54 protein-coding genes, 1 tRNA gene and 1 pseudogene are annotated in these 55,476 nt (G+C 61.4%); 27 read left to right on the plus strand and 29 right to left on the minus strand.

Annotated elements, in window-relative coordinates:
• Positions 1-152 precede the first annotated feature (152 nt).
• The 10 genes and pseudogenes from fapF to AC3WQN_RS20005 form a co-directional block, all read right to left on the minus strand.
• The gene (fapF, locus tag AC3WQN_RS19960; protein WP_103399666.1) at positions 153-1,433 is read right to left on the minus strand and encodes a fibril amyloid transporter FapF; all 1,281 of its coding nucleotides are present in this window, start codon (positions 1,431-1,433) and stop codon (positions 153-155) included.
• Between the two features lie 46 nt (positions 1,434-1,479).
• Positions 1,480-2,226: a fibril amyloid subunit FapE gene (gene fapE, locus AC3WQN_RS19965; RefSeq protein WP_103399665.1), complete on the minus strand. Its 747-nt coding sequence runs from the start codon at positions 2,224-2,226 to the stop codon at positions 1,480-1,482.
• A gap of 32 nt (positions 2,227-2,258) precedes the next feature.
• Positions 2,259-2,939: a fibril amyloid maturation endopeptidase FapD gene (gene fapD / locus AC3WQN_RS19970; RefSeq protein ID WP_103399664.1), complete on the minus strand. Its 681-nt coding sequence runs from the start codon at positions 2,937-2,939 to the stop codon at positions 2,259-2,261.
• 62 nt (positions 2,940-3,001) lie between these two features.
• Positions 3,002-4,411, minus strand: coding sequence for an amyloid-like fimbrin subunit FapC (fapC, locus tag AC3WQN_RS19975; protein ID WP_103399663.1), 1,410 nt, complete (start codon positions 4,409-4,411; stop codon positions 3,002-3,004).
• Between the two features lie 52 nt (positions 4,412-4,463).
• Positions 4,464-5,036, minus strand: a complete 573-nt coding sequence (gene fapB / locus AC3WQN_RS19980) for a fibril amyloid subunit FapB (protein ID WP_103399662.1) — start codon at positions 5,034-5,036, stop codon at positions 4,464-4,466.
• A 1-nt stretch (position 5,037) separates the two neighbouring features.
• The gene (fapA, locus tag AC3WQN_RS19985) at positions 5,038-5,475 is read right to left on the minus strand and encodes a functional amyloid chaperone FapA (protein WP_103399661.1); all 438 of its coding nucleotides are present in this window, start codon (positions 5,473-5,475) and stop codon (positions 5,038-5,040) included.
• A 332-nt stretch (positions 5,476-5,807) separates the two neighbouring features.
• Positions 5,808-6,332: an AAA family ATPase gene (locus AC3WQN_RS19990; RefSeq protein ID WP_103399660.1), complete on the minus strand. Its 525-nt coding sequence runs from the start codon at positions 6,330-6,332 to the stop codon at positions 5,808-5,810.
• Positions 6,329-6,892: a nicotinamide riboside transporter PnuC gene (pnuC, locus tag AC3WQN_RS19995; RefSeq protein ID WP_103399659.1), complete on the minus strand. Its 564-nt coding sequence runs from the start codon at positions 6,890-6,892 to the stop codon at positions 6,329-6,331. The genes AC3WQN_RS19990 and pnuC overlap by 4 nt, the downstream gene beginning before the upstream one ends.
• A gap of 117 nt (positions 6,893-7,009) precedes the next feature.
• Positions 7,010-7,744 (minus strand): methyl-accepting chemotaxis protein, encoded by a 735-nt coding sequence (locus AC3WQN_RS20000; RefSeq protein ID WP_371918492.1) that lies wholly within the window; start codon positions 7,742-7,744, stop codon positions 7,010-7,012.
• Positions 7,745-7,864: 120 nt separating this feature from the next.
• Positions 7,865-8,644, minus strand: a pseudogene (locus AC3WQN_RS20005) (cache domain-containing protein); the annotation flags it as partial.
• Positions 8,645-8,941: 297 nt separating this feature from the next.
• Between AC3WQN_RS20005 and AC3WQN_RS20010 the strand changes: the two are divergent.
• Both AC3WQN_RS20010 and AC3WQN_RS20015 read left to right on the plus strand, forming a co-directional pair.
• A complete protein-coding gene (locus tag AC3WQN_RS20010) occupies positions 8,942-9,772 on the plus strand; it encodes an undecaprenyl-diphosphate phosphatase (protein WP_103399657.1) in 831 nt (276 codons plus the stop codon).
• Positions 9,769-10,173, plus strand: coding sequence for a DUF1294 domain-containing protein (locus AC3WQN_RS20015; RefSeq protein ID WP_256587247.1), 405 nt, complete (start codon positions 9,769-9,771; stop codon positions 10,171-10,173). The genes AC3WQN_RS20010 and AC3WQN_RS20015 overlap by 4 nt, the downstream gene beginning before the upstream one ends.
• Here the strand turns inward: AC3WQN_RS20015 and AC3WQN_RS20020 are convergent.
• Positions 10,170-10,529: an MmcQ/YjbR family DNA-binding protein gene (locus AC3WQN_RS20020; RefSeq protein ID WP_103399655.1), complete on the minus strand. Its 360-nt coding sequence runs from the start codon at positions 10,527-10,529 to the stop codon at positions 10,170-10,172. The genes AC3WQN_RS20015 and AC3WQN_RS20020 overlap by 4 nt on opposite strands.
• Complete coding sequence (locus AC3WQN_RS20025; RefSeq protein WP_103399654.1) at positions 10,526-11,434, minus strand: LysR substrate-binding domain-containing protein; 909 nt, start codon at positions 11,432-11,434, stop codon at positions 10,526-10,528. The genes AC3WQN_RS20020 and AC3WQN_RS20025 overlap by 4 nt, the downstream gene beginning before the upstream one ends.
• Before the next feature lie 128 nt (positions 11,435-11,562).
• Here AC3WQN_RS20025 and AC3WQN_RS20030 point away from each other — a divergent pair, with 128 nt between their 5' ends.
• The 8 genes from AC3WQN_RS20030 (at position 11,563) to AC3WQN_RS20065 (ending at position 20,438) form a co-directional block, all read left to right on the plus strand.
• Positions 11,563-12,174, plus strand: a complete 612-nt coding sequence (locus tag AC3WQN_RS20030) for an FMN-dependent NADH-azoreductase (protein ID WP_103399653.1) — start codon at positions 11,563-11,565, stop codon at positions 12,172-12,174.
• A gap of 252 nt (positions 12,175-12,426) precedes the next feature.
• Entirely contained in the window at positions 12,427-13,464 is a 1,038-nt protein-coding gene (locus tag AC3WQN_RS20035; protein WP_103399652.1) for an alpha/beta hydrolase family protein, read from the plus strand.
• A gap of 211 nt (positions 13,465-13,675) precedes the next feature.
• The gene (locus AC3WQN_RS20040; RefSeq protein WP_103399651.1) at positions 13,676-14,692 is read left to right on the plus strand and encodes an AraC family transcriptional regulator; all 1,017 of its coding nucleotides are present in this window, start codon (positions 13,676-13,678) and stop codon (positions 14,690-14,692) included.
• A 172-nt stretch (positions 14,693-14,864) separates the two neighbouring features.
• A complete protein-coding gene (locus tag AC3WQN_RS20045; protein WP_103399650.1) occupies positions 14,865-16,529 on the plus strand; it encodes an AMP-binding protein in 1,665 nt (554 codons plus the stop codon).
• 16 nt (positions 16,530-16,545) lie between these two features.
• A complete protein-coding gene (locus tag AC3WQN_RS20050; RefSeq protein WP_103399649.1) occupies positions 16,546-17,307 on the plus strand; it encodes an SDR family NAD(P)-dependent oxidoreductase in 762 nt (253 codons plus the stop codon).
• Between the two features lie 12 nt (positions 17,308-17,319).
• Positions 17,320-18,513 carry an acetyl-CoA C-acyltransferase gene (locus AC3WQN_RS20055; RefSeq protein ID WP_103399648.1) on the plus strand — a complete coding sequence of 398 codons (1,194 nt, stop codon included), beginning with the start codon at positions 17,320-17,322 and terminating at the stop codon, positions 18,511-18,513.
• A 9-nt stretch (positions 18,514-18,522) separates the two neighbouring features.
• A complete protein-coding gene (locus AC3WQN_RS20060; RefSeq protein WP_103399647.1) occupies positions 18,523-19,650 on the plus strand; it encodes an acyl-CoA dehydrogenase in 1,128 nt (375 codons plus the stop codon).
• A 14-nt stretch (positions 19,651-19,664) separates the two neighbouring features.
• Positions 19,665-20,438, plus strand: coding sequence for an enoyl-CoA hydratase (locus AC3WQN_RS20065; protein WP_103399646.1), 774 nt, complete (start codon positions 19,665-19,667; stop codon positions 20,436-20,438).
• A gap of 233 nt (positions 20,439-20,671) precedes the next feature.
• On the opposite strand, the gene AC3WQN_RS20070 is transcribed toward AC3WQN_RS20065, so the two are convergent.
• Positions 20,672-21,823, minus strand: coding sequence for an acyl-CoA dehydrogenase family protein (locus AC3WQN_RS20070; protein WP_095144310.1), 1,152 nt, complete (start codon positions 21,821-21,823; stop codon positions 20,672-20,674).
• A 3-nt stretch (positions 21,824-21,826) separates the two neighbouring features.
• Complete coding sequence (locus tag AC3WQN_RS20075) at positions 21,827-22,933, minus strand: enoyl-CoA hydratase/isomerase family protein (RefSeq protein ID WP_103399645.1); 1,107 nt, start codon at positions 22,931-22,933, stop codon at positions 21,827-21,829.
• 549 nt (positions 22,934-23,482) lie between these two features.
• On the opposite strand from AC3WQN_RS20075, the gene AC3WQN_RS20080 reads away from it, so the two are divergent.
• From AC3WQN_RS20080 to astA, 7 genes are all read left to right on the plus strand, one after another.
• Positions 23,483-24,262: a transporter substrate-binding domain-containing protein gene (locus AC3WQN_RS20080; RefSeq protein ID WP_103399644.1), complete on the plus strand. Its 780-nt coding sequence runs from the start codon at positions 23,483-23,485 to the stop codon at positions 24,260-24,262.
• Between the two features lie 74 nt (positions 24,263-24,336).
• On the plus strand, positions 24,337-25,062 hold the full coding sequence (locus tag AC3WQN_RS20085; RefSeq protein WP_103399643.1) for an ABC transporter permease: 726 nt from the start codon (positions 24,337-24,339) through the stop codon (positions 25,060-25,062).
• Positions 25,059-25,769, plus strand: coding sequence for an ABC transporter permease (locus tag AC3WQN_RS20090; protein ID WP_103399642.1), 711 nt, complete (start codon positions 25,059-25,061; stop codon positions 25,767-25,769). The genes AC3WQN_RS20085 and AC3WQN_RS20090 overlap by 4 nt, the downstream gene beginning before the upstream one ends.
• A 62-nt stretch (positions 25,770-25,831) precedes the next feature.
• Positions 25,832-26,593, plus strand: coding sequence for an ABC transporter ATP-binding protein (locus AC3WQN_RS20095; RefSeq protein ID WP_103399641.1), 762 nt, complete (start codon positions 25,832-25,834; stop codon positions 26,591-26,593).
• 12 nt (positions 26,594-26,605) lie between these two features.
• Positions 26,606-27,082, plus strand: a complete 477-nt coding sequence (locus AC3WQN_RS20100; protein ID WP_095078984.1) for an Lrp/AsnC family transcriptional regulator — start codon at positions 26,606-26,608, stop codon at positions 27,080-27,082.
• Positions 27,083-27,338: 256 nt separating this feature from the next.
• A complete protein-coding gene (ctlX, locus tag AC3WQN_RS20105; RefSeq protein WP_103399640.1) occupies positions 27,339-28,286 on the plus strand; it encodes a citrulline utilization hydrolase CtlX in 948 nt (315 codons plus the stop codon).
• Positions 28,286-29,320, plus strand: coding sequence for an arginine N-succinyltransferase (gene astA, locus AC3WQN_RS20110; RefSeq protein ID WP_103399639.1), 1,035 nt, complete (start codon positions 28,286-28,288; stop codon positions 29,318-29,320). The genes ctlX and astA overlap by 1 nt, the downstream gene beginning before the upstream one ends.
• Before the next feature lie 31 nt (positions 29,321-29,351).
• On the opposite strand, the gene AC3WQN_RS20115 is transcribed toward astA, so the two are convergent.
• The 9 genes from AC3WQN_RS20115 to arnB all read right to left on the minus strand — a co-directional run bounded on the left by AC3WQN_RS20115 (position 29,352) and on the right by arnB (position 39,091).
• Complete coding sequence (locus AC3WQN_RS20115; protein WP_103399638.1) at positions 29,352-30,059, minus strand: HPP family protein; 708 nt, start codon at positions 30,057-30,059, stop codon at positions 29,352-29,354.
• Between the two features lie 213 nt (positions 30,060-30,272).
• Complete coding sequence (locus tag AC3WQN_RS20120; protein ID WP_103399637.1) at positions 30,273-31,664, minus strand: UDP-glucose dehydrogenase family protein; 1,392 nt, start codon at positions 31,662-31,664, stop codon at positions 30,273-30,275.
• Positions 31,661-32,074 carry a 4-amino-4-deoxy-L-arabinose-phosphoundecaprenol flippase subunit ArnF gene (gene arnF / locus AC3WQN_RS20125; protein WP_103399636.1) on the minus strand — a complete coding sequence of 138 codons (414 nt, stop codon included), beginning with the start codon at positions 32,072-32,074 and terminating at the stop codon, positions 31,661-31,663. The genes AC3WQN_RS20120 and arnF overlap by 4 nt, the downstream gene beginning before the upstream one ends.
• Positions 32,071-32,415 carry a 4-amino-4-deoxy-L-arabinose-phosphoundecaprenol flippase subunit ArnE gene (gene arnE / locus AC3WQN_RS20130; RefSeq protein WP_103399635.1) on the minus strand — a complete coding sequence of 115 codons (345 nt, stop codon included), beginning with the start codon at positions 32,413-32,415 and terminating at the stop codon, positions 32,071-32,073. The genes arnF and arnE overlap by 4 nt, the downstream gene beginning before the upstream one ends.
• On the minus strand, positions 32,412-34,058 hold the full coding sequence (gene arnT, locus AC3WQN_RS20135) for a lipid IV(A) 4-amino-4-deoxy-L-arabinosyltransferase (RefSeq protein WP_103399634.1): 1,647 nt from the start codon (positions 34,056-34,058) through the stop codon (positions 32,412-32,414). Before arnT ends, arnE begins: the two co-directional genes overlap by 4 nt.
• Positions 34,055-34,939, minus strand: coding sequence for a 4-deoxy-4-formamido-L-arabinose-phosphoundecaprenol deformylase (gene arnD / locus AC3WQN_RS20140; RefSeq protein WP_103399633.1), 885 nt, complete (start codon positions 34,937-34,939; stop codon positions 34,055-34,057). The genes arnT and arnD overlap by 4 nt, the downstream gene beginning before the upstream one ends.
• A complete protein-coding gene (gene arnA / locus AC3WQN_RS20145) occupies positions 34,939-36,930 on the minus strand; it encodes a bifunctional UDP-4-amino-4-deoxy-L-arabinose formyltransferase/UDP-glucuronic acid oxidase ArnA (RefSeq protein ID WP_103399632.1) in 1,992 nt (663 codons plus the stop codon). The genes arnD and arnA overlap by 1 nt, the downstream gene beginning before the upstream one ends.
• Positions 36,931-36,932: 2 nt before the next feature.
• On the minus strand, positions 36,933-37,946 hold the full coding sequence (gene arnC / locus AC3WQN_RS20150) for an undecaprenyl-phosphate 4-deoxy-4-formamido-L-arabinose transferase (protein ID WP_103399631.1): 1,014 nt from the start codon (positions 37,944-37,946) through the stop codon (positions 36,933-36,935).
• A complete protein-coding gene (gene arnB, locus AC3WQN_RS20155; RefSeq protein WP_103399630.1) occupies positions 37,943-39,091 on the minus strand; it encodes a UDP-4-amino-4-deoxy-L-arabinose aminotransferase in 1,149 nt (382 codons plus the stop codon). The genes arnC and arnB overlap by 4 nt, the downstream gene beginning before the upstream one ends.
• 447 nt (positions 39,092-39,538) lie before the next feature.
• Here arnB and AC3WQN_RS20160 point away from each other — a divergent pair, with 447 nt between their 5' ends.
• Complete coding sequence (locus AC3WQN_RS20160) at positions 39,539-40,471, plus strand: site-specific integrase (RefSeq protein WP_371918487.1); 933 nt, start codon at positions 39,539-39,541, stop codon at positions 40,469-40,471.
• Between the two features lie 57 nt (positions 40,472-40,528).
• On the opposite strand, the gene AC3WQN_RS20165 is transcribed toward AC3WQN_RS20160, so the two are convergent.
• On the minus strand, positions 40,529-41,512 hold the full coding sequence (locus tag AC3WQN_RS20165) for a zinc-dependent alcohol dehydrogenase family protein (RefSeq protein WP_103399628.1): 984 nt from the start codon (positions 41,510-41,512) through the stop codon (positions 40,529-40,531).
• A gap of 330 nt (positions 41,513-41,842) precedes the next feature.
• Here AC3WQN_RS20165 and AC3WQN_RS20170 point away from each other — a divergent pair, with 330 nt between their 5' ends.
• Positions 41,843-42,196: a DUF1428 domain-containing protein gene (locus AC3WQN_RS20170; protein WP_095144292.1), complete on the plus strand. Its 354-nt coding sequence runs from the start codon at positions 41,843-41,845 to the stop codon at positions 42,194-42,196.
• 60 nt (positions 42,197-42,256) lie between these two features.
• Here AC3WQN_RS20170 and AC3WQN_RS20175 read toward each other — a convergent pair whose 3' ends face one another.
• Positions 42,257-42,448: a hypothetical protein gene (locus tag AC3WQN_RS20175; protein WP_103399627.1), complete on the minus strand. Its 192-nt coding sequence runs from the start codon at positions 42,446-42,448 to the stop codon at positions 42,257-42,259.
• A 131-nt stretch (positions 42,449-42,579) separates the two neighbouring features.
• Between AC3WQN_RS20175 and AC3WQN_RS20180 the strand changes: the two genes are divergently transcribed.
• Together AC3WQN_RS20180 and AC3WQN_RS20185 are read left to right on the plus strand one after the other, a co-directional pair.
• Positions 42,580-43,800, plus strand: a complete 1,221-nt coding sequence (locus tag AC3WQN_RS20180) for an HTH domain-containing protein (protein ID WP_103399626.1) — start codon at positions 42,580-42,582, stop codon at positions 43,798-43,800.
• A gap of 33 nt (positions 43,801-43,833) precedes the next feature.
• Entirely contained in the window at positions 43,834-44,463 is a 630-nt protein-coding gene (locus tag AC3WQN_RS20185; protein ID WP_103399625.1) for a Vgb family protein, read from the plus strand.
• Between the two features lie 34 nt (positions 44,464-44,497).
• On the opposite strand, the gene AC3WQN_RS20190 is transcribed toward AC3WQN_RS20185, so the two are convergent.
• On the minus strand, positions 44,498-45,457 hold the full coding sequence (locus AC3WQN_RS20190) for an AraC family transcriptional regulator (protein WP_103399624.1): 960 nt from the start codon (positions 45,455-45,457) through the stop codon (positions 44,498-44,500).
• Positions 45,458-45,639: 182 nt separating this feature from the next.
• On the opposite strand from AC3WQN_RS20190, the gene AC3WQN_RS20195 reads away from it, so the two are divergent.
• Positions 45,640-46,341 (plus strand): alpha/beta hydrolase, encoded by a 702-nt coding sequence (locus tag AC3WQN_RS20195; protein WP_103399623.1) that lies wholly within the window; start codon positions 45,640-45,642, stop codon positions 46,339-46,341.
• A 22-nt stretch (positions 46,342-46,363) separates the two neighbouring features.
• On the opposite strand, the gene AC3WQN_RS20200 is transcribed toward AC3WQN_RS20195, so the two are convergent.
• Entirely contained in the window at positions 46,364-47,023 is a 660-nt protein-coding gene (locus AC3WQN_RS20200) for an MliC family protein (protein ID WP_103399622.1), read from the minus strand.
• Positions 47,024-47,389: 366 nt separating this feature from the next.
• Here AC3WQN_RS20200 and AC3WQN_RS20205 point away from each other — a divergent pair.
• Positions 47,390-47,464: transfer RNA gene (locus tag AC3WQN_RS20205), tRNA-Gln, on the plus strand.
• 307 nt (positions 47,465-47,771) lie between these two features.
• Here AC3WQN_RS20205 and AC3WQN_RS20210 read toward each other — a convergent pair.
• The gene (locus AC3WQN_RS20210; RefSeq protein WP_103399621.1) at positions 47,772-49,772 is read right to left on the minus strand and encodes a peptidase U32 family protein; all 2,001 of its coding nucleotides are present in this window, start codon (positions 49,770-49,772) and stop codon (positions 47,772-47,774) included.
• A gap of 124 nt (positions 49,773-49,896) precedes the next feature.
• Positions 49,897-50,277: a RidA family protein gene (locus tag AC3WQN_RS20215; RefSeq protein WP_095078963.1), complete on the minus strand. Its 381-nt coding sequence runs from the start codon at positions 50,275-50,277 to the stop codon at positions 49,897-49,899.
• Between the two features lie 393 nt (positions 50,278-50,670).
• On the opposite strand from AC3WQN_RS20215, the gene AC3WQN_RS20220 reads away from it, so the two are divergent.
• From AC3WQN_RS20220 to AC3WQN_RS20235, 4 genes are all read left to right on the plus strand, one after another.
• A complete protein-coding gene (locus AC3WQN_RS20220; protein WP_103399620.1) occupies positions 50,671-51,237 on the plus strand; it encodes a hypothetical protein in 567 nt (188 codons plus the stop codon).
• Positions 51,238-51,656: 419 nt separating this feature from the next.
• Positions 51,657-52,838, plus strand: a complete 1,182-nt coding sequence (locus tag AC3WQN_RS20225) for an LssY C-terminal domain-containing protein (RefSeq protein WP_218277351.1) — start codon at positions 51,657-51,659, stop codon at positions 52,836-52,838.
• On the plus strand, positions 52,835-54,109 hold the full coding sequence (locus AC3WQN_RS20230; RefSeq protein WP_218277350.1) for an LssY C-terminal domain-containing protein: 1,275 nt from the start codon (positions 52,835-52,837) through the stop codon (positions 54,107-54,109). The genes AC3WQN_RS20225 and AC3WQN_RS20230 overlap by 4 nt, the downstream gene beginning before the upstream one ends.
• A complete protein-coding gene (locus AC3WQN_RS20235; protein WP_103399618.1) occupies positions 54,096-55,247 on the plus strand; it encodes a lipase family protein in 1,152 nt (383 codons plus the stop codon). Before AC3WQN_RS20230 ends, AC3WQN_RS20235 begins: the two co-directional genes overlap by 14 nt.
• The last annotated feature ends 229 nt before the right edge of the window (positions 55,248-55,476 follow it).

Consider the following 55,476-nt stretch of genomic DNA (forward strand, 5'->3'; position numbering starts at 1 on the left):
AGTTCGTTCTGAAAGGCCGCAGTCGCTTTGTTGGGGGCGCTTCACGCCCCAGCGCGAGCAAGCTCGCTCGCCACGGGGGCTGTTACTCGCTTTAAGCGCTTCCTAACTGAACGGCATTGCGCTGAAAAAGCGGGCTTCTTGTGGGTGCCGGATTAGAAGTAGTACGGGAATTTCAGGCTGAAGGAAAAGTCTGGCGAGTCCTCGGTCAGGCCGATGGCCAGGTTGGGCACGATCGTCAGGTTATCGGTTGCTGCCAGGGTCATGCCGATGTTGAAGTTGGCCGAGTTGTAATCACTGTTGGAAATCGATTGCCAATCACCACCGTCCGGCTTGATCTTGCTCTTGCTGGCGAACTGATCGGTGAACGAGAACGACATACTCATCTTCTCGTTCAAGGCAAATGCAATGCCGGCGCCGACCTGCCAGGAATCGCCCAGCTTCACGTCCCCGGGCACCTTGGAGTTGACCTGAGGGCTGATGTCGCTGAAAGACTCTTCCATGTTGTAGGTGTAGGCCAGGCTGCCGAACAGCACGGCCGGGTCGAAGGTCTTGACCAGCGAGATGCCCGGGGTGATCGACCAGACACCATTGCCGGTCGGCAAGTCCTCGGGGACCGAGAGGTTATCGTTGTTCGGGTCATTGACCAGCTTGATGCCGTAAGGGTCATCACCGGTCGGTGCCTTGACGCGCAGGGTAAGGACCGCGTCGGGCAGACTGGCCGACTCATCCAGAAACTTGTAGGCAACGCCAACGTTCACATCGCCGATGGTCGGGTCGCGGGTAACGGTTGCGTCCGACGTCACCGGGCCGGCGCCACCGGCGCCACCGGAGGAATACGTTGATTCGCGATAAACCACGGGGACGTTAATGTCGAACTGCCAGCGTTGTGCCAGGTTGTAGCGGGCGGTCAGGTCCAGTGTCCAGTTGTCGGCCTTGATGCGGTCGAGGTTGATGTTGCCGAGAAAAATCGAGTCCAGTGCCAGGAAGCCGTTGAGCACCAGTGCACGGGTATCGTAGTGCGTGTAAGTCAGGCCGGTTTCGACACTGAACTTGCCGCCGCCGAAAAAGCCGCTGGCTTCGTCATACAGGTTGGAAACGCTTTGCGCTGGCTCCGAATCATCCTTGAGCGATTGGCCGTATGAACTGCCTGTGGTTCCCGGCGCGCCAGCGGCCACCGTCTGGCCACCCTGGGTCGTTTCGGCGGGGGATTTGGTCAGGCGTTTGGGAGCCGGTGTCGCAGGGGCTTCTTCGACTTGCCGAACGCGTTGCTCGAGTACCATCAGCGCGTTCTGCTGTGCTTCGTAACGCTGTTTCAACTCCATGAGTTCTTGTTTTAGTGCTTCGACCTGGGGGTCCGGTGCTGCGTATAGCAGTGGGGCCGGGGCCAGGCTACTCAAACAAACGATAGCTCTGAACATCAACGATCGGTGCATGGGTTAGCCGTCCCTTTTGACTCCATCGGGTGAGACTTAGCGTAGATCAGAATCCGAGAGTGCGAAGACCTTTGAGCTGGTCGAGGTTGCCGTTCAGCGACCCGTCTGTCGTCACGTTGTCACGCAGCACGACATTGAGGGATGTGAGGTTGCGGACCTGGTTGCCACCGCCGAGCAACGTCGTGTTCTGCATCAGCCCACCCTGGGCCAGGCGTTGTACGGTACTGCCCTGGTTGTTGTTGGCCACGATGTTGAGTTGCACACCCGTACCGGTCGAGGAAACGCTCAGCGAGCCCGCGCCATTGGCGCTGGCCAACGTCGAGCCTGCGGCCAATGCCTGGCCCTGTTGTTGCGTTGCTGGCGCTTGGCTAGCCCTTGTGACGTTGATGTCAACGTTGTTGTAGGCAGTGTTATTGTCGCCGGCAGCACGCACGACTTGCGTGACGCCTTCGGTGCTGTTGAGGCCGCTGCCGCCAATGACGGTACCGGTGCCGGTGCCTTGTAAACGCGATGAGCCATTACCTTTTTCGTCGATCATCGACACATAGAACTGTGGCGTGATGGTCGACTGTTGAATTTGCATCGAGGAAGTTGCCCCGATCACCTCACCGCTGGCATTTTGCCAAGCGCTGGTCATGACAATGCCGAAGCTGATGATTCGTCCCGGCATGACATAACGGCCTCGCAGGGTCGCCAATTCCTGATCGTTCAGTTCAATGGGTTTGAACGTCTGTGCCTGGGTCGGCAGGCTGGCGGCCAGGCAAACCACGGCTAGCCAGATTGGAGTCTTCATTGGATGCTCCCGGAGCGTCGTGCTCCTTGTCATTAGAAGAAATCGCTTTGAATGAATCCGAAATCCATCAACTCTGCCTCTTGCACCGGGGTGAAGGTGTTGATGCGGTTCCTGGCGGTCAGTGGCATGGGTGGGTCGAGCAACGCATTGGTCTTGTCGTAGCCCTGGCCGATGACGGCAAAGATGATGCCGTTCCAGCCTTTGACAAAGTCGTCGACTTTGTAACGTTTATGACCGAGTACCGGATCTCCGATATATACCCAGCCCTTATGGACCCTTTGCATGACCACAAAATGTTTGTAGCCACGGATATCCAGGAGTACTACCACCGGAATTCTGATTTCGTTCAACGTTTGCGGCGCTACCCGGTAGCCACGGGCCCGCATGCCGATACTTTCCACGTAGCGTTTCATGTCGAGCATGGAGAAGCCCTGGACGCGGACGAGATCTTGATCGGAGTGTGCCAGCATGCCTTCGATGATCTGTTCTTCATTCACGTCCAGCCAATAGGCCTGGCGCAATATGGTCGCCAGCGCAGCCGCGCCGCAACTGAAGTCGGTTTTCTGTTGCACCAGGTCGGAAAATTTACGCTCACGTATGCTCTGGATCGGCTTATACACCACCGCGCCGCCCGGCAAGACGGAAAGCGGCATTTGTGCAGCCTCGATCACACTGGCCACGCAAAGCAAAAATACCAAGGCGATAATGCGCATGGTGGGACGCCTTCTGGTTGTGTTGAAGAAGGCCCCCAAAAGGGGGCCTCCAGGGACAGCCATTAGAACGAGTTGTTGGAAATGGCCAGCGAGTTGCTTTGTTGGTTACCCACACCAGCAGCCACGTTGACGCCCAGGTTGCCACTGCCACCATTCACCGAACCGCTCAGGGTTGCAGTGTTGGTCACAGGGTTTGCCCAGCCAGTTGGAGTCAGCACTTGGAAGGAATAAGTGTTGCTCAAATCGTAAGCGCTGCTCTCACTGTAACTTTTCGATTTATCGTATGAAGAATCGGACGATTTACTGCCTGATTTTTCGAACGAGGAGTCAAACGATTTTTCGAACGAGGAGGCAGACGATTTATCGTACGAGGAGTCAAGCGATTTTTCGAACGAGGAGGCAGACGATTTATCGTACGAGGAGTCAAACGACTTATCGAACGACTTATCGACCGATACATCGAGCGATGCACTCAGCGAGGCCTCGACAGAATTACTGCGGCTGCCCTCGTGACGGCCATGATCCCAAGAAACGGTCTTGGAAGCATCCAGAGCCGCTTCCAGAGAAGCGCTCAAAGAAGCACTCTTGGAACCGCTGGCATCAAAGCTCTTGGACCCGCTGGCCTCAGAGCTCTTGGAACCGCTGGCATCAAAGCTCTTGGACCAGCTGGCCTCAGAGCTCTTGGAACCGCTCACATCAAAGCTCTTGGCGCCGCTCGCAGCCCAGTTCGAAGAGGCGCTCTTATCAACGCTCAAATCGGACTCCTTACTGTAAGAGGAACTACCGCTGGCCGTTTTGGTAACCGTCAGCGTATCTACGCGGTAGGTCCGGTCGGCATTGTTATTCACGGTCAGGCCAGGGCCGTTTTGATCGGCGGAGGCGGTGGCTGTTGCGTTACCGAGTGGGGCATTGGTATTGGCAATTGCCATGGTGTTTTTCTGTTGGTTAAGGTCGCCGCCAGCAATGTTGATACCCATATTGCCGCTGCCGCTATTGCCCGATCCGCCCATCACGGCAGAGTTTGTGCTGCCGTAGTTGTCGACCCTGTTATTGTTGCTGTACTGCCTGACATCAGCGGTGGCAGTGGCAGTGCCGAACACGAAGCTGTTATCGAGACTGGAGTCGGAGGCAGCGTTTGCGATGGCGGCCGCGTTGTCTTGTTGGTTGCCGGCGCCTGCCGCCACGTTGACGCCGACGTTGCCGCTGGTGCCTGTGGCAGAGCTGCTCATTTCGGCTTCGTTTTCAGTCCCTTCGTTGAGGATGCGGTTGCCGCTACTGCGTTGCCGATCGTTTGCATCTGCAGTCGCGTAGACAGGGATCTTGGTTGGAGGAGGAGTGGTGTGGTGGCCGCCGTTATGATGGCCATTATGGTGACCATTGCCACGCGGTTCGTTTTGCCCAGCTTGTACAGCAACAGCCATGACCGCAGCAATTGCGAAAACCAGAGGCTTTAGTGCCATCGAGGGTTTCATGGTGATTCTCCGTACTTTATTTTAGGTTAAGTGTTGTTCCTACCTGTTTGGGTCAATCCCTGACCCGTACGCTCAGAGTGTTGGCCGTTCGGTTTCCCACCCCGGCGCTCTGATTCAACTGGATCACCCCACGGCTACCGGTGAAGGCCTGATCGCTGGTAGCGACCTGGCGATAGCCTGGTGCAGAGTCAGTTGGATCGGAGTTGGTGATCAGCGCCACGTTCTGTTGCATGAGGACGCTGTCGTCGATACTTTGCGGCTGTGTACTGATGCTTATCCGCAGGGCATTGGCTTGCTGGTTGCTGGCGCCCGTGCTCTGGTTGACGCCCAGTACGCCGTTGCCGTGGCTGAAGGAGTCGCCTTGAATGCTGGATCGAGCATCGATCCTGGGATCGACCTGCGTACGCAGCCGTTGGCGAATCTGTGTGGTAGCACTGGCGTTGTTGCCAATGGCGATGGCCCGGGCGTTGGCCTGTTGCTGTTGATCGCCCGCAGCCTGGTTGACCGAGAGATTGCCCTGGTACTGCATGCCCGAACCGTCGATGTCGGCGTTATTGATGACGGGAGGTTGGGCAAAGGTCGATGCACTGCAAAACATGGCGATAATCAGCAGCATACGATTCATCTCAACGGTCTCCCGTTAAGACTTTCAGAGCGCCCAGGCCTTGCTGGACGTTTGAATTGACCATGTTGGCAATACCGTTGCCCGAGTTTCCCGAACGTCCAGCGGGGAGGTTGGAAAGCTGGGGCTGGTTGCTGATATTGCCGCCCAGGTTGTTGGTGCCTTGATGGACCAGGCGGGAGATGCCTGCACCACTGGCGACGCTGGCAAAGTCGCCGTCGCTCAACTCGTTCGTTTGCCTGAGGATCTGTTTGGACGGGTTGGCATTGGCGGTCGTGGGGTCAGGGTCGGGAATCATCGGCGGACGCGTTGCGTTGCGCGGTTGGACATCACGGGTGATAACAATGATGCCGTTGTCGGCCTGTACAGGCAGGCTGACACTTGAGCCTAGTGCGCATCCGATCAGCAGGAGGCTGTAGATGCTTTTACCAAATATCCCCACGGCGGCAATTCCTTCTGTAAGTGGAACGCTGGCCCTTATCAGCGTTGCGGGGAAGAGAGCAGAAGGTGTGCCGGTTTTTGTTTTTCTTTTAAAAACAGTTGGTTGGCTGTAGTTGTCGAGGGGGTCAAAAAAATCTGTAACGCCACTGAGACAGGGCCACGCAAAAAAAGCGCTGTCCATACTGGCGGCATTGCTCGTCAAGGGCGCTGAAGGCAGGTTGTATCAGTGGCGTGACATGTTCTTGCTGGCGTGTTTTGGCCGCTTTAGCTCGCGGGTTTGCGCAAGGGTGGGTGTTTCAGGAATGGACATGTGCGGCAGGGCGGGGAACCCTGTCAGGCCTTGAGCAAACGCGTCACGGCCTCGAATGCCGCGTCCTTGCGCTGCTTCCAATCACCTTGCAGTACTTGGCAAGGCTGGCAGTGCAGGTCAAGCCATTGGCGGCTGGCCTGGAAAAACGCCTGGCGCTCTGCCAGTTGCGGTTGGCAACGCTGCCCGTCGTCATGCCAGGCCACCGTTTCAGGGCTCAGCAGTAAATGCAGGTCGTAGTGCCGTGCCAGCAAGGCTTGCTCGATCCACGTCGGGCACGCACCAAACAACGTGCGACTCCAAAGGATATTGCTCAACAGGTGCGTGTCGAGAATCAACAGTGACGGTTGTTTGGCGCGAGCTTCATCCTCCCAAGTCAGCTGGCCATGTGCTATGGATGTAATATCATCGTAGCAGGTTTCGCGGGCTTCACATTCGATGAAATGCCGAACGTACTCACCGACCAGGATGCCGCCAAAATGGGCGTGAATTTCGCCCGAAAGCCAGCTTTTGCCGCTGGATTCCGGCCCTGCCAGCACCAACACCTTCATGGGCACAGCAGCGGATCGCTGCGCCATGTGCGCCAACCTTGAATGGCCAGCAGGGTGAACAGGGCGTAGAGGGCGGCAGTCAGGTACAGCCCCTTGTACAGGAACAGCCCGACAAAGATCACATCCACGGCAATCCACAGCGGCCAGCATTGCAGGCGTTTTTGCGCCATCCACAACTGGGCCACCAGGCTGAAGCCGGTCAAGGCGGCATCCAGCCAGGGCTGGGCGGCGTCGGTCCAATGGGCCATCGCGGCACCCAGCAGCAAACTACCGGCCGCGCCTATGGCCAGGTCGCGTGCCAGGGTGGCGTTGCCCAGCCGGGTGACCTGCCGACCATGGTGCGTGTCGCCACCCCGGGTCCACTGCCACCAGCCATACAGCTGCAAGCCGGCATAGATCACCTGCAGCAGCATGTCCGAGTAGAGTTTGACTTCGAAAAAGATCCAGCTGTAGAGCAGCACCATAACCAGGCCGATCGGCCAGCACCAGGGGTTCTGTTTGACCGTCAGCCAGACGGCAATCACGCCGAGCGCGGCGGCAAACAGTTCAAGCCCGGACATGGCGGTTCCTTGGGGGAAGTCGTAAAGGGCGCTGATTGTACAGCAGCAGGGAAATGTGGCGAGGGGGGGCTTGCCCCCGCTGGACTGCAAAGCAGTCCCCCTCGCCACAAAGGTTGCTTACACCCGGAACTGCCTGAGCAGGCCGTTCAACTGTTCGCTGAGCGCTTTCAAGTGCACGCTCGCGACACTCGACTGCTCAGCGGCCAACGCGGTGCCGTGGGACAATCCGGCGGCCTGGGTGACGTTCTGGTTGATGTCCTCGACCACATGGGCCTGTTGCAGGGTCGCACTGGCGATAGAGGCGTTCAGGCCGTTGAGGTTGCGCAGCGCCTGGCCAATGGCGTTCAGGCTTTGCCCGGCCAGGCCCGCCTGTTCGATGGTTAGCTGGGAGGCTCGGCTGCTGTCACCGATCACCTTGACCGCAGCGTCCGAGTGATTCTGCAAGCGCTCGATCATCGTTTGAATTTCTGCCGTGGATTTTTGCGTGCGTTGCGCCAGCAAGCGCACTTCATCCGCGACCACGGCAAACCCTCGACCTTGCTCTCCGGCGCGGGCGGCTTCAATGGCGGCATTGAGTGCCAGCAGGTTGGTCTGTTCGGCAATCGAGCGGATCACTTCCAGCACGCTGCCGATCTGCGTGCTCTCTGTGGCCAGGGTGCGAATCACGTCGACCGCTTGATCGATGGTCCCCGACAACTGATCGATCTGCTGCAGGCTGCCATCGATGTTGATCTGGCCCTGTTGGGCCTGGGCTTGGGCGTCACGCATTTCGCTGGCCGCGTGTTCGGCATTCCTGGCCACGTCTTGCACGCCGTAGGTCACTTCATTGACCGCCGTCGCCACCAGCTCCATTTGCTGTGACTGTTGCTGACTGCGGGCCTGGGCTTGCGCGGCATTGTCGCCCAGGTCGCTGGAAGCCTGGCCCAGGGCGCTGGCAGAGGTTTGCAACTGGCTGATCACCTGGCGCAACTTGGCGGTGAAGGCGTTGAAGTGCCGTGCCAGCTCCGTGACTTCATCCCGGCCGTGGGTATCGAGGCTGCGGGTCAGGTCGCTTTCGCCGCTGGCAATGTTGGCCATGGCATCCACTGTTTCGCGCAGTGGGCGAACGATGCTGCGGGAAATCAGCATGACCAGCAGGGCCATCAACACCGCGATGCTCAGGCCCACCAGCGATGCTTCCCAGACCTGGCTACGGAACTCGACCTGCATGTCGTCGATGTAGACGCCGGAGCCAATCACCCAGCCCCAGGGTTCGAACAGTTTGACGTAGGAAGTTTTTTGCACCGGGGTGCTGGCGCCGGGCTTGGGCCAGCGGTAGTCGACCATGCCGGCGCCCTTGGCCCTGGCGATGGCCACCATCTCGTTGAACAGCGCGAAACCGTCCGGGTCCTTGACCGCGGAGAGGTTCTGGCCGTCAAGCTTCGGGTTGGTCGGGTGCATGACCATGACCGGGGTCAGGTCATTGATCCAGAAGTAGTCGCTCTGGTCGTAGCGCAAGCCGCGTACCACGCTCAGTGCCTGCTTCTGTGCGGCGTCGCGGGTGAGGGTGCCGGCTTTCTCCAGTTCATGGTAGTAGCCGAGGATTCCGCTGGCAGCCTGGACCACATGCTGGGTCTTCTGGGCCTTGGCTTGATAAAGGTCATCGTGAATCTGCTTGAGCATCAGCACCCCCAGGGTCAGCAGCATCAGTACCGCCACCACCAGGATGAGCCATAAACGCCGGCTGATCGACATACCGCGCAAGCTATTCATACCGTGTCACTCCAGGTTCTTGTTGTTGTTCTTGTCATCACTCACCGAACGCATTCAGGCATGCATTGGCACGGGCGCCAATGCGACTGAAGTCCAATAACGGCGCAGCGCTAATCGGGCATGTCTGATAGGATTTCGGCCTCGCGCGGGGAAACCTGAATCCAGGTTGATTTTTCACCGGATTTCTACGGGGCGGGCTCTATCCCGTGGGCCTCGCGCTTGCGCAATGCTGAGCACAGCGAATACCTGAAAACTATTGACGGGGCATGCCTTGAGGCATCGCTTCATGGGGGATTGATGGATCTTTGGACCGCCGCACAGGCCTTGATTCTTGGGGTTATCGAAGGACTGACCGAGTTTTTGCCCATTTCCAGTACCGGGCACCAGATCATTGTCGCGGATGTGCTCAACTTCGGTGGTGAACGTGCCAAGGCGTTCAATATCATTATCCAGCTCGGTGCGATCCTCGCGGTGGTCTGGGAGTTTCGCGGCAAGATCCTCGAAGTAGTGACAGGCTTGCCCACCCAGCGCACGGCGCAGCGGTTTACCGTCAACCTGCTGATCGCCTTCCTGCCCGCCGTGGTGCTGGGCGTGATCTTCGCGGACCTGATCCACCACTACCTGTTCAACCCGATCACGGTCGCGACCGCACTGGTGGTGGGCGGGATCGTCATGTTGTGGGCCGAGCGCCGTGAACATACCGTGCATGCAGAGTCCGTCGATGACATGACCTGGAAGGACGCACTGAAGGTTGGCTGTGCCCAGTGCCTGGCGATGATTCCGGGGACTTCGCGCTCTGGCTCGACCATCATCGGCGGCCTGCTGTTCGGCCTGTCGCGCAAGACCGCCACCGAGTTTTCGTTTTTCCTCGCCATGCCGACCATGGTCGGTGCCGCGGTGTACTCCGGCTACAAGTACCGTGATCTGTTCCAGGCCGCCGACCTGCCGGTGTTTGCAATCGGCTTTGTCACCGCGTTTATCTTCGCCATGATTGCGGTCAAGGGCTTGCTCAAGTTCATTGCCAGCCACAGCTACGCCGCCTTTGCCTGGTACCGGATCGCGTTCGGCCTGGTGATCCTGGCCACCTGGCAGTTCGGCGTGGTCGACTGGGCAGCGGTCAAGCCGTGATCGAGACACGCAATGGGCGCGCGATCCAGTACCCGCGTCTCAAGGCGCTGGTCTTCCTCGCGCTGTGCGCACTGCCGGTCGTGGGGTCGAGCTTGCTCTGGCTGCGCGGGGTCTCGCTGATACCGCTGGCGGCCTACGGTATCGTCAGCCTGTTGGCGTTCTTCCTGTACTGGAGCGACAAGCGCAAGGCGCGAGCCGATAGCTGGCGCACCCCGGAGAATGTCCTGCACGCCGTCGAACTGGCTGGCGGCTGGCCAGGTGCGTTGCTTGCCCAGCAAGTGTTTCGGCACAAGACGCGCAAAGTGTCGTTCCAGGTGCTGTTCTGGATCATCGTGTTGTTGCACCAGGTGTTCTGGATCGACCAGATGTTTCTCGGCGCCGGGCTGTTCAGGTTGCTCTAGAGCAAGAGTCCGACCTGGACGCGCTTGGGCAACTTGCTCACCACCAGTTGGTGGGACCTGCGCAGCAACGCTTGCAGTTCAAGGGCACCCAGCGGGTAGGGCGTGTGCATGATGATCCATTGGGCTCGCGCCAGATACGGCGCCGGCCCGATCCCCGGGCGGTCGACGTGGCCCAGGAACAGGTCCTTGTCGACCTTGAACGCCAGGGACTCGCCGCGCAGGTTCTGCAGCGCGAACATCTTGTTGCCGGCCACCGAAAACACCCGCACACCGCCCCATTTGTAATCTTCCCGTGCCCCGGGCAGGGCCAGGCAGAAACCCGCGACTTCGTCTTCCGTCATGGTCTTGGCCGTCATAACAAGCGGTCCCCGCAGCGGTTGAAAGATTCGCTCAAATGGTCGATCCAGGCGCGCACCGCCGGTAGCACGCCGCGCCGATGAGGGTAGACCGCCTGCAGCCAGCCGCCAGGCAATGACCACTGGGGCAGCAGTTGCACCAGCGAGCCGCTTGCCAGTTCCTGCTCGCAGAACAGCATCGGCAGTATGGTGAAGCCAAGGCCGGAGAGCGTGCAGGCCTTGCGCACGACAAAATCATCGATGCCCAGGCGCGCCTCCAGGCTCAAGTCGCAGCTTTGTCCCTGCTCATCGAGCATGCGCAAATGCACCAGGCGATCGGCTTCCAGCGCCCCCAGCACCGGGACGTTTTTCAGGTCGTCCGGGGTGGTGATCTGGCGCTCGCGCAGGAACTGTGGACTGGCGACCATGACGGTTTGTGCCTGGCGCAGGCGTCGGGTGACCAGAAACGGGTCTTCATCCCCCTGTTCGCGGACGCGCAAGGCCACGTCGATGCCTTCGGTCACCAGGTCCACGCGCCGGTTGAGCAGTTGCATGTCCAGTTGCACCTGAGGGAAGCGCTCCAGGAACGAGCTGATGACCGACGGCAGAAACTCATGGGCCAGTCCCACCGGGCAGGACACGCGCAACCGTCCCCGTGGTTCGCTGGACATGCTGGCCACGGCTTCATCGGCCATCTCGGCTTCCAGCAGCATTGCCTGGCAATGGCGCAAGTAACGCTCGCCCACCGAGGTCAGCTTGAGCTGGCGGGTGGTGCGCTGCAGCAGGCGGGCTCCCAGGCGCTCTTCCAGTTCAGCGATGCGTCGTGACAAGCGCGACTTGGGAATGCCCAGCAAGCGACCGGCGGCAGCGAAACCGCCGGCTTCAACCACTTTGGCGAAATAGTAGAGGTCATTGAGGTCTTGCATGGCGAGGCTCGATTGTCCTATGGGTGGGACGAACTATCGCATTATTACCGACTAATCAGCTATTGGTTTCACCTGTAGGATTGTCCTCAATTGATCGCCCGGTGGCGATCCTCACTTGGAGATCCCACATGAAACTTCTGCATATCGATTCGAGCATCCTGGGTGACAACTCGGCTTCCCGTCAGCTGAGCAAGGGCGTTATCCAGGCCTGGACCGCTGCCGAGCCTGACGCCGTGGTCACTTACCGCGACTTGGCCGGCGATGCCATCAGCCACTTTTCCGCCGCGACCCTGGTTGCCGCCGGCACCACGGCCGAACTGCGTGACGCCGCGCAACAGCATGAAGCCGACCTGAGCGCTTCGACCCTGGCCGAGTTCCTGGCGGCAGATGCCGTGGTCATCGCCGCGCCGATGTACAACTTCACCATCCCAACCCAGCTCAAGGCCTGGTTCGACCGTATCGCCGTGGCCGGCCAGACCTTCCGCTACACCGAAGCCGGTCCTGAAGGCCTGTGCGGCAACAAGAAAGTCGTGGTGGTGTCCACCTCTGGCGGCCTGCATGCCGGCCAGGCGACGGGCGTAGGTCATGAAGACTACCTGAAAGTGATGCTGGGCTTCATGGGCATCACCGACGTCGAATTCGTCCGCGCCCACGGCCTGTCCTATGGTGAGGAGGTTCGTGCCAAAGCCATGAACGACGCCCAGGCCCACATCAGCGATCAATTGTTCGTCGCTGCATAAGGCAGGTTCAACGGCTCGCCCAGCCTTGGGCAAATGCCACTGGACCCCGGGCCTTGATCGTCGTAAAACGATCAAGGCCCGGGGTCTTTTTGCTTCTCTCATTTGCATCTGACAACCGAGGTGTTGGCCCGAGTTATGCTGGTCCGCAGTAGCAGCTCGGTTGCACGATGGTCTCAATACCGGCCAGGGCCCTGAATCCAGGCAAGTGGCGCCAATCGGCTCATCCAGTCAGGTCAAACGGTGGGGCATCCCATGTCGCGTCTTTGTGCAGTGTTACTGTTGTGCCTGCTCGGCAGCCTGAATCCGGTGCAGGCGGTGCCTGCGCCGCACCCGCACTGGAGTGTCGGCTATCACCGCCTGACTTTTCCCGACCCCCTGGATCTACAGCCTATGGACGCCATTGCGTTCTATCCATCGACCGGTATCGAGCATTCCAGTCGGGTCGAGGGCTATCGCATCGACGCCAGCGAAGATGCCAGGGTTGCCATCGGCCGTTTCCCGATGCTGATGCTGTCCCCGGGCAACACCGGGACACCGCTGGCCTTGCATGACCTCGCCACCTCGTTGGCGCGCAAAGGGTTCGTAGTGGTGGCCGTGACTCATCCCGGTGACAATTCCAGGGATCACAGCCGGCTCGGGACCTTGAGCAATCTGTACGGCCGTCCGATCCAGATTTCCGCAGCCATCACCGCCACCCTGGGCGACCCCCTGTTGGCGCCGTTCGTCCATGCCGATCAGGTCGGGGTGATCGGTTACTCCGCCGGTGGCGAGACCGCGTTGATTCTTTCGGGAGCCACCCCGGACCTGGAGCGGCTGCGTCGCTACTGCCGGGAGCGCCCGGATGACCGGGACGCCTGCAACACCCGGGGCGAACTGATCGCCGACCGAGACGACCTGCAACCGGAGGCCGATCCACGGGTTCACGCCTTGATGCTGATGGCGCCCCTGAGCTTGAAGTTCAGTCGCCAGACCCTGGCGGGTGTGCACATCCCGGTGCTGCTCTACAGCGGTGATGGGGACACCCTGGTGGCGCTGGACAAGAACGCTGCCGCACTAGCACGCAAGCTGCCCGTCGCTCCGGATTTCAGGTTACTGACGGGGGCCGGGCACTTCGTGTTCATGGCGCCCTGCAGCGAGGAGCAGGTTGCGGCGATGCCGGCGTTGTGTACCGACGCCGATGGCGTGGACCGCGAGGACATTCACCGCAACCTGATCGCTGAAGCCGGACGTTTTTTTACCCAGGCGCTGGGTAAGCCAGACAGGGCAGGGCTGCAGACGGCGGATCAGTAAGCCAAACCTGAACCGAGCAACGTGACTGTCGTAGATGGCGCCGGCCACAGAGTTTCGATGCTTATGCCGAGCGGCCTCAGGCGGGCGTAGAAAAAAGCAGGCTAATGGTCAATCTCGCACTGCCAAGGCGTTACTGCTGATCTTTTGGTCTAAGGTGCGCCGTGCCTGCGCTAAGATGGCGACCAAACAAAAACAGGGTTCACCACGTTCAATGTCGGAAAAAGACACCATCTCCATTCATCTGGTGCGCGAGGCACTGCTGCAAAGTTGCGCACCGGGTGCCGCCAGCCTTGAGGTGCTGCTCAAGGTCGGAATAGAGCCACGGTTACTGGAGGTGGCCAATGCGCGGGTACCGGCCACGGCCTATGCACGGCTGTGGCGTCTGCTGGCGCGGCGCAGGGACGACGAGTTCTTTGGTATGGACCCGCGGCAGCTGAAGTCCGGCAGCCTGGCGTTCCTGTGTCGATGCGCGATGGCCCAGCCAACCCTGGCCACCGGCCTGGAGTCCGGGCTGGGCTTTCTGTCGTTGATGCTCGAACACCTGCCGGCCCAACTGGTCCACCAGCAGAGCCTGGCGGAGATCGTCCTGCTCGAGGATGACCTGCCACCGCGCCGCGCCTTCACCTATTTCACCTACTGGATGATTGTTCACGGCGTGGCCTGCTGGTTGGCCGGACGACGGATTCCGATTCTGGCGATCGAACTGCGTTGCGCCGAGCCGGACTTCTGCGATGACTACAAGGTGATGTTTTCCGAAAACCTGCGCTTTGATCGGCCACGGACCCGGATGATCTTTTCCGCCGACTGCCTCGAGTTACCGATCAAGCGCAGCGCGGACGAGCTCAAGCGTTTTCTGGCCCAGGCGCCAGCCAACATCCTGGTCAAGTACCGCGACCCGCAGAGCCTGGCCAGCCGTATCAAGCACGACCTGCGGCAGTTGCCGGCCCAGCACTGGCCGGAAACCGACAGCCTGGCGCAACGGCTGTGCATGTCGGCCTCGACCTTGCGCCGCCGCCTGGCCGAAGAAGGGCAGACCTACCAGGGCCTGAAGGACAGCGTGCGCAAGGAGCTGGCGATCGTCTGGCTGGCGGAGCCCAGCATCAGCTTCGCCGAAATCGCCACGCGCCTGGGGTTTGCCGATACCAGTTCGTTCTACAAGGCGTTCCGCAAATGGTCGGGGTCAAACCCTGGGCATTACCGCAGCCTGATTCTCAACGAAGCTGACTGAGCCGGGCCTTTCGCCGGCACGCGCTTGCACCCCTCGCACCGCGTTAGGCTTGGCCAAACCAGTCAAGCAACTTGAAAGCTTTGACCATTGTTCCCCATCGTCCGCAGAGCGAGTATTTCCTGGATTTAAACGGTTCCCCCCAACCTAATAAAAATACAGAGGGATTCTGGCAATGCGCGATTACCTGTCTGCAACCACACAGTTCAATTATCAGCACACCGTCGATGCGGCGCTCCATGGCTCACTGACGGCGCTCAACGCCTGCGTTGAATGCTGCGACCGGCATGCGTTGCCCGGGCGCATTGCCTTGTTCTGGGAAGGCCGTGACGCCAGTTCCGCGACCTATACCTTCAGCGATCTGCAGGACAAGGCCGCGCGCTTTGCCAATTTCCTGCAGGCACAGGGCGTGAAAAAGGGTGACAAGGTCGCCGGCCTGCTGCCGCGCAACGTCGAGTTGCTGATTGCGGTGCTCGCCACCTGGCGTATCGGTGCGGTCTATCAGCCGCTGTTCACCGCCTTCGGCCCCAAGGCCATCGAACACCGGCTCGGCAGCTCCGGCGCCAGGATCGTGGTGACCGACGCGGTCAATCGTCCGAAGCTCGATGAAGTCCCGGGCTGTCCGACCATCGTCACCATCGGTGGCCCGAAAGGCCAGGGCATCGTCCGTGGCGATTTCAGTTTCTGGGCCGAGCTGGCCAATTACTCCAATCAGTGCGAACCGGTGATGCTGACCGGCGAAGACCCGTTCCTGCTGATGTTTACCTCGGGCACCACTGGCCCGTCCAAAGCCCTGTACGTGCCCCTCAAGGCCATGGTCGCGTTCCAGAGCTACACCCGTGACGCGGTCGACCTGCGCCCCGAGGATGCGTTCTGGAACGTTGCCGACCCGGGCTGGGCTTATGGCATCTACTTTGGTGTGACCGGGCCGTTGTCCATGGGGCATCCGATTACCTTCTACGATGGTCCGTTCACCCTCGAAAGCACCTGCCGGGTGATCAACAAGTACGGCATCACCAACCTCACCGGATCGCCGACCGCTTACCGCTTGCTGATTGCCGGCGGCGATGAGTTCGCCCGTTCGATCAAGGGCCAGCTGCGTATCGTCAGCAGCGCCGGCGAGCCGTTGAACCCGGAAGTGATCCGCTGGTTCGCCGACAACCTCGACGTGGTGATCCATGACCACTATGGCCAGACCGAACTGGGCATGGTGCTGTGCAACCACCATGGCCTCGAGCACCCGGTACACGTTGGCGCCGCCGGTTTTGCCTCGCCGGGTCACCGGATCGTGGTGCTGGACGACGCTTACAGCGAATTGTCGGTCGGCCAACCGGGGATTCTGGCCATCGACCGCAGCCAGTCACCGATGTGCTGGTTCGCCGGTTACGAAGGGGCGCCCACCAAAGCCTTCGTTGGCAACTATTATCTGAGTGGCGATACCGTCGAACTCAACCCGGACGGCAGCATCAGCTTTGTCGGCCGTAGCGATGACGTGATCACCACGTCGGGTTATCGGGTAGGCCCGTTCGATGTGGAAAGCGCGTTGATCGAACACCCGGCGGTGATCGAGGCGGCCGTGGTCGGCAAACCCGATCCGGAGCGCACTGAGCTGGTGAAGGCGTTCGTGGTACTGAGCACGCAATACCGCGCCTCTCCCGAGCTTGCCGAGGAGCTGCGCCAGCATGTGCGCAAGCGCCTGGCCGCGCACTCGTACCCGCGTGAAGTGGAATTTGTCAGTGAGTTGCCGAAAACCCCAAGCGGCAAGTTACAGCGCTTTATCTTGCGCAACCAGGAAATCGCCAAGGCTCAAGAGGCTGCGGCTCACAAGGCTTCGGCTTGAATTCAAGGAAACAACGATGCAAATCGCAAACAAGGTTTTTCTCGTCAGTGGCGGCGCTTCCGGACTGGGGGCGGCCACCGCTGAAATGCTGGTCGGTGCCGGCGCCAAAGTGATGCTGGTGGACATGAACGCAGAAGCGCTCGCCGCCCAGGCCAAACGCCTGGGCGCCGAGAGCGTGGTGGCTGATATCACTCAGGAAGCGGCGGCGGAAGCGGCGGTCAAGGCCACTGTCGCGACCTTTGGCGGCTTGCACGGGCTGGTCAACTGCGCCGGCGTGGTCCGTGGCGAGAAAATCCTCGGCAAAAACGGCCCCCACGCACTGGCCAGTTTCAGCCAGGTGATCAACGTCAACCTGATTGGCAGTTTCAACCTGTTGCGCCTGGCAGCCGCAGCCATTGCCGAGACCGAGGCCAATGCCGACGGCGAGCGCGGCGTGATCATCAACACCGCTTCGGCCGCCGCCTACGATGGCCAGATCGGCCAGGCGGCGTACGCGGCCTCCAAAGGTGCGATTGTCAGCCTGACCTTGCCCGCTGCCCGTGAACTGGCGCGCTTTGGTATCCGCGTGATGACCATCGCCCCGGGCATCTTCGAAACCCCGATGATGGCCGGCATGACCCAGGAAGTGCGCGATTCGCTGGCCGCCGGCGTGCCATTCCCGCCACGCCTGGGCAAACCGGACGAGTACGCCGCGCTGGTCAGGCATATCATAGAGAACAGCATGCTCAACGGTGAGGTGATCCGTCTCGACGGCGCCTTGCGCATGGCGGCCAAATAAGGAGTCATGATCATGACCACGAACAACGATCCGATTGTCATTGTCAGCGCCGTCCGCACCCCCATGGGCGGTTTTCAAGGTGAACTCAAAAGCCTGAGCGCACCGCAACTGGGCGCCGCTGCCATTCGCGCCGCGGTCGAGCGCGCGGGCGTGGCCAGCGACGCGGTGGAAGAAGTGCTGTTCGGCTGCGTATTGTCCGCAGGCTTAGGCCAGGCCCCGGCGCGACAAGCCGCCCTGGGTGCGGGCCTGAACAAGGCGACCCGCTGCACCACCCTGAACAAGATGTGCGGTTCGGGCATGGAAGCCACGATGCTGGCCCACGACATGCTGCTGGCCGGCAGTGCCGAGGTGGTGGTCGCCGGCGGCATGGAAAGCATGTCCAACGCACCGTACCTGCTGGACCGGGCCCGGGCCGGCCTGCGCATGGGCCACGGCAAGGTCCTGGACCACATGTTCCTCGACGGCCTGGAAGATGCCTACGACAAGGGGCGCCTGATGGGCACCTTCGCCGAGGACTGTGCCGAGACCAACGGCTTTACCCGTGAGGCACAGGACGCCTTTGCCATTGCCTCGACCACCCGCGCCCAGCAGGCGATCAAGGACGGCAGCTTCAACGCCGAGATCGTGCCCCTGCAGGTCATGGTCGGCAAAGAGCCGAAAACCATCAGCGATGACGAGCAGCCGCCCAAAGCCAGGCTGGACAAGATCGCCAGCCTGAAACCGGCGTTCCGCGAAGGCGGTACGGTCACGGCAGCCAACTCCAGTTCGATTTCCGATGGCGCGGCGGCCTTGCTGTTGATGCGTCGCAGCGAAGCCGAGAAACGTGGCTTGAAGCCACTGGCGGTGATTCATGGTCACGCCGCGTTTGCCGACACCCCGGGCTTGTTCCCGGTCGCTCCAGTGGGCGCGATCAAGAAGCTGATGAAAAAGACCGGCTGGTCGCTGGATGAGGTCGACCTGTTCGAAGTCAACGAAGCCTTCGCCGTGGTCAGCCTGGTCACCATGACCATGCTGGAGATCCCCCACGACAAGGTCAACATTCACGGCGGCGCCTGCGCCCTGGGCCACCCGATTGGCGCCTCGGGTGCGCGCATCCTGGTGACCTTGCTCTCGGCCCTGCGCCAGAAAGGCCTGAAACGCGGCGTTGCAGCCATCTGCATCGGCGGCGGTGAAGCCACGGCCATGGCCGTTGAATGCCTGTACTAAGGAATCCCCATGCTCCCGAATGACGAACAACTACAGATCAGCGAAGCGGCACGGCAGTTTGCCCAGGAGCGGCTCAAGCCGTTTGCCGCCGAGTGGGATCGCGAGCATCGCTTCCCTAAAGAAGCCATCGGCGAGATGGCACAACTGGGCTTCTTCGGCATGCTGGTGCCGGAGCAATGGGGCGGCTGCGACACCGGGTACCTGGCCTATGCCATGGCCCTGGAAGAAATCGCCGCCGGCGATGGCGCCTGCTCGACCATCATGAGCGTGCACAACTCGGTCGGCTGTGTGCCGATCCTCAAGTTCGGCAACGATCAACAGAAAGAGCAATTCCTCAAGCCGCTGGCCAGTGGGGCCATGCTCGGCGCGTTCGCCTTGACCGAGCCCCAGGCCGGTTCCGACGCCAGCAGCCTGAAAACCCGTGCGCGCCTGGACGGCGATCACTACGTGCTCACCGGCTGCAAACAGTTCATCACGTCGGGGCAGAACGCCGGGGTGGTGATTGTGTTTGCCGTGACCGACCCGGCTGCTGGCAAGCGCGGGATCAGTGCCTTTATCGTGCCCACCGACTCACCGGGCTACAAGGTCGCGCGGATCGAGGACAAACTCGGCCAGCATGCCTCCGACACCTGCCAGATCCTGTTCGAGGACGTGAAGGTGCCGGTAGCCAACCGTCTGGGCGAGGAGGGCGAAGGCTACAGGATTGCCCTGGCCAACCTGGAAGGCGGGCGTGTCGGCATTGCCTCGCAGTCCGTAGGCATGGCCCGCGCTGCCTTCGAAGCGGCCCGCGACTATGCCCGCGAGCGAGAAAGTTTCGGCAAGGCCCTCATCGAGCATCAGGCCGTGGCCTTTCGCCTGGCCGACATGGCCACGCAAATCGCCGTCGCCCGGCAAATGGTGCATTACGCCGCCGCCCTGCGTGACAGTGGCAAGCCGGCCCTGGTGGAAGCTTCGATGGCCAAGCTGTTTGCTTCGGAAATGGCCGAGAAGGTCTGCTCGATGGCATTGCAAACCCTGGGTGGCTACGGTTATCTGAACGACTTCCCGCTGGAGCGAATCTACCGAGACGTGCGGGTCTGCCAGATTTATGAAGGCACCAGTGATATTCAGCGCATGGTCATTTCGCGCAATCTTTGAAAAGGAATGTTGGCATGAGTTACGAAACGATTTTGTTGGACGTCCAGGGCCGGGTCGGCCTGATCACGCTCAATCGTCCCCAGGCACTGAACGCACTGAATGCGCAGATTGTCAGCGAAGTGAACCACGCGCTGGACGGTCTGGAAGCCAATCCGGACATCGGCTGTATCGTACTGACCGGCTCGAAAAAAGCCTTTGCCGCCGGTGCTGACATCAAGGAAATGGCGGAGCTGACCTACCCGCAGATCTACCTCGATGACCTGTTCAGCGACAGTGATCGGGTGGCTAACCGCCGCAAGCCGATCATTGCCGCGGTCAACGGTTTTGCATTGGGGGGCGGCTGTGAACTGGCGCTGATGTGCGACTTCATCCTGGCCGGTGACAACGCCAGGTTCGGTCAGCCGGAAATCAACCTGGGCGTGTTGCCAGGCATGGGCGGCACCCAGCGCCTGACCCGCGCGGTGGGCAAGGCCAAGGCCATGGAAATGTGCCTGAGCGGCCGCTTGATCGATGCGGTGGAGGCCGAGCGTTGCGGCATCGTGGCGCGCATCGTGCCGGCCGATGAGCTGTTGGACGAGGCGATGAAGGTAGCCGCGGTGATTGCCAGCAAGTCGCTGCCGATTGCGATGATGACCAAGGAATGCGTCAACCGCGCCTTTGAAGTCAACCTGTCCGAAGGTGTTCGCTTCGAACGCCGGGTGTTCCATGCAGCGTTCGCCACCCAGGATCAGAAGGAAGGGATGGCCGCGTTCATTGCCAAGCGCGCGCCTGAGTTCGTCGGCAAGTAATTGTGTGGCGAGGGGGCTTGCCCTAATGCCGATCAGTTAAGCCAAAGACCAGCCGAACATAGAACCTGTGGCGAGGGAGCTTGCTCCCGCGCCACAGGTTTCGTGTTCGGCTTTATTTCTCTTGACTGACCGGCATTAGGGCTTGCCCCCGATGGGCCGCATAGCGGCCCTGAACCTGTATTTGCATGCTGTCAGGCAGACCAAATTTCATCCTCGCCACAGGTGCCTATGCTTCAGATCTGATAATTCTTCAATTCCCGCGCAATCACCATCCGCTGTATCTCGCTCGACCCCTCGTAAATCTGCGTGATCCGCGCATCGCGGTAGTAACGCTCCACCGGATAATCTTCCAGGTAGCCGTAGCCGCCGTGAATCTGAATGGCAGACGAGCAGACCTTCTCGGCCATCTCGGACGCGAACAGCTTGGCCTGGGAGGCTTCGGACAGGCACGGCTTACCGGCGCTGCGCAGGCGCGCGGCGTGCAGGATCAGCAAGCGGGCGGCGTTCAGGCGGGTGTGCATGTCGGCCAGCAGGTTGGCGATGCTCTGGTGCTCGATGATCGGCTTGTCGAACTGCACCCGGTCACGGGAATAGGCCAGTGCTGCTTCGAAGGCTGCACGGGCAATGCCCAGCGCTTGCGCGGCGATCCCGATGCGACCACCTTCGAGGTTGGACAGGGCAATCGCCAGGCCCTTGCCGCGTTCGCCCAGCAGGTTCGCTTCGGGAATCACGCAGTTATTGAGGGTAACGGCACAGGTATCGGAGGCGCGAATGCCCATCTTGTGTTCGCTACGGTCGACAATGAACCCTGGGTTGTCGGTGGGCACCAGGAAGGCTGACAGACCTTTCTTGCCCAGGTCCGGGTCGGTGACGGCGAAGACGATGGCCAGTTTCGCGCGCTTGCCGTTGCTGACGAACTGTTTGGCGCCATTGATCACCCATTGACCGTCACGCAGTTCGGCACGGGTGCGCAGGTTATGCGCCTCGGAGCCGGCCTGGGGCTCGGTCAGGCAGAAGCAACCAATGGCCTGGCCGCTGGCCAGGTCTGCCAGCCAAGTCTGTTTCTGTTCCTCGGTACCGTAATTGAGTACCGGCCCGCAGCCCACCGAGTTATGGATGCTCATCAAGGCGCCGGTGGCGCCGTCACCGGCGGAAATTTCTTCCACCGCCAGGGCGTAGGCCACGTAGTCGACGTAGGTGCCACCCCATTCTTCGGGCACCACCATGCCGAGCAACCCCAGCTCGCCCATTTTCGCCACCAGCGCATCGTCGATCCAGCCGGCCTTTTCCCAAGCCTGGGCATGGGGGGCGATTTCGCCACGGGCAAAGTCCCGGGCCATGTCGCGGATCATCACTTGTTCTTCGGTCAATTCGATATCGTGCATGACTCAGCTCCCGCTCTGATCAAATCCGCTGAAGAAGCTCGCCACCCGCTCGGCGTCCAGCGCCTGTACGGTCGGAGGGTTCCAGCGTGGGTTCTTGTCTTTGTCGATCAGCAGGGCGCGCACACCTTCGATCAGGTCGCCACGCTCGAACCACTGACGATCCAGGTGCAGCTCCAGGGCAAAGCACTGTTCCAGGCTCAGCTGTCGGCCGCGGCGCAGCATTTCCAGGGTCACGCCCATGGCCAGCGGTGAGCGGGTTTCCAGCAAGTCGGCGGTGGTCAACGCCCAGGCGTGGCTGTCGGCAACCGTGACGGTACGCAGTTGCTCGACGATGCCCGGCACGTCCGCCAGGGCGAAGAAGTGATCGATGGCCGGGCGCAGGGTTTGCAGCGGCGCGTCGGGCAGGTGCTGCACGCCGAGCCTGGCCAGCAGGCCTTGCAGGTCCTTGAGCGGGGTGTCGTGCCATACCAGGCTGTCCAGGCGCTGGTCCAGCTCGGCCAGACGCGCACTTTCCAGGTACCAGTCGGCCAACCCGCAGTACAACGCATCGGCGGCGCGAATCTGCACGCCGCTGACACCCAGATAGATCCCCAGTTCGCCTGGGATGCGGGGCAGGAAGTAGCTGCCACCCACGTCCGGGAAATAGCCGATGGCCACTTCCGGCATCGCCAGGCGGCTACGTTCGGTGACCACCCGCAAGTCGGCGCCCTGCACCAGTCCCATGCCGCCGCCGAGGACGAAACCGTCCATCAGCGCGAGCACGGGTTTACGGTAATGGTGGATCGCCAGGTCCAGGGCATATTCTTCGACGAAGAACGTTTCATGCAGGGTGTCGCCGCTGGTGTAGCTGTCGTACAGCGAGCGGATATCGCCACCGGCACAGAAGGCTTTCTCGCCAGCCCCGCGCAGTACCACGGCATGCACTTGCGGATCCCGGGCCCAGGCGTCCAGCTGGCGATGCAGGCTGCGCACCATGTCCAGGGTAATGGCATTGAGGCCGGCGGGGCGATTGAGGGTCAGGTGGCCAATGTGGTTGCGCACCTGGGCCAGCACGTCGTTCTGTGTGGCATCCATGGGCTGGCCGGTCGGGGATGAAACCTGAGCAGTCATCACTAACTCCCTGCTTTTATTGTTCTTTATAGAGGTGCTCGCGCGCGAGCGATGGCGGATCGTAACAGTGCAAATTTGCCAAGTACAACCCGGATAACTGCAGGTCGCCTGTGCATTTTTGCATGTCAGGATCCGCCCCTGGTGCAGTGGGTCATTGAGCGACCACCTCCGTGCTGCCCGACACGGAACAGTGCGCGACAAGGCACCGTCGATGCGCCTTTCGCCCGTGTCGAAAAGGCTTGCCGTCGCGCCTGGCCGCTGACGACAGAATCGGCTGTCGAATGCGCTCGTTCAGCGCAGTTGCGCTGTCTGGAGCGCGCCTTACGACACCTGCCCCGTCCCGGCTATTGGCATTCTGGCGTTCCGTTTCAGGTGCTTTTGACAATGCGCCAGAAAAGGATTGCACCCCGACGACTGGCTCCTTCCAGTCGATAACAACAATAAATACGGCTGCGGTGAAGACCGCATCGATTTTCTGCCCCTGTAAAAAGTGTGGTTCGGCGCGGGCGCCTGACCGCTATAAATCCAAATAATCCGGGACTCAAGAAGATGAATATCAAGTGGCTGACCTTGCCGGCACTCGCTTTGCTGTGCTGCTCCACCGGCGCCAGTGCCAAAGAATGGAAAGAGTTGCGCTTCGGCGTCAATCCCAGCTATCCACCCTTTGAGTCCACGACCGCCGACGGCGGTGTGCAAGGCTTCGGCGTCGACCTGGGCAACGCCATCTGCGCCGAGTTGAAACTGACCTGTGTCTGGGTCAGCAACGACTTCGACGGGCTGATCCCGGGTCTCAAAGCCGGCAAGTTCGATGCGATCGAATCCTCGATGACGGTGACGGATGCCCGTAAAAAACAGATCGATTTCAGTGATCGCCTCTATGCCGGACCGACCGCCATCGTCACCCGCAAGGATTCCGGCCTGGAGCCCACCGCCGAATCCCTCAAGGGCAAGACTCTGGGGTTCATGCAAGGCACGATTCAGGAGACCTACGCCAGGGCCAAACTGGCGCCAGGCGGCGTGAAACTGCGGGCCTATCAGAATCAGGATCAGGTGTATGCGGACCTGGTGTTCGGCCGCCTCGATGCATCCATCCAGGATAAGTTACAGGCGCAGATGAGTTTTCTGACGTCCCCACAGGGCGCTGACTTCCAGAACAGCGAAGGCATCAGTGACCCGCTGGTTCCCTCGGAGATTGCCATTGGTATCCGCAAGGGCAACGACGAGCTCAAAGGCATGATCAACGCCGCCATCAAGTCCCTGCACGACAAGGGCATCTACGCACAGATCCAGCAAAAGCACTTCGGCGCTCTGGACCTCTATAACAACTGATCCTCGCGCCCCGAGCACTGTGCCGCGCTCATCGGTACAGCGCACATGCGGGCGCCACAAGACAGGTAACTGGCGTGAATTCCCTCCTGAATCTACTGGGGGTCGATCTCTCGACCCTGCAAGGTTACGGCCCGTTGTTGCTGCATGGCACGTGGGTCACCCTCAAACTCTCTGCGTTTTCGCTGCTGGTCAGCATAGTGTTGGGGTTGCTGGGCGCCGCGGCCAAGTTATCGCCGCAGAAGTGGCTGAACCTGCCGGCGACGCTCTATACCACACTGATTCGCGGTGTGCCGGACCTGGTGCTGATGCTGTTGATCTTCTACAGCCTGCAAGGCTGGTTGAGCAGCCTTACCGAGGCGATGGGCTGGCCCTACATGGAGATCGACCCGTTTCTGGCCGGGATCGTCACGCTCGGGTTTATCTACGGCGCGTACTTCACCGAGACCTTTCGTGGCGCCATTGTGAGCGTGCCACGCGGCCAACAAGAGGCCGCCGCCTGTTTCGGTCTCAATCGCTGGCAACGGTTTCGTTTCGTGGTGTTCCCGCAAATGATGCGTTTTGCCTTGCCGAGCCTGGGCAACAACTGGCTGGTGTTGCTCAAGGCCACGGCGCTGGTGTCGATCATTGGCTTGTCGGACCTGGTCAAAGTGGCGCAGGAGGCGGGTAAAAGTACCTTCAACATGCTCGACTTCCTGCTGATGGCGGCGGCGTTGTACCTGCTGATCACCAGCGCCTCCAACTATGGCTTGCGCGTGCTTGAGCGCCGCTACAACCAAGGGGTACGGGGGATGGCGCGATGATTGAATTGATTGCCGAGTACTGGAGGCCCTTCCTGTTCAGCGACGGTGAGACGTTCACCGGCCTGGCCATGACCCTGTGGTTGCTGGTGGCGAGTATCGTCCTTGGCTTTTGCCTGTCGTTGCCACTGGCGATCATGCGTACCTCGCGCTGGGCGTTGTTGCGCTGGCCGGTCCAGTTGTTCACGTATGTATTTCGCGGTACGCCGCTGTATATCCAACTGCTGATTTGCTACAGCGGGATCTACGGCATTGCGGCGGTGCGCGATCAGCCGCTGCTGGAAGCCTTCTTCCGCGATGCCATGAACTGCACCTTGCTGGCGTTCACCCTCAACACCTGTGCCTACACCGTGGAGATATTCGCCGGGGCGATTCGCAGCATTCCCTACGGCGAAATCGAAGCGGCGCACGCCTATGGCTTGAGCGGCTGGCGGCTGCACCTGCAGCTGATCCTGCCATCGGCCCTGCGCCGCGCACTGCCGTACTACAGCAACGAAGTGATTCTGATGCTGCACGCCACGTCCGTGGCCTTCACCGCGACCATCCCGGACATTCTGAAAGTTGCCCGGGATGCCAACGCCGCCACCTTCATGACGTTTCAGGCGTTTGGCATCGCCGGTTTGCTGTACCTGGGGTTGTCATTCGCCCTGGTCGGCGGATTCCGCCTGGCGGAGAAACGCTGGCTGGGCTTCCTCGGGCCGGCGCACTGAATCACTCACCTCATTTTTGTCCAGAGCGGCGTCGACGCAGACGCCGCTTCAGGAGTGCAAGCATGTACAAACTCACGGTTGAAAATCTGTATAAACGTTTTGGTGACAACGAAGTGCTCAAGGGCGTCTCTTTGAACGCGCGGGCCGGGGATGTGGTGAGCATGATCGGCGCCAGCGGCTCGGGCAAAAGCACCATGCTGCGATGCATCAATTTTCTGGAACGCGCGGACGAGGGGGCCATTGAGCTGGATGGCGAGCGCATTGTCACCCGCCAGGCGGCAGGTGGCATGCGGGTCGCCAATCCGGCACAGTTGCAGCGCTTGCGCACACGACTGGCCATGGTGTTTCAGCACTTCAACCTGTGGAGTCATTTGACCGTGCTGGAGAACATCATGCTGGCGCCCTGCAAAGTGCTGGGTGTCGCCCGCAAGGACGCCGAAACCAGCGCCCGGGCGTATCTGGACAAGGTCGGCCTGCCCCAGCGGGTGGCCGAGCAATACCCGGCGTTTCTGTCGGGTGGCCAGCAGCAACGGGTGGCGATTGCGCGAGCATTGGCGGTGGAGCCACAGATCCTGTTGTTCGATGAGCCGACATCAGCCCTGGACCCGGAGTTGGTGGGTGAAGTGTTGAAGGTGATTCAGGCACTGGCCGAGGAGGGGCGGACCATGTTGATGGTGACTCACGAAATGGGTTTTGCCCGGCAGGTTTCCAGTCAAGTGCTGTTCCTGCATCAAGGCAAGGTCGAGGAGCAGGGCGATGCGACGATTCTCGACCAGCCGAAGAGTGAACGTTTACAGCAATTTCTATCGGGCCGTTTGAAGTGAGGCAAGACGTACATGGCGGATATCCGTGATCTGACGATCGTGCTTGATCGTATCGATCAGGCCATCATCGAGGTGCTGCGTCACGACGGGCGCATCACGTATCAAAAGCTTTCCGAGCGCGTGCACCTGACGCCCAGGCCTTGCCTGGAGCGGGTGCGAAAGCTCGAACAGCTCGGGGTGATTCGGGGTTATGGGGCTATCCTCGACGAAAAGAAACTGACACCGGGCTTGTCGTTGCTGGTGCTGGTGGCGCTGTCGAACCAGAGTGGGCGTGCTGCACAAAAGGCGTTCGAGGCCAAGGTGCGTGCTTGCCCGCAGGTACTGGAATGCCAATTGATCAGCGGAGCCTTCGATTACAGTCTGCGGATGCGCTGCCGTGACATGGAGCACTACCGGGTGCTGACCGAAGTCTGGTTCGATGATCCGGACCTGCATATCGACAAACTGGTCAGTCACCCAGAGCTGGCGATGGTCAAAACCTCGTCGTAGAGACCTGGGCGCTCCCACGCACACGAGGGAACGCAGGCATTGTCCCTCAGCCTGAAGCGCCCATCGGGGGCGCTGCCAGGCTGAGTGTGGTGACGGTCTGCAACGCCCAATCCCTTCCTGTTTTCATCCCGCCAAATCGGCTGAAAGCCCCTGGGTTTTCAGCCATTTTCAACACTGTCGTGCTGCTTATCAGCCGGGTTTTCTGCGCAGTGAAACAGACAATGAGCACCTCTCAACCCTCATTGAACCTGTGCCCATGCAAACCACCAATACCGTTTTGATGATTCGCCCGACACGTTTCTCCTTCAATCAGGATACGGCGGCGAACAACCGTTTCCAGCGCCCGGCGGCCGCGTCGGAGGACGTCCAGCGCCAAGCCTTGCAGGAGTTCGACGGTTACGTCGCTGCGCTACGCGATCACGCTGTGGAGGTGATCGTCCACGATGACCGCGATGCCCCCCATACCCCGGACTCGATTTTCCCCAACAACTGGTGGAGCAGTCACCCCGACGGCACACTGGTGTTGTATCCGATGCAAGGCCATAACCGTCGGCTGGAACGGGACAAGGGGGTGCTGGATCTGTTGCACAACGAATACCGGGTCGAGCACCTGCTGGACCTCACGGCCCTTGAACTGCAGGACGTGTTCCTCGAGGGCACGGGCAGTATGGTGCTGGACCGTCAGGCGCGGATTTGCTACGCCGGCTACTCCACGCGCACCCACGCCCATGCACTGGATCAAGTGGTCAGCCATCTGGGTTATGAGTTGTGTGCATTCAACGCGGTCGATCGCCAGGGTGTCGCGATCTATCACACCAACGTCATGATGAGCGTCGGTACGGAACTGGCCGTGGCCTGCCTGGCTTGCGTGACTGAGCCAGCGCAAGCCCGAGCACTGCGTTCACGCCTGGAAGACAGCGGCAAGCAGGTTATCGCGCTGGGTTGGGAGCAGCTGGAGTCTTACGCTGGCAACATGCTGCAAGTCCACACGGCGGCAGGTGAGCCGCTGTTGGTGATGTCGCGCACTGCCTGGCGTTCCCTCAATGCGGCTCAGCGTCGGCTCATCGAGGCTTACACCACACCGTTGCCCGTGAACATCGACACCATCGAACGGGTGGGCGGAGGGAGTGCCCGCTGCATGTTGGCGGAGGTTTTTCTGCCCAAGGCCCAGCAGGCGTATCCGGCTGCCAAGGAGTGCATGTGATGATCGTTCGTCCTGCGAGACCCAATGATCTGCCGGCATTGCTGGCCCTGGCTCATAGTGCAGGCACCGGTTTGACCACCTTGCCCGCTGATGCGGGACGTTTGCGCCAGCGTCTGGAGTGGGCGGCGAGAACCTTTGCCGGCGTGGCTGAACGCGCTGATGCCGATTATCTGTTTGTACTGGAGAGCGATCAGGGAGAGGTGATTGGAATCTGCGCGCTGGCTGGCGCTGTCGGCCTGCGGGAGCCCTGGTACAACTATCGCCTGGGCCTGTTTGTCGCCGCGTCCAGGAACCTGGGGATCAATCAGCAATTACCGACGCTGTTCCTGGGGAACGACATGACCGGGCATTCGGAGCTGTGTTCGTTGTTCTTGCATGCCGAGCACCGCGCCGGCCTCAACGGTCGCCTGTTGTCCAAGGCACGGTTTCTGTTTCTCGCCGAGTTTCGTCAGCACTTTGGCGAAAAGGTTATCGCGGAAATGCGCGGCTACTCCGACGAAGAGGGCGTATCACCCTTCTGGGAAGGTCTGGGACGGCATTTTTTCAAGATGGATTTTGCCGACGCCGACTACCTCACTGGCCTTGGTAACAAAACCTTCATTGCCGAACTGATGCCCAAGTTCCCGTTACCCACGTGCCTGCTGCCCGAGAGCGCGCGATCAGTGATCGGTCGGGTTCATCCCAACACCGAACCGGCGTTGGGCATGCTCAAGGCGGAGGGTTTTGAACACCGGGATTTCATCGATATCTTCGACGGCGGTCCGCTGATCGAATGCGCGACAGGACAGATCCGAGCGGTACGCGATAGTCAGGTATTGCAACTGAGCATTGGCACGCCAGGGGAGGGGGCCGAAGTCTACCTGATCCACAATCGGCAATTGGCCGAGTGCCGGATTACCGCGGCACCTGCGCGAATCGCCGCCGGGACATTGATTGTCGATGCGCAAACCGCCCAGGCGCTAGGCTTGTGTACCGGTGCCTCGGTGCGAGCGGTGAGCCTGGCGGTACCGGCTCGGCAGCAGACGGCGGCCTGAGGAATAGCGCCTGGCCGTGCCGTTGGCGGTGTCAGGCCTTATTGCCGAACACTTCACCGATACTGCGGCGCTTGGCGTGCCGTTCGCTGGCATGGATCAGTTGTTCAAGGTCCTCGGGGGTCACATCGAAGAAGGCCTCCAGGTCCGCCAGCGCCGCTTTCAGGTCTTGTGCGGTGATTGCCTGGCTGTCGACGGGCGGGTGATCCGCCGGCACCCGGGACACCGGTTCGGCGGGCCGCTTGGGGTAGCGAATACGGGTCAGGTTGTTGTAGACCAGGGCACTGAGCAACAAGGTGGCCGCACTCAACATCACCGGCGCGAGTGCTTTCCAGTCCAGGGCGATGGTCGCCGGGTCCGCCACCACCATCAGCAAGGCCAGCGCACCGGCCGGCGGATGCAGGCAACGCAGCCAGCACATCAGCATCAACGCTGTGCCGGCCGCCAGGCACGCGCTGCCCAGGGTCCGTCCAAGCACATGGGCCACCAACAGTGCTACCACTCCGGCACACAGGTATCCGCCCAGGATCGACCAGGGCTGGGCCAGTGCGCCGGACGACACGGCAAAGAGCAATACAGCCGATGCTCCCAGGGGCCCGATCAGGTGCATGGCCACGTCCATGCCGAATACCTGGCCGCAGAGCCAGACGCTCAGCAGTGTGCCCAGGGACATGCCGATGGCGGCACGGCTCCATTCTGAAGGACGGGTGTTGATGGCAGCGGGGATCCAGCGAGCAAACATGGGCAGAACGGTCCAGTGGCAGAGGGCAGGCAAAAAAAAGGGCTTGTCTGGGTCACCAGAAAGCCCTTCAAGAGTTCCACCATTTGGGGGAGGAACCGGCGCAGTCTGCCGGTCTGGCCGGCCACTGACAAATTCATATTAATGAGCATTAAGTGCATTAATAATGAGGTATGGCTGTTCGGCAACGTAGCACCGGGAGGTCGTGGCCAGGTTCTATGCCGTCTTCTCGACCACGGCAGGCGTCGCAAGTGATGGCTGTGCGCAAACGGGCAGGTTGCGCGATTCGCCCCGGCCCATCGGAAAGTACTGGAAGCCTTTGCGCGCCAGGCGTTCGACGTCATACAGGTTGCGTCCGTCGAAGATCACCGGGGCGTTGAGGCGTTGCTGGATCAGATCGAAGTCCGGTGCCTTGAACTGCTGCCATTCGGTGCAGATGATCAATGCGTCTGCTTCCTTGAGCACGGATTCCGGGGTGCCCATGAGCATCAGTCGTGCTTCGTTCGGGTACAGGTTCTGCGTCTCTTGCATGGCTTCCGGGTCGAACGCCCGCACCGTCGCGCCTGCTGCCCACAGCGACTCCATCAGCACCCGGCTCGGCGCATCGCGCATGTCGTCGGTGTTGGGTTTGAACGCCAGTCCCCACAGGGCAAAGGTCTTGCCTGCCAGGTCACCGTTGTAGAAGGCTTTGATACGCTCGAACAATTTGTGTTTCTGACGCTCGTTGATCGCTTCGACCGCTTGCAGCAGGTCACTGGAACAGTTGGCTTGCTCGGCACTGTGGATCAGCGCGCGCATGTCCTTGGGGAAGCACGAGCCGCCATAACCACAGCCGGGGTAGATGAAGTGGTAGCCGATCCGTTGGTCGGCGCCGATCCCCAGGCGCACGGATTCGATGTCCGCACCCAGGTGCTCGGCCAGTTCGGCGATCTGGTTGATGAAGCTGATCTTGGTCGCCAGCATGCAGTTGGCGGCGTACTTGGTCAGTTCGGCGCTGCGCAGGTCCATGAACATGATGCGGTCGTGGTTGCGGTTGAAGGGCGCATAGAGGTCACGCATGACCTCGCGTACCGCTTCGCTGTCGGACCCGATGACGATGCGGTCCGGACGGCGGCAGTCGGCGACGGCCGAGCCTTCCTTGAGAAACTCGGGGTTGGACACGATATCGAACTGCAGGATGCGCCCGTGGCTGTGCAACCGGCTGTCGATATGGGTCCGCAGGGTATCGCCGGTGCCCACCGGCACGGTGGATTTTTCCACCACGATCAAGGGCAGCTCGCGGTGTCGGGCCACGGCGTCGCCCACCGACAACACATAGCGCAAGTCGGCCGAGCCATCCTCCCCGGAGGGCGTGCCCACGGCAATGAACAATACCTGGCCATGCTGGACCGCCTGTTCCTCGTCGGTGGTGAACAGCAGGCGCCCGCTTTCCAGGCCTTCACGGACCAGGTTGGCCAGCCCGGGTTCGAAAATGCTCACATGGCCTTGTTGCAACAACGCGATCTTTTGCTGATCGATGTCCATGCAGACCACATCGTGACCCACTTCGGCCAGCACGGCAGCTTGTACAAGGCCGACGTAGCCACTACCAATGACACTGATTTTCATGGAGTCTTCCTGACGATTGGGGTGTGGATACCGCGAGAGTTGATGGTGATGACCCCGAGGATGACCAGTGCCACCCCCAGGGTCCTGGAGAGACTGAGCGGCTCGTTGAACAGGGGCAGGCTGGCGGCCAGCAGATACACCAGGGCATAACTGATACTGAGCAGCGAATAGGCCCGTCCCAGAGGCAGGTCACGCAATGCCATGAGCCAGCAGAGCATGGACAGTGCGTAAGCCATGATCGAGGCCAGCACCACGGCGACTGCCAGCGGGTCGACCGTGCCACTGTTCAGTGCAGACAGCCACTGCGCCGGCAAGGGCAGGTGGCTCATGCTCCAGCGCATGCCCAGTTGGGCCGCGCTGACCAACAGCACGCTGCCCATGGCAAAACCGATGCCGCGACCCAGGCTCATGCGTGCCTCCCCAGCAGCACGACACCGGCAATCACCAGGGCCACGCCGATCCAGTGCCGGCGATCGATGGCTTCGTGGAAGACGAAGCGAGCGATCAGGGTAATCAATACGAAATTGAGGCTGAGCATCGGGTAGGCGACGCCGACGTCCAGCCGCTGCAGCACCAGCAGCCACACCAGCAGCCCGCCGCCCAGGCTCAGCAACGCCAGCCACAGCCACGGCGAGAAGAGTTTGTCGATCACCCCCGACACCTGGCCACGCCAGCTTTCCACCGCATACTTCTGGGCGACCTGGCCCAGGCAGGTCAGCAGGCAGGCAAGCACGATCAGCAACAGGCTCATGGCTGACTCTGGGGGAAGATCAGGATCACCAGATTGCCCTGGTCATAACGCTTGAAGTCCTGGGGCAACATGTCGATTTCGTAGTGCTCCTTGCCGTTGATCCGCATCACCACGCCCACCGAACCCTGTCGGCGGGCTTCGGCCATCCATTGGGGAACCTTGAGAAAGTCGACCCGGCGATGCAGGGTGTCAGGATAAGCCAGGCCATATTTCACTTCGCCTACGGTGTTGTACAACGCCACGTCCGGTCGCTTGAGTCGCCAGGCCAGGGCCGAGGCGGCGCCCAGGTCATTGCTCAGCAAGCGACTGGCCTGGCCAAGCTCCTGGGCGTGATCGATGATGAATTGGTCCGGCATCTTGTTATAGACCACCGAGTTGGGCAGGGCGGCCGGGATCAGCGCCACGAACAGCCAACTGCCCAGGGCCGGCGCAGCCCAGCACTGCAACGGGCGCAAGGCTTGCAGTGTGCTGGCGAGGATCCAGCCGGCCAGGGCGATGAACACCAGTACCAGGTGCTCGGGTTCGTCGCTGTAGAGCGGCTTTTTCAATTGAAAGTAGACCAGCGCTATCAGCACCAGCACACCCAGCGCCAGGTTCAGCGCACCGTTCAGGCTGATGGCACGGGTCTGCCGGCTCGCGAGGCGATCGACCAGCACATGGCCCATCAACAAGGCCAATGGCAACAGGCAGGGAAAGATGTAGGCCGGCAGCTTGCCCTTGCTCAGGCTGAAGAAGGCCAATGGCAACAGCAGCCAGAGCAGCAGGAAGCCGATGCTCGCCTGGCGACGGCTCTGCCAGGCTTGTTTGAGCGCAGCAGGCAGCAGGGCCGCCCAGGGCAGGCTGAACGCCACCAGCAATGGCAGGTAGTACCACCAGGGCTCGGCGTGCTGGGCATCTTCGCCGGCAAATCGGCGGATATGCTCGTGCCAGAAGAAGAAACGCCAGTAATCCGGCTCTTGGGCGTGAACGGTCAAGGCCCACGGCAGGCTGATCAGCACGGCAACCACCATCGCCACTGGGCCGTAGACCAGCAGCTCGCGCAGGCGTTTTTGCCAGACCATGTAGGGCAGGGCGACCAGCACCGGCAGCAGCCAGGCGAGAAAACCCTTGGTCATGAAGCCCATGCCACAGGCCAGGCCCAGCAGCGCCCAGAACCCCAGGCGCGCACTACGGGTCTGGCTGTCGATGGCGAACCACAGCGCCACCAGGCTCAGGTTGACCCACAAGGTGAACTGCGGGTCCAGGTTGGCGTACCCGGCTTGGCCGACCACCACGCACAGGCTCATGTAGAGCAGGGCACAGGTGAAGCTCTTGCGCGGGTCATTCCACACGCGGCGGGCAATGAAATACGCCAGCAACACGCTCAGGCCGGTACTCAAGGCCGAGGCCACGCGCACGCCGAACAGATTGTCGCCAAACACCGCCTGGCCGATGGCCATCATCCAATAGCCGGCGACCGGCTTCTCGAAATAACGAATGCCCATGAAGTGGGGTGAAGCCCAGTGGCCGCTCAGCATCATTTCCTGGCTGATTTGCGCGTAACGGGTTTCGTCCGGAATCCACAGGCCATGGGTGGCCATCGGCAACAGGAAAAACACGCCGAACGCCAGTAACAACAAGGGCAGGGCCCAGCGTCTGGTCATTGTCCCTGCACTCCCAGCCAGCCTTCACGACCCTCTAGCGCGCCGCGCAACACGCGTCCCCGGGGCAGGATGGCGGGGTCGGCCGGCAACAACTGACCCAGTGGCTGGAAGCGGATATCGCGTGTTCGGGCATCCACCAGCAATTGACGGAAATGGTTGGCCATCAGAATCCCTTCTACCTCTGCATGTATCGTGTAGACGTTCAGCCTGGAGGGGCTGAACCGATCAAGAATGAATGAGTTGAAGCCTTCAACGGTCACGTGTGGCCCGACCACTTCATCGAAGGTGGGCAAGTCGACCGGAATTTGCGGTGTCCCCGGGCTGCCATCGGCCAGCTGCGGCAAGAACAGGCCCTGCCCGCGACAGTCACTGTTGTAGCGAAAGCCAACGCGCTGCTTGGCCTCGATGACCCGCTCGTCAGCGCGCCATCCGGCCGCGGCGGAACAGTCCACGGCCTGGCCGAGAATATCGCTGAGGGTATCTACGCCCCGGCGAACCTGCTCAATCAGCTGTGCATCGCTCCAGCGTCCGGCATTGGCTTGCCAGCCGTGGTGATCCCAGGCGTGCAACCCTACCTCGTGACCGGCGGCAAGGGTCTGGCGCATCAGGTGCCCCAGGTCACGGCCGATGGGCTTGCCCGGCCAGGCGGTACCGGCCAGCAGAATGTCCCACCCGTACAGGCCCGCCGCGTTGGAGCGCAGCATTTTCCAGAGAAACTGCGGGCGGATCAGGCGCCACAGGTGGCGCCCCATGTTGTCCGGGCCAACGCTGAAGAAAAACGTTGCCTTGACCTGTGCTTCGTCGAGCATGTCCAGCAGCCGGGGCACTCCATCACGAGTGCCCCGGTAGGTGTCGACATCGATTCGAAGACCTGCCTGCATCAACGCTGGTCCGCGATTTCGAGCATGGCTTCGCGCAGGAAGAAGTCCAGCGTGTTGCCGATGGTTTCGCTCATCTCAACGGTTGGGGTCCAGTCCAGCAGTCGCTTGGCGTTCTGGATGCTTGGCTTGCGGTGCGACACGTCCTGATAGCCAGTGCCGTAGAACGCCTTGCTCTCGACGTCGCGGAAACCAGCGAACGGCGGGAAGTTGGCACGCAACGGGTGGGCCTCGAACTGACGCAGCAACTCCTCACCCAATTGACGAATGCTGGCTTCGTTGTCTGGATTGCCGATGTTGATGATCTGCCCGTTACAGGCGTCGTTCTCATTGTCGATGATCCTCGCCAGGGCTTCGACACCGTCGGCGATGTCGGTGAAGCAGCGCTTTTGTTCGCCGCCGTCGAACAGGCGGATGGGCGTGCCTTCCACCAGGTTGAGAATCAGCTGGGTGATCGCCCGGGAACTGCCGATCCGTGCCGAATCCAGGCGGTCCAGGCGCGGTCCCATCCAGTTGAAAGGACGGAACAAGGTGAAGTTCAGGCCTTTCTGGCCATACGCCCAGATCACCCGGTCCAGCAGTTGCTTGGAGACCGAGTAGATCCAGCGCTGCTTGTTGATGGGGCCGACCACCAGGTTGGAGCTGTCCTCGTCGAAGTTCCGGTCCTGACACATGCCATAGACTTCGGAAGTCGAAGGGAAGATCACGCGCTTGTTGTACTTGACGCAGTAGCGAACCAGTTTCAGGTTCTCTTCGAAGTCCAGTTCGAACACGCGCAGCGGGTTGCGGGTGTATTCGATGGGGGTGGCAATGGCCACCAGTGGCAGCACCACGTCGCACTTCTTGATGTGGTACTCGATCCACTCGGAGTGAATGCTGATATCGCCTTCGACATAGTGGAAGTTCGGATGGCTGCGCAGGCGCTCGATGGCGTCGGAGCCGATGTCCAGGCCATAGACTTCGTATCGGCCGTCACGCAGCAGGCGCTCGGACAGGTGGTTGCCGATGAAGCCGTTGACGCCCAGGATCAGCACCCGTGTGCGGCGCGGGGCACGGCCCGACTCGGCGCCACGCAGCACCGAACCGTCCACCAGGCCCAGTTCGTCGGCTAGTTGAGGGCCGCTGAGGAACAGGCCGTTATCGTTGCGCTGGCCGGACGTGATCACCAGCGAGTCTTCGCCGCAGGCAATACGCAGCGGGTCGACGCTGATCACCCGGCCCGGTGCCTGACCTTCATTGCCCCTGGCAACCTCGGCGCTCCAGACGATCAGCTTGTGCTCGCCGACGTCGCAGAACGCCCCCGGGTACGGCTGGGTAACGGCACGAACCAGGTTGAACAGCTCTTCAGCCGGTTTTTTCCAGACCAGTTTGCCGTCTGCCGGGGTACGGCGACCGAACACCGTGGCCCTGGACTCATCCTGGACGGTTTCAGTGAGGCGGTCCTGGATCAGTGGCGGCAGGGTGTCGCGCAGCAGGCTTGCGGCCGCGTCACGCAGCTTGCCGTGCAGGGTCAGGGCGGTGTCTGTGCGCTCGATGGCAACAGGTTGCTGGGCCACGATGGCGCCGGCATCCGCACGCTTGACCATGCGGTGCAGGGTCACGCCGGTTTCCGTTTCGCCATTGACCAGCACCCAGTTGGCCGGCGCACGGCCGCGGTACGCAGGCAGGAGCGAGCCGTGCAGGTTGTACGCGCCTTTGCCGGCGGTGGCCAGCAGGGCTTCGCTCAGCAGGTTGCGGTAATAGAAGGAGAACAGATAATCGGGGTTGAGCTTGGCGATGCGCTCGACCCACAGCGGGTGGTTGACGTCATCCGGTGCATGCACCGTGATGCCTTTGCGGGCACACAACTGCGCGACCGAGCCGTAGAAGGTGTTTTCCTTCGGGTCGTCGGCGTGAGTGAACACCGCGGCAATCTCCAGGCCAGTGTCGAGCAGGGCCTGGATGCCCGCACAGCCGATGTCGTGATAGGCGAAAACAACAGCTTTTGAATTCATGGTCAAACCTGATCGCAAGAGGTGGAAGTCAAACCGTCGACAGTGACAGCGGGAGCCGGCTTGGCAGGTTGCTGGCGCAAGACTTTTTCGATGAAGAACCGTGGACGGGCCCGGACGTCGCCATACATGCGCCCCAGGTACTCGCCCAAAAGCCCCATGCCGATGAACTGGCCACCGGTGAACACGAACAGCACGGCAAACAGCACGAAGGTGCCGCCGCCCGCCCACTGCGCGCCAAAGGCCAGGCGCAGGATAATCAGCATCAAGGCGAACAGCATGCCCAGCGCCGCCATGCCGAAGCCGATGATGCTCAGCAAGCGGAGCGGGGTGGTGGTCATGCAGGTGATCAGGTCGAACATCAGGTTGATCAGGCGCATCGGGCTGTACTTCGATTCACCGTGCTCGCGCTCGGCGTGCTGTACCGGTATCTCGGTGGTGTGGCGGGCAAAGCTGTTGGCCAGGATCGGAATGAAGGTACTGCGCTCGCGGCAGGCCAGCATGGCATCGACCACCGTGCGCCGGTACGCCCGCAGCATGCAGCCGTAATCGGTCATGGCCACGCCCGTCGAGCGTTTCACCGCCAGGTTGATCAGCTTCGACGGATAGCGGCGCAGGGCCGAGTCCTGGCGATTGTTGCGCACGGTGGCGACCACGTCGTAACCCAGTTCGGCCTCTGCGACCAGGCGCGGGATTTCTTCCGGCGGATTCTGCAGATCGGCATCCAGGGTAATCACCAGGTCGCCTTTGCATTGTTCGAAGCCGGCCATGATCGCGGCGTGTTGCCCGTAGTTGCGATTGAGGATGACGGCCACCACGGCGCTGCCTTCGCGTCCAGCGGCTTCCTCGAGCAGTTGCGCCGAGTCGTCGCGGCTGCCGTCGTCGACCATGACGATTTCATAGTCGTGGGTCAGTTGCTGGCAGGCGGCTTCGGTACGACGCAGTAACTCGGGCAGGCTGTCTTGTTCGTTGTAGACCGGGATAACGATCGATACGCAGTTAATCGGATAAGGCTTCAAGGGCGTGGATCCAGAATGTTTTCAATAGCACCGATGACGCGGTCGGCATCATCGCAGGTCATGTCGGGGAACAGCGGGATCGAACACAGGCGTGCCGAGTTCCATTCGGTGTTGGGCAGGTGGATGCCTGGGAAACGCTGACGGTAATAGGTGTGCAGATGCGTGGCGATGAAATGGATGCCGGTGCCGATGTTTTGTTCCTGCAACGCTTGCATGAATGTTTCGCGGTCCATGCCGCAGCGCTCCGGGTCGATGCGCAGGATAAACAGGTGCCAGGCATGCTGTTGCGGATAGGCAGGAATACTCAGTGGCTGCACCGGCAGCGCCTTCAGGCGTTGCAGATAGGTGTGTGCCAGGGTCGTGCGCCTGGCGTTGATCTCGTCCAGGCGTTGCAGTTGCACCAGGGCAATGGCGGCATTGATGTCGGCCAGGTTGTATTTGAAACCTGGCTCGACCACCTGCGCCTGGGGCTTGCGGCCGTGGGTCAGGCGGTCATATGCGTCCACGCCCAGGCCATGAAACTTGAGCATGCGTACCCGGTCGGCCAGCGCTTTGTTGTCGCTGACGAACATTGCCCCTTCGGCACAGGTCATGTTCTTGATGGCATGAAAGGAGAAGATCGCCGTGCCCCGGCCCCCCACGGCCCGCCCGCGATAACGGGTGCCGGCCGCATGGGCGGCGTCTTCGATGATCGGGATACCGTGCCGGTCCCCCAGTGCATAGAGCGGATCGAGGTCGAAGGCCGCCCCGGCGTAATGCACCGGAACAATGGCCTTGGTGCGCGGGGTAATGGCCGCTGCGATGGCCTCGACATCGGCCATCAAGGTATCGCGGTCGACGTCGACGAAGACCGGGGTCGCGCCGAGCAAACAGATGATGTTGGCGGTGGATACCCAGGTTTGCGAGGGTGTGATCACTTCATCGCCAGGGCCGATCCCCAGCGCCAGCAGGGTGACATGCATGCCGCCGGTGGCCGACGACAGCGCGACAGCGTGCTCGCAGCCCACGTACCGGGCAAACTGCTGCTCAAGTTCCTGGTTCTTCGGTCCGGTGGTAATCCAGCCAGAGCGCAATACCTGCTCCACGGCAGCCATTTCTTCAGCGCCGATACTTGGGCGAGAAAAGGGCAGAAATTCCTGGGTCATGGGGGCGTTGGGTCCGTAATTATCAGCAGTCGTTATCTTCTTCGAGTCCGCATCGAGCCGCGACCGAGTAGATGTTTTTTGGCTTTTACAGGTTAATGAATAGAAACCATATCAATGGTTTAGCTGATGATCATGAAAAAGTACATTAATTGGCTATGTTCTGTGCTATCGACGGATTGTCGATTGCGAGTGACTGGTTTCGGGTGCGCTGAGAGTAAGCGTGATTTTGTGAAAACGACATGAAAAAACGGTGAGCAAGCCGTATAACGTGAAGGTTTACAGCAAATGTTCAGCGTTCGGGCATGGGCAGTGCTCAAATCAGAAATGTCTTACATCTGTACTGGGTAAAAGAAGACGATAGCCGCTACGGTTGTCGACTTCGATTATTAATCTCCTTCATACATGGCTAAAATCTGCGGAACAACTCACATCAAAGGCCCCTCCAGTTTGTCTGATTTACCCGATATGAACGCCCCGCGCCCCAACCCGCTGACGCTGTACCTCAAGCGCCTCGCCCCCTCGAGCCAGCAGACCCTGCGTTATGTGCTACAGGACGCTGCCGATCGCCTGGGGTTCGACGAGCTGAACATCGAAGAGATCCCCTGGCACCAACTGCAGTCCGAAGACGTGATTGCCCTGGTGGCGGCATTACGCCAGGACGGCTACGCGCCCAATACCTCGTCGCTCTACGTCAATGCGCTACGTGGGGTGATGAATGAGGCCTGGCGCCTGAGCCTGATCAGTCAGGAACAGTTGTTGAAAATACGCTCGGTCAAGGGGATTTCCGGCACGCGCCTGTCTCAAGGACGCAACCTCAAGCGCACGCTGATCCACGACCTGATGGCGGTCTGCGCCGCCGATCCACGGCCACAAGGCCTTCGGGACGCGGCGATCATTGCAATCCTGTACGGTTCCGGGATGCGCAAGTCAGAGTCGGTGAACCTGGACCTGGCACAGGTCGACTTCTCCGAGCGCAGCCTGCAGGTCATGGGCAAGGGCAATAAACAGTTGATCAAGTATGCCCCGAGCTGGGCGTTCGCCAAACTCGAGGCCTGGCTTGAGTTGCGCCGTTCGTTGTTGCCCGAGGGGCAGGAAGACGACGGCTTTCTGTTCAACCGAATCCGCCGTGGCAGCCACATCTCCCGCGAGCGCATTACCAAGCATGCGATCTACTACATTGCCCGGCAGCGGGGGGCGCAGGTCGGGGTAAAGATCATGCCCCACGACTTCCGGCGCTCATTCATTACCCGGGTGATCGAAGAGCACGACCTGTCGATTGCCCAGAAACTGGCGCACCACGCCAACATCCAGACCACCGCCAACTACGATGTGCGGGACGACAATGAGCGGCGTCGAGCGGTGGACAGGTTCGACTTGTAAGTCGTTGAAAACCCATGAGGTCGTAGTCGCTCCCGAGCAATCCACGGGCGGCGGGCGTCAGGGGGTGAGCACGACCGCGCCCTTGAAGTGGCCAGCCCTCAGGCACGTCAGCGCGTCATTGGCGTCCTGCAAGGCAAACCAGGTGACGTCGCACTGCACGGGGGTGTGCTGCAGTTCTTCAAAGAACGCGATACCGTCTTCGCGGGTCAGGTTCGCCACTGACCGGACGCTGCGCTCGCCCCACAGCAACCGATAGGGAAACCCGGGGATGTCGCTCATGTGGATCCCGGCGCAAATCACGCAGCCGCCCTTGACCGTGACTTCCAGGGCCTGGGGCACCAGCGCGCCGACCGGGGCAAAGATCAGGCTGGCATCGAGCAAATGCGGCGGGGGCTGATCCGAGGGGCCGGCCCACGTGGCTCCCAGGGATCGGGCATAGGCCTGGCCTTCGCTGTCATCGGGTCGGGTGAAGGCATAGACCTGTTGCCCTCGACCGCGCGCCACCTGGATCGCCAGGTGCGCGGCCGCACCGAAGCCATAGAGGCCCAGGTGGTGGGCGCCCTTGGCCATTTGCAAGGCACGAAAGCCGATCAGCCCGGCACACAGCAGCGGAGCGGCATGGGTGGCCGACAGCGTTTCGGGGATAGGGAAACAGTAGCGCCAGTCGGCAACGGTGTACTCGGCGTAACCACCGTCCAGATGACAACCGGTGAACTGTGCCTGATCGCAGAGGTTCTCCCGACCCGACGTGCAGAACGTGCACTGGCCGCAGGTCCAGCCGAGCCACGGAACGCCTACCCGTAGGCCGATCCAGCCGGGCGGAACGTCAGCCCCCACCGCTGTCACTTCGCCGACGATTTCATGACCCGGTACCCGCGGCAGTACCGCTTGCGGCAGCTCGCCGTCCAGCAGATGCAGGTCGGTGCGACACACGCCGCACGCCTGGACCTTGATCAGCAGTTGCTGCACGCCAGGTTTCGGAATCGGTCGCTCCTGCAGTTGCAACGGCTGGCCGGGGGTATGCAGAACCATGGCGCGCATGACGACTCTCCCAATCTTGGGTCACCCACAAAACATCTTACAGGGGCATTTCCTCCGACCACCGGGCCCGGCCCGGCCTGGTCAGCGCCTGCCGGAGCGTGATCAGCAGTCCATTCAGGGCTGCTGAGCGGTTGACCTCGAAGCGCGTTCAGAGTGCCCGGGGAAGGATCGTTCGCCATCCCCTGTGGTCCAACAGCCTGTGTAGCCTGACTCCGGCGGCCATTACCGTTGGTCGGCTTCGATGCTCATGCTGTCGATCCAGATAACGCCCCGTCGACTATTCACGAGCCAATCCCGGCACGCCCCCTGCAACCGTATCAGGAGCAGATCATGTCCTACATCGATGGCTTCATTGCCGCCGTACCCACCGCCAATCGCGATAGATTCCGCCAGCATGCCGAATTCATGGCGGCGATTTTCAAGGAGAACGGTGCGCTCAACGTCAGCGAGTGCTGGGGGGACGATGTCCCCGAAGGCAAGGTGACCTCGTTTCCCATGGCGGTGAAACGCAAGGAAGATGAAACCGTGGTCTTTTCGTGGATCGTCTGGCCCGATCGCCAGACCCGCGACAAAGGCATGGAGAAGTTCATGGCCGATCCCCGGGTGCGCGCCGAGGGCAACGCGATGCCCTTTGATGGCCAGCGCATGATCTTTGGCGGATTCCAGCGGATCGTGAACCTCTAGTGTCCTGTCTCGCAAGCAGGCTGCCAGGCGGGTCTGCCCTATATGCAGACCCGCGTGCCTTCATTCCTGCACCGTGATCCGACAACTCTTGCGGTTGCGGATCTCTTTATCGGACGGCCGCTCCTTCACAAACTCGAAGCGCGGCTCGCCTTCGTTGTACGTCACCAGCCAGCCCCATTCCAGCTCGGACTCATCCTGCCCGGGCTTTGGCGGCGCGGCCCACCATGGTTCCTTACTGACGATCTTGCGCATGGCCACCTCCCGGTGGTTTGGGACACCTCAACTATAACGGGGTTGGGTGGACGCGCCAGTGGCTGGTGCGGGTGAGATAGACTGGGCAGCGAACACCTGACGGCAGGAGTGGCAGCGGTGGCGAGGCTCACATGGATTCGTTGATCACGGCCGCGGCGCGTGCGCTGGCGGCGGGAGACCCCCTTGGTGCACTCGATCATGTGGCCTTGCGCGACGATGCCCCGGCGCTTGCCCTGCGGGGCATTGCGATGGCGCAATTGGGCGAATTCGCCCGGGCCAAGACGTTGGTACGCAGGGCGGCGCGGGCGTTCGCGCCCGAAGAAGCCCTGGCCCGTGCGCGCTGCGTGGTCGCCGAGGCGGAAATCGCTTTCGCTTCCCGGGACCTGGGCTGGCCGGTCAAGGCTCTGGAGGCTGCACGCCGAGCCCTCGAAGACCACGGCGACCGGGTCAACGCAGCGCATGCCCGGTATCTGGAGATTCGGCGCCTGCTGCTGATCGGTCGCCTGGACGAGGTCGAGCAGCGACTGGCCGGGCTCGATCCCAGAGGGTTGCCCCCGGCGTTAAACACCATTCACGAACTGATCGTGGCCGGGATAGCCATCAGGCGCCTGCGGACACCGGACGCGCGCGCCGCGCTGGCACGGGCTGAACACCAGGCCCGGTGCGCCGGGATTGCCGCACTGCACGCGGAGGTGCGGAGCGCGGTCCTCCTGCTCGATACTCCCGCCGCTCGCTTGATCTGCCGTGGCGAGGAGCGGCTGCTGTTGCTCGATGAGATTGAAGGGCTCCTGCTGTCGGACGCGCTGATTGTCGATACACGGCGGTTTCTGGTGCGTGACGGGCTCGTGCAGGTGTCCCTGGCCGGGCGTCCGGTGCTGCTGGTGCTGGCACGGGCATTGGCCCATGCCTGGCCCGGCGAAGTGTCGAGAGCAGCGCTGATCGCCCGGGCCTTTCGCTTGAAGCTGGACGATGAGTCCCATCGCGCACGGCTGCGGGTCGAAATCGGCCGGCTGCGCACCCTGTTGCGGCCGTTGGCCGGGGTCACTGCGACCCAGGGCGGATTTACCCTGGTGCCCCATCGCTCCCGCGAGGTCGTAATACTCGCTTGGCCGGTGGAGCATGCCCATACCGCAGTGTTGGCCTTGCTCGCCGACGGTGAGTCGTGGTCGAGTTCCGCGCTGGCCCTGGCGCTGGGTTGCAGTCAACGCACGGTGCAGCGCGCGCTCGAGGCTCTGGCTGCCGAGGGCAGGGTGCAGTCGTTCGGTAGCGGGCGAGCGGGGCGCTGGGTGATCCCGTCGGTACCGGGATTCGCGACGACTTTGTTACTCCCCGTTCCCCTGGCCAATGATTAGGCTGAACGCTCCCCCCATGAAGAGGAAGCCAGCATGAAACAGTCCGCCGCCAACATACTTCGTGAATATGGACCCTTTGCCGACGTCAAGAGCGTCCATGGCGTGACCTGGGACGGCCAGCGCATCTGGTTTGCCAGCGACAGCGGGCTCCATGCCCTGGATCCGGCCAGCGCAAAAACCTCCCGCACGATCAACGTCGCCGCCGATGCCGGCACAGCATTCGACGGCCAGCACCTGTACCAGATCGCCGAGAACCTCATCCACAAGATCGACCCCGCCACAGGCCGAGTGCTGGGCACTATCCCGGCCCCGGGCGGCAGTAATTCGGGGTTGACCTGGGCCGAGGGTACGCTCTGGGTCGGCCAGTACCAGGACCGCAAGATTCATCAGATCGACCCTCTCACCGGCGCGATCCTGCGCACCCTTGAGTCCAATCGCTTCGTCACCGGCGTCACCTGGGTGGACGGCGAACTCTGGCACGGCACCTGGGAAGGCGAGGAAAGCGAGTTGCGCCACATCGATCCGCACACGGGCGCCGTGCTGGAGTCCCTGGAAATGCCGGCGGGCGTCGGAGTCTCGGGGCTTGAGTCCGACGGCGGCCACCAATTCTTCTGCGGGGGAGGTGGCAGCGGCAAGGTGAGGGTCGTGCGCCGGCCCGAATGAACCTGCGCGCCCCCATGTCAGGGGCGCGAACGTATCATTCGACGGATTGACCCTGGCGAGCGCGATACTCGCCCGGTGCGAGGTTGAATTCGCGGCGAAAAGCACGGCTGAACGCGGACTCGGACTGGTACCCCAACGCCTCGGCAATCTGTGAAATGCGTCGATTCGACGAGAGGAGGTGCTGGCTGGCCAGTTGCATTCTCCAGTGCGCGAGGTAGCGCATCGGTGAGGTGCCCACCAGACGAGCGAAGTGGCTGGCCAGGTTCGAGCGTGACTGCTTGACCTGGGCAGCCAGTCGTTCGACTGTCCACTCGGCGCCAGGCTCGGCGTGCAACAGTGCCAGCGCGTGACCGATCACCGGATCGCGCAGGGCGACAATCCACCCGCCGGCGCCCTCCGGAGCACGCGCAAGCCAATGGCGCACCGCCCAGATAAACATCAGGTCGATGATTCTGGAGAGCATGACCGCGCTGCCGATGGAGGGGCTTTGCACCTCTTTTTGCATCGCGGCGATCGTCAGCGACAGCCACTCCCTGGATCCGACGTCATCGGATTTCGCGTCTTGCAGACAGGTGACATGCAACAGCGCGGGCAAGCCGAGCATCAGGGCCTGGCCGCCGGTTCCCTCGAACTGGAACACACCGCTGGTGATCCGGACCGCTTCGCCGGGCTGTACGACAAGGGCGTCGGCGTCGATGCGATGGCGTTGCCCGTGGGGCACAAAGATGATGTCCCCCGGCGCCAGTTGCACGGATTCGCTTGCGTCTTCCAGGCGCAACCGACAAGCCCCTTCATGCACGACATGGAAACACGCCTGGCCGGCGGGGCGACGCAATGACTCGCCAGGCCGGACGGTGACGGCACCCAGCAGTTCACCGCGCATGCGGGCGAGGCTGAACACCTCGAAAAAAACATCGGCGGCGGGATCTCTCAGATCAGCGCCAGGGGATGGGTTATTTCGGTGTCTCGGCACAGTCTTCGGCATTCTGGTCATGGTAGGCCGGCAGCCACCTCACAATAATGGGCGGGTCAGAGCATACGTCAGCATTCACAGGGCGTCCTGCTGAGTGCCTGCTTCTGCAGCCCTTGATTTCCGAGCAGGCGCCCGATGTCACAAAGGGCACTATGCTGATGGGTCTCGGGTGAACATCTCTATTCACGGATCGGAGTCAGCTCATGAGCAATAAACCTACGGTAGTGTTGGTGCATGGTTTCTGGGGCGGTGCAGCGCATTGGGGCAAGGTCATCGTGGAACTGGCACGCAAGGGCTATACCTCCATTCGCGCAGTGGAAATGCCACTGACCTCCCTGGCCGACGATGCCGAGCGTACACGCAAGATGGTCGCGCAGCAGAGTGGTCCTGTGCTGTTGGTGGGGCACTCCTACGGGGGAGCAGTGATCACGCAAGCCGGTGACCTGCCGAATGTCGTGGGGCTGGTCTATATTGCAGCCTTTGCGCCGGATGCCGGCGAAAGCCCTGGCGGCCTGACCCAGCAGCATCTGCCCTTGGCGGCGCCCAACCTAGAGCCTGACAGCGATGGTTTCCTGTGGCTCAAACCCGAGAAATTCCATGAAAGTTTTGGCCAGGACCTGACGCCCGATGAGGCGCTGGTCATGGCGGTCACCCAGAAGGCCCCGCTGGCCAGCACCTTTGGCGACACCATCACGGCCCCCGCGTGGAAAAACAAACCGTCCTGGTACCAGATCTCCAGCGCCGACCGAATGATTCACCCGGACAACCAGAAAATGATGTCGGCCCGACTCAATGCCAGGAAGGTCATCACCCTGGACGCCAGCCACGCGTCGCTGGCCTCCCGGCCTGCCGAGGTCGCCGCGTTGATTGACGAAGCCGCGAGCGAGGCGATCAAGACCTCGTGAGTTGACGGTGGTTAGTGTCAGATCAGCCAGTGGGCTCGACGGTACACCTCATGGCGGATGATCCCGGCTTCAGGAACACCGCCATGGCATCCGTTTGCCAAAAGCTGTAGTAGCCCAGGCTGTCCTTGCCGCTGTAGCGCAGCCCCGAATCACTCGGCATCTCGCTCAGCGTGATCGAGGTGTTGGCCCATTTGAGGTAGACGACATCGGGCCCGGCATTAAAGAAAGTGGCGGCGATCGGCGTGTTCAGGCCTGTGCACCGAAAGGTCAGGGGGCCTTCGGTCAATCTGTCCGGGTCCTTGGTCCTGACGATTGCCGAACCTCGGCGCAGCTGGTATGCACGCTCGGCATAGCTGCGGATCGTGCAGGCCTTCGGAGCGACGTCGGTTGCGCACTGATTGCGGGCCAGGATCCAGAACTGCTGGTCGTTCATGACTTTGTCGGGAGGCGGTACCGAGCGCTGATCCGTGAGCGCCAGTCGGTACAGGCGCCTGAGCTCGACGTCCATCCGTGCCAGTTGGGGATCGCGGCAGATCAGCTTTTCGACCTTCGCGGTGGCCGTGGAGCAGTCGAAACCGGTCTGGAAGACTCGGCCGGGAGTTGCCGCACTGGCAACGTTGCTCGTCACCGCGCACAGGCCGGTTGCGAGAAACCCTGTCCAGATGGCCGTGAGCATTTTCATGTTGGCTTCACTCAGATCATTACGTGATGCCCAGGCTGGCAGCGTGATCCATCGATCCGTTGAACCGTCCTGCGTTCGTATGGGGTGTATCGCAGTGTAAGTCAGTGCTCAAAACTTGCCAGACCGCCGGGCAGCGCCGTTCGGCAATATCAGGGCTTTTCACCGGCCACGGGAACGCAAAAAAGCCGTGCAAAAGATCAGTTTCAGCCTTGTTTAACAGTAAGCATCTGTTTTAAAACCATTTTGTTTATTTTTTCTCTTCCCAGACGAAGCGAAAGTTGATACATTTGCGCGCATTCCTGCACAGGCCCTTACGCGGCGTGTCACCACAGGAAGAGAGTGCCAGTCACTCATCGCAACAGATACAGGGGCGTCGCCAAGCGGTAAGGCAGCAGGTTTTGATCCTGCCATGCGTTGGTTCGAATCCAGCCGCCCCTGCCATTTTCCTAGATTCATCCAGATACGGCTCACTCGGCAGCTATTGCACGAGGCCTGGTCGATTCTTCTTGCACAGAACGCCAGCTCCGATCCGGTGTTTCTCGTGTCAGTTGTATAACTCCCGACGTTTCAACATCCAGCTGGCTTGCCGTGAACGCGACAACGTGCCGACTGCATTTCATCAGAACTCAACACCGCATCCACCCTGTGCCAGCGGGCGAGGGCGGTTATGCGCGGCATGAGACCGTGAGCCGCCTGTTATTGATCGAGCGGGCGAGCGCGATGACAAGACATCGCGCTCGCCGCTCACTCAATGCGGTGCGCGCGGGATGGTCTTGAGCAAGTCGGCGGGGCTGATGTGCCCGACGACCTGTTCCGCCGCGCTGCCCGATTGCGGCAGGCCAAGGATGTGGCCCTTGATCTTGCCGATCACATGCATCTCGCAGGGCTTGCAGTCGAACTTCAGCGTCAGCACCTCGTCACCGTGCACCAGTTGCATCGGCGCGACCTTGGTGCGCACGCCAGTGACACCCTTGGCCTGCTTCGGGCAGAGGTTGAAGGAGAAGCGCAGGCAGTGCTTGGTGATCATCACCGGCACCTCGCCGGTTTCCTCGTGGGCCTCGTAGGCCGCGTCGATCAGCGCGACACCGTGACGGTGATAGAAGTCGCGGGCCTTCTGGTTGTAGACGTTGGCCAGGAACGACAGGTGCGACTCCGGGTAGACCGGTGGCGGCGTGGTCTCTGCCTTGCGCCCGCCCCGTGGGTGAGCCGCGACACGGGCCGCGGTCAACGCTTCAATCACTTCGCGGCGCAACGCCTTGAGCTGCGAATTGGGGATGAAGTACGCCTGTGGCGCATCCAGCTTGATGTCCGTGGCGTGGTACTGGGTCGTGCCCAGTTGGCCGAGCAGGTCGTGCAGTTGCTCCAGGGCCTGTTCCGGCTTGTTGGCCAGGCCGAACGGACCGTCCAGGGCCACATGGGCGCTGATGCCTTCCTCGCTGGTGGCGGTCAGTTCCAGGCGATCCTCGCGCAGGCGAGCGACCCAGGCAACGCCGACCCGGCGCTCGGCGGAGGTCTTGAGCAACGCCTGCTGCCAGTTGTGGTCAAGGTTGCGGCTCAACGGATGGCGTGGCCCCAGGCGGTGCAGCCCCTCCGGCATCTCGTTGGGTTCGACGCGGTAGCGGTAACGCTTTTCGCCGTCCTCTTCAAACTCGCCCCTGGCCTCGGCGATGTTGGCGCGGAAACCCACCACCTCGCGTTTGACCAGCACATTGAGGCCGTCGCCGTTGGACAGCGGCTCATGGGTAATCACCTGCAGGTCGCGCTTGCCGACCTTCTCGACGATGCCCACCGGCACGCCGGTGAACGTCGGCGAGTCGAAGGCGCCGATGTCGATCTTGCGATCACTGACGAAGTAGTCGGTGCTGCCGCGGTGGAAGGTCTTCTCCGGATCGGGCAGGAAGAAGTGCGCGGTGCGGCCGCTGGACGCGCGGGCCAGGTCCGGGCGGTCTTCGAGGACGGCGTCCAGGCGCTGGCGGTAGTAGGCCGTGATGTTCTTCACATAGCCCATGTCCTTGTAGCGACCCTCGATCTTGAACGAGCGCACACCCGCTTCTACCAGGGCGCGGATGTTGGCGCTCTGGTTGTTGTCCTTCATCGACAGCAGGTGCTTTTCATAGGCGATCACGCCGCCTTTTTCGTCCTTGAGGGTGTACGGCAGGCGGCAGGCCTGGGAACAGTCGCCCCGGTTGGCGCTGCGGCCGGTCTGGGCGTGGGAGATGTTGCACTGGCCGGAGAAGGCCACGCACAACGCACCGTGAATGAAGAACTCGATCGCCGCATCGGTCTCGTCGGCGATGGCGCGGATCTCTTGCAAGTTCAGCTCGCGGGCCAGGACCAACTGGGAGAAGCCGGCCTGATCGAGGAACTTCGCCCGCCCCAGGGTACGGATGTCGGTCTGGGTGCTGGCGTGCAGCTCGATCGGTGGGATGTCCAGTTCCATCACGGCCAGGTCCTGGACGATCAGGGCGTCGACGCCGGCATCGTACAGTTGGTGGATCAGCTTGCGCGCCGGCTCCAGCTCGTTGTCGTGCAGGATCGTGTTGATGGTGGTGAAGACCCGGGCGTGGTAGCGCCGGGCGAACTCCACCAACTGGGCGATATCGCTCACCTCGTTGCAGGCGTTGTGGCGGGCACCGAAGCTCGGGCCCCCGATGTACACGGCGTCGGCGCCATGCAGGATGGCCTCGCGAGCGATGGCCACGTCGCGGGCAGGGCTGAGCAATTCCAGATGATGTTTGGGCAGGGACATATTTTTTTAGTCAGGCTTGTCACGGTCGAGACGCGCATTGTAGCGGCGAAACGCTTGACCGGCACCCGCATGCTGTCCGGTGGCGGCCATTCGCAGAGCATGGCCGCCGGATAACGCCGCGGACTCAGCCCTTGGCGGCCATCGCGGTGACTTCCACGCGCATGCCTTCAACCGCCAGGGCCGCCACGCCGACAGCGGCGCGCACCGGCCACGGCTTGGCGAAAAAGCGCTGGTAAACCTCGTTGAACGCGGCGCGGTCGGCCATATCGGTGAGGTAGATGGTCAGGTGCATCACCCGGTCCATGGAACTGCCGGCGCGCTCCAGCGCAACCTTGAGCGCCTGCAGGGTGCACTCGCTCTGCAGCGTGATGTTGCCCAGTTCCAGGCTGCCGTCGGCACGGGTAGGGATCTGCGTGGAGACCAGCACGCCCGCAAAACCGACAACGTCGGAGGAAATGGAGTCCGCGTCGGGATCAGGGATAAAGGTCAGGTCGTGGTTTGCCATGGGGGGCTCTTGCGTGAGGTGGTAAAGGGAAGGTCGCGGGTAGGTCGGACGGTTCGACATCGTCAGTGGCCGGGACGCTGGGAGGCTTTAATACCTTGAATCGGGTGATCATGCCAACTTAAAGCGGGAGAGGGCGTAGTGGTTTTACTGGCGGTGAAATCTAGCCCACTTCTCGGAATCAGGATCCTTTGGCCATGAGTGCGCGAAATTTTCCTTGAACGCTCCCTTAACCCTTGAATAAGGTCGCAATGTTACTGAAGGTCAGGAAGAGGGTGGCCGTGCCCAGTTGCTGAAGGCGGTCGGAAACGCTGAGTGGTACCGGGATAGAAATGCTCCTGTTCCAAAGCAAGCGTTGCCGAAGGCGCACCATAGGAGAATTGAAAGGAGCGACGGATGAAAGGGTTAGCCAGAAGGCTGATGGCTGGGCGTTTGGCAGTGCATCACGAGATGGGTGTCACGGTGCTGAACGAAAAGGGAGAGCCCATCGACTTGATTACTCCGCAGATGATGGCGTTATCCGACTGGGGGATAGTCTACGAGCGATGGATTGGTCTGGAACTAGAGAAAGATGGTTGGGAAATCGATTACAGAGGGCTAGCCCTTGGTTTTGCAGATCAGGGTATTGATCTGGTCGCAGTTCGGGACGGCAAGTCTCGTTATCTGCAGTGCAAGTTTGTCCATACCCCTTTCGGGAAACAGCAGATCGAGCAGATACTCTACAAAGCTTCGCAATACCTGCATCACCAGGCTTTGAATCGCGGTGATGTGTTCGAACTCATTGTCCCTCACGTTGAAAAAGCATTCCCACTCACGCGCAAGAAAAACAAGCCACCTCAAGAGAACCAATTCAAAAGGCGGTTCCTGGGCTGCAATCACATCCAGAGTCGTATACGGCTGGCGATTACGCAAATACCGATGGACATCCAATGCCCGATCAGAGGTAACCCGGAAATCGAATAGTCTGGATGTCGCTCCCCCCCGGATCACTGTGACTTACTCGAGAACTACTACGATAGATAGAGGATCCTGGCGTTCTCAACGGCTGCTGGAGCCCATCGACGACGTATCACCTGCAGAGGCCGAAGCGGCCTGCTATCGATAGTTCGGCCAGTCTGCCATGGCGGCGTGACTCACACCAAAAAGCCTCCGGAATTCCCGGGGCGGTTCATAATGAAAAGCTTCGACGTAGAAACTAATGTTGGTAGTAGCCACGGATTACGTAGGCAGGGCAGCGAAGATTGGTAAAGCTCAGTTGATGAGGTTACGCAATGCATCGCATGGTGAGGCACGTTCTCACAGCAACGGCCATCGCAGCCGCGCTCGCCGGCTGCGCCTCCCAGCCTCCGCCAACGACGAGCCTTGACTACAAGAGCCGCGCCGTGACGCGCAGCGATGGCGGCTTGCGCGTGTCGACCGCCGTACTGTCGGCCGCAGAAAGCGAGGTGGTCTACGGCGTGCCTCTGGCGAATACATCGATACAGCCAGTCTGGATCGAAGTCAAAAATCGGGAAGACCGCGCCTACTATCTGCTTTCGCCGGGCCTCGATCCAAATTTCTTCCCTGCATCCGAGGCGGCCGAAGCATTTTTCTCGGGCGTCCCGCAGGACGAGCGGACGGCGCTCGACCGGCACTTTCGTCGGCTGGCCTTCCGCAACCCTATCCCACCTGGCGCGACAACCTCGGGCTTCGTGTTGACCAATCTCGACGAGGGGTTCAAGTTCGTTCACCTCGATCTGGTGGCAGACGGGCGGGCGAGGCATTTCTCTGTCCTTTCCATCGTGCCGGGCCTGCGCACCGATTACCACATCAGCGAAGTGTTCAGGCAGGGCATCTATCCGCCCGAAGAAATTGTGAACTACACGGATGACGCCAGTTTCCAGGCGGCGCTGGAGGCGCTGCCGTGCTGCGTCACCAACGAGGAGGGTTCCAGTAACGGCGATCCGCTGAACCTGGTGATCGTCGGCGGCCTCGATGATGCCTTCCCCGCATTCGCGCGTCGCGGCTGGCGTGGAACTGAGGAAAAGTGGTCGGGGTCGATCATGAAAATGGTCAATTCGGCGCTTGCCGGAGAGCGCTATCCCTATGCGCCGGTGAGCGATCTCTATCTGTTCGGGCGAGCTCAGGACCTTGCCTTGCAAAAGGCGCGTGACAACGTCCACCAGCGCAATCATCTGAGGCTGTGGCTGAGTCCGATGCAATATCACGGCAAGAAGGTGTGGGTCGGACAGATCAGCCGTGATATCGGCAGCCGGCTTACCGTGCATTCTGCGACGCTGACGACGCACAAGATCGACCCTGACGTCGACGAAGCGCGGAGTGCACTGACACAGGATATGGCGTATTCGGTGACGCTGGCCAAGTTCGGATTTGTGAAGGGTGTGGGGGCCGCGCCCAAGGTTGCGCCGCGCGAGAACCTGACGACCGATCCTTACTACACGGATGGGCTGCGCTGTGTCCTGGTATTCGATAAAACGCACACCTCCCTGGCGGAAATCGAGTTCTTTCTATCGAAGGGAATCTACGAGAATGGCGGACAGTCACCGGGGCGGGGCAAGCCATGAGCCGCTTGCCGTCGGCACCACGCGGCGCTCTGCGGTATGCAATGCGCTGCTTGTACACCATGAGTTGTGCCGCGATTCTTGCGCTCGCCGTTGCTTGTGCGACCTGGCAGGCGCCTGCCGATTTCAGTACTTCCGGGTTGCGTGAACGTGCGCAGACGGCCACCAGGCACGAGGTGCGCGTCAGCGCCGCCGTGCTCAGTGCCGAAGACAGGCGGCGCATGCTGGGTGTGGAGTTGGACAAGACGCGCGTGCAGCCCGTGTGGGTCGAAGTCCAGAACCAGACTGCCGATCCGCTCTTGTTGCTGCGGCCGGGAACCGATCCCGACTATTTCTCGCCACTCGAAGTCGCCTGGTCCGTGCACAGGACATTAGCCCCGGCAGCGAACGCGCGCATCGATGCACACTTCGACCAACTGGGGTTCAAGAATCCCGTCCTGCCAGGCGAAACGAAAGCGGGCCTGCTGTTCATCAACCCGGAGCGCGTTACGCGGCTGCTGAATATCGATCTGCTGCAGAGAAAGACGCTGATCCCGTTCTCCCTCTTCTTGCAGGTGCCGGACGATGCTGGGGAAAAATGGTTTGCCGAAGGCTTGTTCCAGCATCACGGTTCCGAGATCAAGGACTATGACGATCTGGCCGCGTTGCGTTCCGCGTTGGAGCGCCTTCCCTGCTGCGCCGCTGACGCGAACGGCAGGGCGCACGGCGATCCGCTCAATGCGATTCTCGTCGGCGAGTTCGCCGATATCGCCGCCGCATTTGTGCGTCGCGGCTACCGGCGTGCCGCGTACTCCGCGGATGCGGCCGAACGTGTGTTCAGCCGCATGCCCGATGCCGTGGTTCGCAAGCAATCGCAAGCCGGAGCGCCGGCGACTTGGGTGCGTGTGTGGCTCACGCCAATGCGCTTCGAAGGTCGCTCCGTCTATCTCGCGCAGGTCGGGAGACCGATCGGCGGACGCTTTGCACCGCACGAGTCGGAAAACCTCGTCTTGCATGAGGATGTCGATGAGGCGAGAAATCTGCTGATTCAGGACATGATGTATTCGGCCGGTCTGGACAAGCTCGGGTTCGTCACCGGCGTCGGTCCCGCGTCCCAGGCACAATCGCGAACGACGTTCAGCGGCGCCCATTACTTCAGCGACGGTCTGCGTGCGGTCATGTTCTTTGCGCCGCGGCCGCTCAGCCTGTCGGAGGTGGAGATGCTCGATTGGGAAACGTATCTGGACCGGCGCGAATCGCCTGCACGGAAGGAGGTCGACGATGCCCACAAGTGACCTGTTCGGCAGGCCGGATGACTCGGCCGGCCGTCTGTGCGGGGCCCACACATTGTTGTGCCGCGGTGGCATGGCATGGTTGATGATCGCTGGCTGCCATGCGCTCACCGCCTGCACATCTGCGCCGCTGATCGCCTACTCGACGGACACACCGCCGCTTGTGCTGGTCCCTGCGTCGCAGGCCGGCGTGCAGGACCAGCGGGCGCGCTTTCGCGAGATTTTCTGCTCGATCCTCGACACGCGAGGAAGCGATCTGCCCGATAGCCGCCCTTGCGAGGAGGCGCTGACGCGCGTCGGTAGCGAACCTGGTGGCACCGGCAAACCCGTCGATCTCGGTCAATCGAAACGCCGTCTGATCGGCGCTGTGGTGGCCGGCGTCGGCTACGAATGCTTCGAGCAATGGCTGCAAGCGCCCGGCAGCGTAGCGATTCATCTCCGCCAGTTCGGATATGACCTGGTGCAGATCAAGGTCGACGCTTTATCGAGTTCCGCAAACAACGCTCGGCAAATACGCGACGCGATCATGGCGATGCCAGCCGAGGCCGGACCGCCGCGCCTCGTCCTGATCGGCTATTCGAAGGGCGCGCCCGACATTCTCGAAGCGATGGTCGCTTACCCGCAAATCCGCGGCCGCGTCGCGGCAGTGATCAGCGCAGCCGGCTCGGTCGGCGGCTCGGCGCTGGCCAACGATGCCGAGCAGTACCAGGCGGACCTGTTGCGGTACTTTCCCGGTGCGACCTGCGATTCGGGCGACGGTGGCGCGATCAACAGCCTGCGACCCGCAACGCGCAAGAGCTGGCTGGCGCAGAACCGGCTGCCGTCCGAACTGAACTACTATTCGCTCGTTACCTTCCCGCAGCCGGATCACATCTCATTCGCGCTGAAATCGAGTTACAACAAGCTGGCGCGCATCGATGCCCGCAACGACAGCCAAGTGATCTTCTACGATCAGGTTGTGCCTGGCAGCACCCTGATGGGCTATATCAACGCCGATCATTGGGCACTGGCAGTGCCGATCGCCCGAACGCATTCGACCATCGCTTCACTATTGGTGACACAGAATGCCTATCCGCGCGAGGCGCTGGCGGAGGCGATGCTGCGCTTCGTCGAAGAGGATTTGGCGGCATCTTCGCGCTGATCCGCTCCCGCATGCATCGGCAGCTGGAAGCGTCAGGCTCGAAAGCACCGCTGGAGCGACCTGCTGGTCTGTCCAAAGGACATCCTGTTGCACTCCATCAACGCTGAGGGTAAAGGTTGCCTGAGCGACTGTTCCTGCTGCTGGGGGATTGTTGGCATTCGGATGGATTGCTTCTTGCTGGTCGCGAGCCCGGCCGGCGCGAAGGCGTACCTCTCGCCGCTCGGTGCCG

This window comes from Pseudomonas sp. FW300-N1A1 (assembly GCF_058789115.1).

What these genes read in the sequence shown, in the direction of transcription:
- AC3WQN_RS20165 (WP_103399628.1), bottom strand. Translation starts at nt 41,512, where the DNA reads ATGCGCGCCATGGTTCTGCATACCCCCGGCCAGCCGTTGCAACTGCAG.
- AC3WQN_RS20180 (WP_103399626.1), top strand. Translation starts at nt 42,580, where the DNA reads ATGGATTCGTTGATCACGGCCGCGGCGCGTGCGCTGGCGGCGGGAGAC.
- arnB (WP_103399630.1), bottom strand. Translation starts at nt 39,091, where the DNA reads ATGACCCAGGAATTTCTGCCCTTTTCTCGCCCAAGTATCGGCGCTGAA.
- AC3WQN_RS20170 (WP_095144292.1), top strand. Translation starts at nt 41,843, where the DNA reads ATGTCCTACATCGATGGCTTCATTGCCGCCGTACCCACCGCCAATCGC.
- AC3WQN_RS20115 (WP_103399638.1), bottom strand. Translation starts at nt 30,059, where the DNA reads ATGTTTGCTCGCTGGATCCCCGCTGCCATCAACACCCGTCCTTCAGAA.
- AC3WQN_RS20025 (WP_103399654.1), bottom strand. Translation starts at nt 11,434, where the DNA reads ATGCAAGACCTCAATGACCTCTACTATTTCGCCAAAGTGGTTGAAGCC.
- AC3WQN_RS20210 (WP_103399621.1), bottom strand. Translation starts at nt 49,772, where the DNA reads ATGTCCCTGCCCAAACATCATCTGGAATTGCTCAGCCCTGCCCGCGAC.
- AC3WQN_RS20045 (WP_103399650.1), top strand. Translation starts at nt 14,865, where the DNA reads ATGCGCGATTACCTGTCTGCAACCACACAGTTCAATTATCAGCACACC.
- arnD (WP_103399633.1), bottom strand. Translation starts at nt 34,939, where the DNA reads ATGCAGGCAGGTCTTCGAATCGATGTCGACACCTACCGGGGCACTCGT.
- AC3WQN_RS20020 (WP_103399655.1), bottom strand. Translation starts at nt 10,529, where the DNA reads ATGACGGCCAAGACCATGACGGAAGACGAAGTCGCGGGTTTCTGCCTG.
- arnF (WP_103399636.1), bottom strand. Translation starts at nt 32,074, where the DNA reads ATGAGCCTGGGTCGCGGCATCGGTTTTGCCATGGGCAGCGTGCTGTTG.
- AC3WQN_RS20055 (WP_103399648.1), top strand. Translation starts at nt 17,320, where the DNA reads ATGACCACGAACAACGATCCGATTGTCATTGTCAGCGCCGTCCGCACC.
- AC3WQN_RS20050 (WP_103399649.1), top strand. Translation starts at nt 16,546, where the DNA reads ATGCAAATCGCAAACAAGGTTTTTCTCGTCAGTGGCGGCGCTTCCGGA.
- AC3WQN_RS20090 (WP_103399642.1), top strand. Translation starts at nt 25,059, where the DNA reads ATGATTGAATTGATTGCCGAGTACTGGAGGCCCTTCCTGTTCAGCGAC.
- fapF (WP_103399666.1), bottom strand. Translation starts at nt 1,433, where the DNA reads ATGCACCGATCGTTGATGTTCAGAGCTATCGTTTGTTTGAGTAGCCTG.
- AC3WQN_RS20220 (WP_103399620.1), top strand. Translation starts at nt 50,671, where the DNA reads ATGAAAGGGTTAGCCAGAAGGCTGATGGCTGGGCGTTTGGCAGTGCAT.
- AC3WQN_RS20230 (WP_218277350.1), top strand. Translation starts at nt 52,835, where the DNA reads ATGAGCCGCTTGCCGTCGGCACCACGCGGCGCTCTGCGGTATGCAATG.
- AC3WQN_RS20120 (WP_103399637.1), bottom strand. Translation starts at nt 31,664, where the DNA reads ATGAAAATCAGTGTCATTGGTAGTGGCTACGTCGGCCTTGTACAAGCT.
- ctlX (WP_103399640.1), top strand. Translation starts at nt 27,339, where the DNA reads ATGCAAACCACCAATACCGTTTTGATGATTCGCCCGACACGTTTCTCC.
- astA (WP_103399639.1), top strand. Translation starts at nt 28,286, where the DNA reads ATGATCGTTCGTCCTGCGAGACCCAATGATCTGCCGGCATTGCTGGCC.
- pnuC (WP_103399659.1), bottom strand. Translation starts at nt 6,892, where the DNA reads ATGTCCGGGCTTGAACTGTTTGCCGCCGCGCTCGGCGTGATTGCCGTC.
- fapD (WP_103399664.1), bottom strand. Translation starts at nt 2,939, where the DNA reads ATGCGCATTATCGCCTTGGTATTTTTGCTTTGCGTGGCCAGTGTGATC.
- AC3WQN_RS20185 (WP_103399625.1), top strand. Translation starts at nt 43,834, where the DNA reads ATGAAACAGTCCGCCGCCAACATACTTCGTGAATATGGACCCTTTGCC.
- AC3WQN_RS19990 (WP_103399660.1), bottom strand. Translation starts at nt 6,332, where the DNA reads ATGAAGGTGTTGGTGCTGGCAGGGCCGGAATCCAGCGGCAAAAGCTGG.
- AC3WQN_RS20200 (WP_103399622.1), bottom strand. Translation starts at nt 47,023, where the DNA reads ATGAAAATGCTCACGGCCATCTGGACAGGGTTTCTCGCAACCGGCCTG.
- AC3WQN_RS20190 (WP_103399624.1), bottom strand. Translation starts at nt 45,457, where the DNA reads ATGACCAGAATGCCGAAGACTGTGCCGAGACACCGAAATAACCCATCC.
- fapB (WP_103399662.1), bottom strand. Translation starts at nt 5,036, where the DNA reads ATGAATCGTATGCTGCTGATTATCGCCATGTTTTGCAGTGCATCGACC.
- AC3WQN_RS20070 (WP_095144310.1), bottom strand. Translation starts at nt 21,823, where the DNA reads ATGCACGATATCGAATTGACCGAAGAACAAGTGATGATCCGCGACATG.
- AC3WQN_RS20175 (WP_103399627.1), bottom strand. Translation starts at nt 42,448, where the DNA reads ATGCGCAAGATCGTCAGTAAGGAACCATGGTGGGCCGCGCCGCCAAAG.
- arnE (WP_103399635.1), bottom strand. Translation starts at nt 32,415, where the DNA reads ATGAGCCTGTTGCTGATCGTGCTTGCCTGCCTGCTGACCTGCCTGGGC.
- AC3WQN_RS20100 (WP_095078984.1), top strand. Translation starts at nt 26,606, where the DNA reads ATGGCGGATATCCGTGATCTGACGATCGTGCTTGATCGTATCGATCAG.
- arnT (WP_103399634.1), bottom strand. Translation starts at nt 34,058, where the DNA reads ATGACCAGACGCTGGGCCCTGCCCTTGTTGTTACTGGCGTTCGGCGTG.
- fapC (WP_103399663.1), bottom strand. Translation starts at nt 4,411, where the DNA reads ATGAAACCCTCGATGGCACTAAAGCCTCTGGTTTTCGCAATTGCTGCG.
- AC3WQN_RS20040 (WP_103399651.1), top strand. Translation starts at nt 13,676, where the DNA reads ATGTCGGAAAAAGACACCATCTCCATTCATCTGGTGCGCGAGGCACTG.
- AC3WQN_RS20035 (WP_103399652.1), top strand. Translation starts at nt 12,427, where the DNA reads ATGTCGCGTCTTTGTGCAGTGTTACTGTTGTGCCTGCTCGGCAGCCTG.
- AC3WQN_RS20000 (WP_371918492.1), bottom strand. Translation starts at nt 7,744, where the DNA reads ATGGAGCTGGTGGCGACGGCGGTCAATGAAGTGACCTACGGCGTGCAA.
- AC3WQN_RS20065 (WP_103399646.1), top strand. Translation starts at nt 19,665, where the DNA reads ATGAGTTACGAAACGATTTTGTTGGACGTCCAGGGCCGGGTCGGCCTG.
- arnA (WP_103399632.1), bottom strand. Translation starts at nt 36,930, where the DNA reads ATGAATTCAAAAGCTGTTGTTTTCGCCTATCACGACATCGGCTGTGCG.
- AC3WQN_RS20080 (WP_103399644.1), top strand. Translation starts at nt 23,483, where the DNA reads ATGAATATCAAGTGGCTGACCTTGCCGGCACTCGCTTTGCTGTGCTGC.
- AC3WQN_RS20060 (WP_103399647.1), top strand. Translation starts at nt 18,523, where the DNA reads ATGCTCCCGAATGACGAACAACTACAGATCAGCGAAGCGGCACGGCAG.
- AC3WQN_RS20030 (WP_103399653.1), top strand. Translation starts at nt 11,563, where the DNA reads ATGAAACTTCTGCATATCGATTCGAGCATCCTGGGTGACAACTCGGCT.
- AC3WQN_RS20195 (WP_103399623.1), top strand. Translation starts at nt 45,640, where the DNA reads ATGAGCAATAAACCTACGGTAGTGTTGGTGCATGGTTTCTGGGGCGGT.
- AC3WQN_RS20010 (WP_103399657.1), top strand. Translation starts at nt 8,942, where the DNA reads ATGGATCTTTGGACCGCCGCACAGGCCTTGATTCTTGGGGTTATCGAA.
- AC3WQN_RS20075 (WP_103399645.1), bottom strand. Translation starts at nt 22,933, where the DNA reads ATGACTGCTCAGGTTTCATCCCCGACCGGCCAGCCCATGGATGCCACA.
- AC3WQN_RS20235 (WP_103399618.1), top strand. Translation starts at nt 54,096, where the DNA reads ATGCCCACAAGTGACCTGTTCGGCAGGCCGGATGACTCGGCCGGCCGT.
- AC3WQN_RS20095 (WP_103399641.1), top strand. Translation starts at nt 25,832, where the DNA reads ATGTACAAACTCACGGTTGAAAATCTGTATAAACGTTTTGGTGACAAC.
- AC3WQN_RS20215 (WP_095078963.1), bottom strand. Translation starts at nt 50,277, where the DNA reads ATGGCAAACCACGACCTGACCTTTATCCCTGATCCCGACGCGGACTCC.
- fapE (WP_103399665.1), bottom strand. Translation starts at nt 2,226, where the DNA reads ATGAAGACTCCAATCTGGCTAGCCGTGGTTTGCCTGGCCGCCAGCCTG.